The sequence below is a fragment of the Streptomyces sp. NPDC052042 genome (assembly GCF_044548345.1).
Taxonomy (GTDB): Bacteria; Actinomycetota; Actinomycetes; order Streptomycetales; family Streptomycetaceae; genus Streptomyces.
Genome location: NZ_JBIUBU010000001.1, coordinates 171,139 through 228,809, shown reverse-complemented (window position 1 = coordinate 228,809; position 57,671 = coordinate 171,139). Strand labels below are relative to the sequence as shown.

General features: G+C 70.6%; 47 protein-coding genes and 1 tRNA gene (2 of these 48 only partly in view). 20 read left to right on the top strand and 28 right to left on the bottom strand.

Going from position 1 to position 57,671, the window contains the following annotated elements; all coding sequences use genetic code 11:
- From ACIHCL_RS00995 to ACIHCL_RS00960, 8 genes are all read right to left on the bottom strand, one after another.
- On the bottom strand, positions 1–438 hold the beginning of the coding sequence (locus ACIHCL_RS00995; protein ID WP_399855373.1) for a long-chain fatty acid--CoA ligase. The gene continues 1,140 nt to the left of window position 1, outside the view; the window shows 438 of its 1,578 coding nt (coding positions 1–438); it begins with the start codon at positions 436–438; its stop codon lies off the left edge, out of view.
- A gap of 94 nt (positions 439–532) precedes the next feature.
- Complete coding sequence (gene hcaB / locus ACIHCL_RS00990) at positions 533–1,405, bottom strand: 3-(cis-5,6-dihydroxycyclohexa-1,3-dien-1-yl)propanoate dehydrogenase (protein ID WP_399855371.1); 873 nt, start codon at positions 1,403–1,405, stop codon at positions 533–535.
- 3 nt (positions 1,406–1,408) lie between these two features.
- On the bottom strand, positions 1,409–2,284 hold the full coding sequence (locus ACIHCL_RS00985; RefSeq protein WP_399855369.1) for an alpha/beta fold hydrolase: 876 nt from the start codon (positions 2,282–2,284) through the stop codon (positions 1,409–1,411).
- A 79-nt stretch (positions 2,285–2,363) separates the two neighbouring features.
- Positions 2,364–2,927 (bottom strand): 3-phenylpropionate/cinnamic acid dioxygenase subunit beta, encoded by a 564-nt coding sequence (locus ACIHCL_RS00980; RefSeq protein ID WP_399855367.1) that lies wholly within the window; start codon positions 2,925–2,927, stop codon positions 2,364–2,366.
- Between the two features lie 137 nt (positions 2,928–3,064).
- Positions 3,065–4,279 (bottom strand): NAD(P)/FAD-dependent oxidoreductase, encoded by a 1,215-nt coding sequence (locus ACIHCL_RS00975; RefSeq protein WP_399855365.1) that lies wholly within the window; start codon positions 4,277–4,279, stop codon positions 3,065–3,067.
- Positions 4,276–4,641 (bottom strand): bifunctional 3-phenylpropionate/cinnamic acid dioxygenase ferredoxin subunit, encoded by a 366-nt coding sequence (locus tag ACIHCL_RS00970; protein ID WP_399855362.1) that lies wholly within the window; start codon positions 4,639–4,641, stop codon positions 4,276–4,278. Before ACIHCL_RS00970 ends, ACIHCL_RS00975 begins: the two co-directional genes overlap by 4 nt.
- Positions 4,638–5,945, bottom strand: coding sequence for an aromatic ring-hydroxylating dioxygenase subunit alpha (locus ACIHCL_RS00965; protein WP_399855360.1), 1,308 nt, complete (start codon positions 5,943–5,945; stop codon positions 4,638–4,640). Before ACIHCL_RS00965 ends, ACIHCL_RS00970 begins: the two co-directional genes overlap by 4 nt.
- Entirely contained in the window at positions 5,942–6,862 is a 921-nt protein-coding gene (locus ACIHCL_RS00960) for a VOC family protein (RefSeq protein ID WP_399855358.1), read from the bottom strand. Before ACIHCL_RS00960 ends, ACIHCL_RS00965 begins: the two co-directional genes overlap by 4 nt.
- A 307-nt stretch (positions 6,863–7,169) precedes the next feature.
- On the opposite strand from ACIHCL_RS00960, the gene ACIHCL_RS00955 reads away from it, so the two are divergent.
- Positions 7,170–8,138 carry a zinc-binding dehydrogenase gene (locus ACIHCL_RS00955; RefSeq protein ID WP_399855355.1) on the top strand — a complete coding sequence of 323 codons (969 nt, stop codon included), beginning with the start codon at positions 7,170–7,172 and terminating at the stop codon, positions 8,136–8,138.
- Positions 8,139–8,340: 202 nt separating this feature from the next.
- Positions 8,341–9,192: an IclR family transcriptional regulator gene (locus ACIHCL_RS00950; protein ID WP_399855352.1), complete on the top strand. Its 852-nt coding sequence runs from the start codon at positions 8,341–8,343 to the stop codon at positions 9,190–9,192.
- A gap of 107 nt (positions 9,193–9,299) precedes the next feature.
- Here ACIHCL_RS00950 and ACIHCL_RS00945 read toward each other — a convergent pair whose 3' ends face one another.
- Positions 9,300–9,908 (bottom strand): helix-turn-helix domain-containing protein, encoded by a 609-nt coding sequence (locus tag ACIHCL_RS00945; protein ID WP_399855349.1) that lies wholly within the window; start codon positions 9,906–9,908, stop codon positions 9,300–9,302.
- Positions 9,909–10,229: 321 nt separating this feature from the next.
- Here ACIHCL_RS00945 and pepN point away from each other — a divergent pair, with 321 nt between their 5' ends.
- The 3 genes from pepN to ACIHCL_RS00930 all read left to right on the top strand — a co-directional run bounded on the left by pepN (position 10,230) and on the right by ACIHCL_RS00930 (position 15,910).
- Entirely contained in the window at positions 10,230–12,749 is a 2,520-nt protein-coding gene (pepN, locus tag ACIHCL_RS00940; protein ID WP_399855348.1) for an aminopeptidase N, read from the top strand.
- A gap of 330 nt (positions 12,750–13,079) precedes the next feature.
- The gene (locus tag ACIHCL_RS00935; RefSeq protein WP_399857073.1) at positions 13,080–14,480 is read left to right on the top strand and encodes a pyridoxal phosphate-dependent decarboxylase family protein; all 1,401 of its coding nucleotides are present in this window, start codon (positions 13,080–13,082) and stop codon (positions 14,478–14,480) included.
- Entirely contained in the window at positions 14,477–15,910 is a 1,434-nt protein-coding gene (locus ACIHCL_RS00930) for a lysine N(6)-hydroxylase/L-ornithine N(5)-oxygenase family protein (protein ID WP_399855345.1), read from the top strand. The genes ACIHCL_RS00935 and ACIHCL_RS00930 overlap by 4 nt, the downstream gene beginning before the upstream one ends.
- A 261-nt stretch (positions 15,911–16,171) precedes the next feature.
- On the opposite strand, the gene ACIHCL_RS00925 is transcribed toward ACIHCL_RS00930, so the two are convergent.
- Positions 16,172–17,983: a bifunctional metallophosphatase/5'-nucleotidase gene (locus tag ACIHCL_RS00925; protein WP_399855343.1), complete on the bottom strand. Its 1,812-nt coding sequence runs from the start codon at positions 17,981–17,983 to the stop codon at positions 16,172–16,174.
- A 298-nt stretch (positions 17,984–18,281) separates the two neighbouring features.
- On the opposite strand from ACIHCL_RS00925, the gene ACIHCL_RS00920 reads away from it, so the two are divergent.
- Positions 18,282–18,977 (top strand): SIMPL domain-containing protein, encoded by a 696-nt coding sequence (locus tag ACIHCL_RS00920; RefSeq protein WP_399855341.1) that lies wholly within the window; start codon positions 18,282–18,284, stop codon positions 18,975–18,977.
- A 156-nt stretch (positions 18,978–19,133) separates the two neighbouring features.
- Entirely contained in the window at positions 19,134–20,567 is a 1,434-nt protein-coding gene (gene pyk / locus ACIHCL_RS00915; RefSeq protein WP_399855339.1) for a pyruvate kinase, read from the top strand.
- 10 nt (positions 20,568–20,577) lie between these two features.
- Here pyk and ACIHCL_RS00910 read toward each other — a convergent pair whose 3' ends face one another.
- Both ACIHCL_RS00910 and ACIHCL_RS00905 read right to left on the bottom strand, forming a co-directional pair.
- Positions 20,578–21,354: a transcriptional regulator gene (locus ACIHCL_RS00910; protein ID WP_399855338.1), complete on the bottom strand. Its 777-nt coding sequence runs from the start codon at positions 21,352–21,354 to the stop codon at positions 20,578–20,580.
- 109 nt (positions 21,355–21,463) lie between these two features.
- Positions 21,464–21,538, bottom strand: a tRNA-Leu gene (locus ACIHCL_RS00905).
- 98 nt (positions 21,539–21,636) lie between these two features.
- Between ACIHCL_RS00905 and ACIHCL_RS00900 the strand changes: the two genes are divergently transcribed.
- On the top strand, positions 21,637–22,314 hold the full coding sequence (locus ACIHCL_RS00900; protein ID WP_399855336.1) for an ANTAR domain-containing response regulator: 678 nt from the start codon (positions 21,637–21,639) through the stop codon (positions 22,312–22,314).
- 113 nt (positions 22,315–22,427) lie between these two features.
- Here the strand turns inward: ACIHCL_RS00900 and ACIHCL_RS00895 are convergent, their stop codons facing one another.
- The 7 genes from ACIHCL_RS00895 to ACIHCL_RS00865 form a co-directional block, all read right to left on the bottom strand.
- The gene (locus ACIHCL_RS00895) at positions 22,428–23,144 is read right to left on the bottom strand and encodes an ABC transporter ATP-binding protein (RefSeq protein ID WP_399855333.1); all 717 of its coding nucleotides are present in this window, start codon (positions 23,142–23,144) and stop codon (positions 22,428–22,430) included.
- The gene (locus ACIHCL_RS00890) at positions 23,141–24,055 is read right to left on the bottom strand and encodes an ABC transporter ATP-binding protein (protein WP_399855331.1); all 915 of its coding nucleotides are present in this window, start codon (positions 24,053–24,055) and stop codon (positions 23,141–23,143) included. Before ACIHCL_RS00890 ends, ACIHCL_RS00895 begins: the two co-directional genes overlap by 4 nt.
- On the bottom strand, positions 24,052–25,836 hold the full coding sequence (locus ACIHCL_RS00885; RefSeq protein ID WP_399855328.1) for a branched-chain amino acid ABC transporter permease: 1,785 nt from the start codon (positions 25,834–25,836) through the stop codon (positions 24,052–24,054). Before ACIHCL_RS00885 ends, ACIHCL_RS00890 begins: the two co-directional genes overlap by 4 nt.
- Before the next feature lie 5 nt (positions 25,837–25,841).
- Entirely contained in the window at positions 25,842–26,771 is a 930-nt protein-coding gene (locus tag ACIHCL_RS00880) for a branched-chain amino acid ABC transporter permease (RefSeq protein ID WP_399855326.1), read from the bottom strand.
- Positions 26,772–26,875: 104 nt separating this feature from the next.
- Positions 26,876–28,090 (bottom strand): branched-chain amino acid ABC transporter substrate-binding protein, encoded by a 1,215-nt coding sequence (locus ACIHCL_RS00875; protein ID WP_399857071.1) that lies wholly within the window; start codon positions 28,088–28,090, stop codon positions 26,876–26,878.
- A 694-nt stretch (positions 28,091–28,784) separates the two neighbouring features.
- Entirely contained in the window at positions 28,785–29,255 is a 471-nt protein-coding gene (locus ACIHCL_RS00870; protein WP_399857069.1) for a PaaI family thioesterase, read from the bottom strand.
- A 218-nt stretch (positions 29,256–29,473) separates the two neighbouring features.
- On the bottom strand, positions 29,474–31,750 hold the full coding sequence (locus ACIHCL_RS00865; RefSeq protein ID WP_399855323.1) for an FdhF/YdeP family oxidoreductase: 2,277 nt from the start codon (positions 31,748–31,750) through the stop codon (positions 29,474–29,476).
- A 183-nt stretch (positions 31,751–31,933) separates the two neighbouring features.
- Between ACIHCL_RS00865 and polA the strand changes: the two genes are divergently transcribed.
- On the top strand, positions 31,934–34,645 hold the full coding sequence (polA, locus tag ACIHCL_RS00860) for a DNA polymerase I (RefSeq protein ID WP_399855321.1): 2,712 nt from the start codon (positions 31,934–31,936) through the stop codon (positions 34,643–34,645).
- Between the two features lie 92 nt (positions 34,646–34,737).
- Here polA and ACIHCL_RS00855 read toward each other — a convergent pair whose 3' ends face one another.
- Positions 34,738–35,592, bottom strand: a complete 855-nt coding sequence (locus ACIHCL_RS00855) for a DUF4184 family protein (RefSeq protein WP_399855319.1) — start codon at positions 35,590–35,592, stop codon at positions 34,738–34,740.
- A 184-nt stretch (positions 35,593–35,776) separates the two neighbouring features.
- Between ACIHCL_RS00855 and ACIHCL_RS00850 the strand changes: the two genes are divergently transcribed.
- The 3 genes from ACIHCL_RS00850 (at position 35,777) to ACIHCL_RS00840 (ending at position 38,977) form a co-directional block, all read left to right on the top strand.
- Positions 35,777–37,495 carry a lytic murein transglycosylase gene (locus tag ACIHCL_RS00850; RefSeq protein ID WP_399855318.1) on the top strand — a complete coding sequence of 573 codons (1,719 nt, stop codon included), beginning with the start codon at positions 35,777–35,779 and terminating at the stop codon, positions 37,493–37,495.
- 188 nt (positions 37,496–37,683) lie between these two features.
- Complete coding sequence (locus tag ACIHCL_RS00845) at positions 37,684–37,824, top strand: SPW_0924 family protein (protein ID WP_399855316.1); 141 nt, start codon at positions 37,684–37,686, stop codon at positions 37,822–37,824.
- Positions 37,825–37,963: 139 nt separating this feature from the next.
- Positions 37,964–38,977 carry a DUF3068 domain-containing protein gene (locus tag ACIHCL_RS00840; RefSeq protein ID WP_399855314.1) on the top strand — a complete coding sequence of 338 codons (1,014 nt, stop codon included), beginning with the start codon at positions 37,964–37,966 and terminating at the stop codon, positions 38,975–38,977.
- Here ACIHCL_RS00840 and hrpB read toward each other — a convergent pair.
- Complete coding sequence (hrpB, locus tag ACIHCL_RS00835; RefSeq protein WP_399855311.1) at positions 38,961–41,465, bottom strand: ATP-dependent helicase HrpB; 2,505 nt, start codon at positions 41,463–41,465, stop codon at positions 38,961–38,963. The two genes, ACIHCL_RS00840 and hrpB, sit on opposite strands and share 17 nt — an antisense overlap.
- A 199-nt stretch (positions 41,466–41,664) precedes the next feature.
- The gene (locus ACIHCL_RS00830; RefSeq protein WP_399857067.1) at positions 41,665–42,465 is read right to left on the bottom strand and encodes a class I SAM-dependent methyltransferase; all 801 of its coding nucleotides are present in this window, start codon (positions 42,463–42,465) and stop codon (positions 41,665–41,667) included.
- 404 nt (positions 42,466–42,869) lie between these two features.
- Between ACIHCL_RS00830 and rpsA the strand changes: the two genes are divergently transcribed.
- Entirely contained in the window at positions 42,870–44,378 is a 1,509-nt protein-coding gene (gene rpsA / locus ACIHCL_RS00825; protein WP_399855308.1) for a 30S ribosomal protein S1, read from the top strand.
- Between the two features lie 156 nt (positions 44,379–44,534).
- On the opposite strand, the gene ACIHCL_RS00820 is transcribed toward rpsA, so the two are convergent.
- Positions 44,535–45,539, bottom strand: coding sequence for a right-handed parallel beta-helix repeat-containing protein (locus ACIHCL_RS00820; protein ID WP_399855306.1), 1,005 nt, complete (start codon positions 45,537–45,539; stop codon positions 44,535–44,537).
- A 517-nt stretch (positions 45,540–46,056) separates the two neighbouring features.
- Between ACIHCL_RS00820 and ACIHCL_RS00815 the strand changes: the two genes are divergently transcribed.
- From ACIHCL_RS00815 to ACIHCL_RS00805, 3 genes are all read left to right on the top strand, one after another.
- Complete coding sequence (locus tag ACIHCL_RS00815) at positions 46,057–46,995, top strand: PAC2 family protein (protein WP_399855303.1); 939 nt, start codon at positions 46,057–46,059, stop codon at positions 46,993–46,995.
- Between the two features lie 57 nt (positions 46,996–47,052).
- Positions 47,053–47,658: a dephospho-CoA kinase gene (gene coaE / locus ACIHCL_RS00810; RefSeq protein WP_399855300.1), complete on the top strand. Its 606-nt coding sequence runs from the start codon at positions 47,053–47,055 to the stop codon at positions 47,656–47,658.
- 67 nt (positions 47,659–47,725) lie between these two features.
- Positions 47,726–48,094 (top strand): tetratricopeptide repeat protein, encoded by a 369-nt coding sequence (locus ACIHCL_RS00805; RefSeq protein WP_399855297.1) that lies wholly within the window; start codon positions 47,726–47,728, stop codon positions 48,092–48,094.
- Between the two features lie 98 nt (positions 48,095–48,192).
- Here the strand turns inward: ACIHCL_RS00805 and ACIHCL_RS00800 are convergent, their stop codons facing one another.
- Complete coding sequence (locus ACIHCL_RS00800) at positions 48,193–48,528, bottom strand: DUF6343 family protein (RefSeq protein ID WP_399855294.1); 336 nt, start codon at positions 48,526–48,528, stop codon at positions 48,193–48,195.
- Between the two features lie 94 nt (positions 48,529–48,622).
- On the opposite strand from ACIHCL_RS00800, the gene ACIHCL_RS00795 reads away from it, so the two are divergent.
- Positions 48,623–49,741, top strand: coding sequence for an ADP-ribosylglycohydrolase family protein (locus ACIHCL_RS00795; RefSeq protein WP_399855291.1), 1,119 nt, complete (start codon positions 48,623–48,625; stop codon positions 49,739–49,741).
- A gap of 155 nt (positions 49,742–49,896) precedes the next feature.
- Here the strand turns inward: ACIHCL_RS00795 and ACIHCL_RS00790 are convergent, their stop codons facing one another.
- The 3 genes from ACIHCL_RS00790 to ACIHCL_RS00780 all read right to left on the bottom strand — a co-directional run bounded on the left by ACIHCL_RS00790 (position 49,897) and on the right by ACIHCL_RS00780 (position 54,135).
- The gene (locus ACIHCL_RS00790) at positions 49,897–50,991 is read right to left on the bottom strand and encodes a tyrosine-protein phosphatase (RefSeq protein ID WP_399855288.1); all 1,095 of its coding nucleotides are present in this window, start codon (positions 50,989–50,991) and stop codon (positions 49,897–49,899) included.
- 40 nt (positions 50,992–51,031) lie between these two features.
- Entirely contained in the window at positions 51,032–53,086 is a 2,055-nt protein-coding gene (locus tag ACIHCL_RS00785; protein ID WP_399857065.1) for a hypothetical protein, read from the bottom strand.
- A gap of 146 nt (positions 53,087–53,232) precedes the next feature.
- A complete protein-coding gene (locus tag ACIHCL_RS00780) occupies positions 53,233–54,135 on the bottom strand; it encodes an SGNH/GDSL hydrolase family protein (protein ID WP_399855285.1) in 903 nt (300 codons plus the stop codon).
- 187 nt (positions 54,136–54,322) lie between these two features.
- On the opposite strand from ACIHCL_RS00780, the gene ACIHCL_RS00775 reads away from it, so the two are divergent.
- Both ACIHCL_RS00775 and ACIHCL_RS00770 read left to right on the top strand, forming a co-directional pair.
- Complete coding sequence (locus ACIHCL_RS00775) at positions 54,323–55,711, top strand: PucR family transcriptional regulator (protein ID WP_399857063.1); 1,389 nt, start codon at positions 54,323–54,325, stop codon at positions 55,709–55,711.
- Positions 55,712–55,912: 201 nt separating this feature from the next.
- Positions 55,913–56,350 (top strand): hypothetical protein, encoded by a 438-nt coding sequence (locus ACIHCL_RS00770; RefSeq protein ID WP_399855284.1) that lies wholly within the window; start codon positions 55,913–55,915, stop codon positions 56,348–56,350.
- Positions 56,351–56,444: 94 nt separating this feature from the next.
- On the opposite strand, the gene ACIHCL_RS00765 is transcribed toward ACIHCL_RS00770, so the two are convergent.
- Entirely contained in the window at positions 56,445–56,792 is a 348-nt protein-coding gene (locus tag ACIHCL_RS00765) for a hypothetical protein (protein WP_399855282.1), read from the bottom strand.
- 243 nt (positions 56,793–57,035) lie between these two features.
- Between ACIHCL_RS00765 and ACIHCL_RS00760 the strand changes: the two genes are divergently transcribed.
- A protein-coding gene (locus tag ACIHCL_RS00760; protein ID WP_399855279.1) for a slipin family protein crosses the window boundary here: on the top strand, positions 57,036–57,671 show its 5' portion. The gene runs 471 nt beyond the window's last position; 636 of the gene's 1,107 nt are visible here — the first part of the coding sequence; its start codon is at positions 57,036–57,038; its stop codon lies off the right edge, out of view.

Here is a 57,671-nt window from a genome sequence, read left to right as displayed (position 1 = left end):
CCACACGGCGGGCGGGGCGGGCGCGGCCGGGCACGCGGGGTCCGTGTCGACGAGGACGGGTCGACGCACCGGGATCTCCGCGAGGATCGACTCGGCCAGCGCCCGGTGGCTCTCCTCCACGATCAGCGTGTGGGCACCGGAGTCGGCGAGGATGTGCCGCACCTCGTCGGCCGCGAGACGGTGGTTGACCGGCACGAACACCGCACCGAGATGGCCGGCGGCCAGCAGTGCCTCGAACAGGGTGACGCTGTTGAGCCCCAGATACGCCACCCGGTCACCACGCCGCAGCCCCCGTGCCGCGAGGCCCGCGGCCAGCCGGCTCACGGTGGTGGCGAGAGCGCCCGCGGTGACGTTCCTGCCCTCGTAGACGAGGGCGGTGGCGGCTGCGTCGTACTGGGCTCTGCGTTGCACGGCGGCAGCGGGACTGATGTCGACCATGACCCGAACGGCTCCTTCGGTGGCTGTCGGCAAGGGGGGCGTGAAGGGAGGACGTGAAGAGGGCGCGCAAGCGGTGGGGCGCCTCGGAGCGGGCTCAGAGGTCGCTGCCACCGGCCGCGCTGCGGAATCCGCGCACGGCGATACCGCCGTCGACGGGCACCACGGCACCGGTGATGTTGCCGCTGTCGCGGCGGGAGGCCAGCAGGACGTACGTCCCGGTGAAGTCCTCCGGCTCCACGCTCGCCTCGTACAGCGGCACGTGCGGACGGGCGCCGGCGGCCTCGGCACGGGCGAACGAGTCCTCGATCCTGCGCTCCTCCAGCCCCAGGCTCTCCGGACCGCGCAGCCGGGTGCGCATCCCGCCGCAGGCGACACCGTTGACCCGGACCTTGGGGGCGAGTTCATAGGCGAACTCGCGGACCAGGCCGAGACAGGCGTGCTTGCTCGCGGTGTAGACCGGGCCGCCGCCATTGGTGTGGAAGGACGAATTGGAGAGCGTCATGATGATGCTGCCTCTGGTCTTGATCAGCTCCCGCCAGGCCGCCTCCACGGCGAGGAGATAGCCCTTGACGTTGACGGAGAAGACCTCGTCGAACGCCTCGGCCAGCTCCGCGCCCGAGAGCCGGGTGAGGCTGCGGTGGTAGTCCCAGATCCCGGCGTTGGGCACCAGGACGTCCAGTCTGCCGAACCGCTCGACGGTCCCCGCGACCGCTCCGTGCAGATCCTCCGTCGAGCGTACGTCACCGGAGATCGGCAGCACCCGGTCCGCGTGCTCTCCCGCGGCCTCGACCAGCGCCCCGAGCTGCGCGGCGTCCCGGTCCAGAACGGCCACCGACGCGCCCTCGGCGAGATAGCGCAGCGCGACGGCCCGGCCGAGACCGCTCGCTCCCCCCGTGATCAGCGTGACGTCTCCGGCCAGCCAGCCCCCGGCGGAGGGGCACGCGGTGTTCGGTACGGGCTCGGCCATGACTCAGCGCTCCTGGAGGAAGTCGGTGACGAGACGCTCGAACTCGGCCTGCCGCTCCAACTGCACCCAGTGACCGCAGCCGCCGAAGACGTGCAACTGGACGTCCCGGATCTGCTTGAGCATGAGCTGCGCGCCGTCCAGGGTGATGGTCCGGTCGTCGCGGCCCCACAGCAGCAGGGTCGGGGCCTTGATCCGGTGCACGTCGCGCCAGAGCGGGTCCATGCCGTGCCGCTTGGCGAACGCCGCGTTGTACCGGTGGTAGAACTCGATGTGGCTCGGGTCCAGGGACGCCTCGTAACGGGCCTGGACGGTGTCCTCCCACCGCTTCGGCTCGGCCGTCATGACACGGATGAAGTCCCGCATCTTCTTCACCGTCGGGCCTTCGCCGTTGTAGTAACGGAACATCGCCTTCTGCCCCTCGGTGGGGGTGGGGCCGAACGGCAGCCAACCGCCACCGGGCGCCATCAGCACCAGCTTCTCCACCCGCTCGGGGACGGCGAGGGCGAGAGCGAGCGCTGCCGCGCCACCGAGACTGTTGCCCAGCAGGTGGAAGCGCTCGACCCCGAGGCCGTCCAGGGCCTGCAGCACGGCGTCCACGGTGATCTCGGTGATGGAACGGGCGTCGAGATCCTCCCCGGTCGGGCGGTAACTGCCGCCGAAGCCCGGCTGGTCGGGCAGGACGACCCGGAAGTGCGGGGCGAGCGCGGCGAGGTTGTGCCGGTAGTTGGCCAGACCGTCGGCCCCCGGCCCGCCCCCGTGCAGCATCACGAGCACCGGGCCTTCGCCCGCCTCACTGACCGAGACCGGCCCCAGCGAGGTGTGAACGGTGTGGGTGACGATCTCGGGCCGTACGGCGTCGTCGTCGCGGGCAGGGGCCACGGGGAACTCCAGATGGTGCGAGGTTTCGGGAATGCGGGACGGCGGACCGGGCGCCCGCCGGAACAGGGGCGCCGACCGGTCAGAGGAAGGTGCTGATGTTCTTGGCGAGCAGCACGTTCTGATCGAGCAGGATGTGACGGCGTGCCACCTGCAAGGAGCCGTCGGCGGCCCGGCGCAGCACGTCGGTGCGCCCGCCCGCGTACAGATCGACCTCGCGCTCCAGACGGTTGCGGTACACGAGGAAGGCGGACTCGGCGATGTACGTGCCGTCCTCGTCGCCGGGGCGCACGGCCACGTTGGTGACCAGGTGCCGGGTGCGCGACGGCGGGTCCTCGGCCCAGGCCATGCCGGAGTCGAAGCGCCGGATGCGCCAGGCGAGGCTGTCCTTCGTCTCGTCGAAGATCGCCACCTCGCCGGGGGCACCGTCGGCGAGCGACTGCTGGCGGCGCAGCCGGTTGGTGCGCACGGGCGCCCAGTAGTGCAGGTCGTCGGCCAGCAGCTCCAGCCAGTCGGCGAACCGGTGCTGGTCGAGCAGATGGGCTTCGAGGGTGTAGAAGCGCTGTACCTCGAAGTGGAGCAGCAGATCGTCCAGGGCCGGCCCGCCCGAGAGGGCGGCGGCGGACTCCGTGGTGTGGATGCTCATGGATCCTCCTTGCGTGCCGCGCTGTGTCGGCCATCCCATCGCACGGCGGCGGGTGCGGGGAGCGGGTGTGCCGGTGGGCGGCACACGCCGTTACGGCGCCGGGGGAGAAGGGCGCGGGGGTACGGGGCGGGGCCGGTTCAGCCGCGGAGCAGGGCGCGCAGCTCGGTCGCCGGGTCGGTGAGCCGGTCCGCGGAGACGGGCACGACACGGGCGATCAGACGCTGGGCGGCCTTGATGTCCCTGGGCCGGTCGATCGCGGCGGCGGCGACCAGCACCGAGCCGCGCAGCCCGAACACGGTGAAGGCACCGGAGGCGATGTCACCCCTCACGACGGTCTCCTCGGCGTCGGCCATCGAACCGACCCCCTCCAGCCGGCTGCCGTAGCGGTCGGACCAGAACCACGAGGCACCCCGGGCCGGCGGGGCCGCTCCCAGCAGTCCGGCGGCAGCGGCCCGGCCGCCGTTCTGGGCGGCGTCCCAGTGCTCGTGCCGCACCGGGTCGCCGGCCCGCCGGGCGACGTCGCCGACCGCGTACATCCGCGGGTGCGAGGTGCGCTGGGCCGCGTCGACGACGATGCCGTTGTCGACGGTGAGCCCCGCGGCCTCGGCCAGCGCGGTCGCCGGGCGGATACCGATGCCGACGACCACGGTGTCGGCGCCGACGGCCTCCGGGCGCCCCGTCACGGTGACGGCGACCTCCTCGGCACCGGGCGCGCGGTCGATACGCTCCACGCCCCCGGTGATGACCTCGACACCTTCGGCGCGGTGCCGGGCGTGCAGCGCCCCGGCGACCTCCGGGCCGACGACGGCGGTCAGGGGCACCGGCACCGGGTCGATCAGGGTGACGGCGCAGCCCAGCGCGGTGGCCACCGCCGCGGTCTCGGCACCGATGAGCCCGGCCCCGATGACGGCGATCCGGGCGCCCGGCACCAGCCGGGCCCGCAACCGCTGCGCCTCGTCCCAGGTGCGCAGGGTGTGCACGGCCGGGTCGTCGCCACCGGGCACCGGGAGGGTGCGGGCGGTGCCGCCGGTGGCCAGCACGATGCGGTCGGCGGTCAGTTCGGTGCCGTCGGCCAGTTCCAGCACGCCCTCGTCGGGGCGCAGGGCGGTGACGACGGCGCCCGTCCGGAGCTCGACGCGCCGCTGCTCGTACCAGTCGGCCGGCCGCAGGGCGATGCCGTCCCGCGTGGTCACGGCACCGGTCAGGACGTCCTTGCTCAGCGGAGGACGGTCGTAGGGCAGCCCGTCCTCGCCGCTCAGCAGGACGATCTCGCCGTCGAAGCCGCCCTCGCGCAGGGCGTCGCAGGTCGACAGGGCGGAGACCCCGGCACCGACCACGGCGATCCTCTTCACGACGTCGGCTCCTGACCGGGGTGCAGCCAGATCTCGCCGTCGGCGACCTCGACCCGGTGGGTCCGGGCCGCGAGGGTGGCCGGCATGCACTGCGGCTCACCGGACCTGAGACAGAAGCGGGCGCTGTGCAGGGGGCACTCGACCTCGCCGTCCTCGATCCAGCCGTCGGCCAGGGACGCCTGACCGTGCGAGCAGGTGTCGTCGAGGGCGTAGTACGCCCCGCCGTCGTGGAAGACGGAGATGGCGTCGTGGTGCCCGGTCTGCTCGGCGGGCACCCGGAGGGCTTCGCCCTCCTCGATGCCGCCGACGGCGGCGACGCGCACGGAGGTCAGCGCGGTGTCGGTGGATTCGCTGGGGGTCATCGTTCGTCAGCTGCCTTCTCGTGCCAGGCCGGGGTGTTCATCAGGTCGCGCCAGCGGGTGTAGAAGCCGCGGGCGGCCCCGTCGGAGTACAGGTGTCCGGTGGTGCCGGGGTGGATGCCGTCCTCGGCGCCCGTACCGATGCCCATCTGGTAGTTGAGGGTCATGCCGCCGGACATGAAGCCGTGCGCGGTGGCCTGGCACTCGCTCCAGTTCTCGCCGTCGTCCTGCTCGAAGATGCCGGTCGGCCCGAAGGTGCGCAGGTTGTACAGGCGCTGGGCGTCCTTGACCTCGTCGGGCATCGACTTGTCGACGATGGTCCAGGCCCAGACCTCCATCTTGTCCGGCCCCTTCGGGTGCCAGACCCGGATGCTGCCGTTGACCGGCAGATACGAGAAGTTGGGGAAGATATTGGCGTGCCCGGTCGTCATCGGACCCTCGACCCGGCCGTCGCCCAGACGCTCGCGCAGCTGCTCGTAGTCGTAGTACTGGTGCACCACCCGGTCGTCGAAACGGCTCTTGGGGTGGGTCGGGAAACCGGCGCCGTGACCGTTCGGATCGGTGTACTGGCGTCCCGGGGTCTGCACGATCTCCGCCTTCGGGCCCTTGCCGCTGGGCGACATGACCATCAGCGCGGAGGCGTGCGAGATGTTCACGTGGTACCAGTCGGAGGAGAACTGCTCGGCGGCGAGCTTCCAGTTGCCCTCCAGCACCCACTTGTGGACCCCGCCGATGACCTCCGTGCCTTCCGGGTCACGGTCCAGCATGGCGTCCATGTACCAGGTCATCCCGCCGAGCGCCTCGGTCAGCGGGGGCGCGTCCGGGTTCCAGGTCGCGAAGACCAGGCCCTGGTACGTGTCCAGCTGGGCCACCTCGGTCAGGCCCCAGCGGCTCTGGTCGAAGCTCTCCGGATATCCCTCCCGGTTCGGGACGTTGATCAGCGCGCCGGAGGTGTCGTACGCCCAGCCGTGGTAGCTGCACGTGAACGCCTTGGTCGCACCGGCGTCCGCCCGGCAGACCCGCATGCCGCGGTGACGGCAGGCGTTGAGGAAGGCGCGGATCCGCCGTTCCTTGTCCATGGTCACGATGACCGGGTCCTCACCCATGTACGTGGTGAAGAAGTCGCCCGGCCTGCGGAACTGCGAGGTGTGGGCGAGGAAGAGCCAGCTCGGCGCGAAGACGCGGCGCAACTCCTGCTGGTAGAGGGCGGCGTCGCCGAAGATCGTGCGGTCGACGAGACCGTTGTCGAGGTCGAAGTACCCGGTGACGTCGACCGCGGGGGCGGGGGTGCGGCCCAGCTCGCTCATGCCTTCGTTCCTTCCTTTGCGGCCGGGGCGGCCGGGCGTGCCGTGCGGTGGTGTCCCCACAGGCTGGTGCCGTCGACCCGGGTCGCGGTCCAGGGGTCGTCGACGGTGATGGCTCCGTGCCCGTACTCGACCTCGAAGCCGGACGGCGTGACCGCGTAGAAGGACAGCATCCGGTCGTTGCTGTGCCGCCCGATCGTCAGGGCGAGCGGTGCCGCCCCGTCCAGGCAGCGGTCGTACGCGTAGCCCACCGTGTCGAGCGCGTCGACCTCCAGCATGAAGTGGAAGAGCTCACCCGGCTCCACGTCCTTGCGCGGCTTGCGCTCCGGCTCGATGACGAGCCCGGCGAACGCCAGCGAGTGGTGGCGGGGGTTGGTGTGCAGGAACGCGATCCGCTTGCGGCCGAGGTCGCAGAAGTCGGAGAGCCGGAAGCCGAGCAGCTCGGTGTAGAACCGCAACGTCGCCGCGTAGTCCTCGACGGAGAACACCACATGGCCCAGGCCCTGTTCACCCGTCACGAAGCGGGCGCCGGTCGGCGAGACGAACGGGGTGGTCGCGGTGCGGGCACCGTAGAAGATCTCCACCCGCACCCCGTCGGGGTCCTCGATGTGGAAGAGCCCCAGAACGTCCCGTTCGCGCAGCAGCTCCTCGTCCGCGTGACGGACCTCGACGCCGGCCTCCGCCAGCTCGGCGGCCGCCGCGGCGAGTTCGGCAGGACCCGGAACCTCCCAGCCGACGTAGCCGAACTCCTCGGCATCCGCCTCGTGCAGGGCGATCCGCCAGGCGCGGTCGTCGGCGCGCAGCCGCAGCCCGTCATCGGTGGTCCGCACGGACAGGCCGAGCACGTCCTCGGCGAACGTGCGCCACTCGTCGATACGCCGGGTTCGGAGTCCGAAGTATCCCAGTCCGCTCAGTTGCATGACGGGCCGTCCCTTCAGGTCGGTTCGGGGAGTACGGGCGAGGGCCGGACGGCTCGACGGTCCGTTCGGGCGCTTCACAGCAGACCCCCTCGGGGGGCGGTCGTGCCACGCGCTGTTCCGCCCTGTGGAACACGTCCGCGTCACGTCCCGGCCCCACGCTCCCGCCCGGCGGACCCGGGGTACGGGGCGGCTCAGGCGTGCCGTCCCATGGCACACCCGCTTGTCCCGGAGCGCGACGGGCACGGAGCGTTGCCGTGGTGCGCCGCCGCGCACCGCCCCGTCGAACCCCCACACGCCCGGAGGACCGATGCTCGCCGCCGTCGCCGTACGCCAGGACCCCGCCGACCCGCTCGGCGGGCTCGAACTGCGCGAGGTGCCCGAGCCGGTGGCCCCGCAGGGCTGGGCCGTGGTCAAGGTCGTCGCGGCGGCGCTGAACCACCACGACATCTGGACGCTGCGCGGCGTCGGCCACCCCGCCGACCGGCTGCCGATGGTGCTGGGCTGCGACGCCGCCGGATACGACGAGGACGGCAACGAGGTCGTCATCCACCCGGTGATCGGCGACCCCCAGGCGGGCGGGGGCGACGAGACCCTCGACCCCGGACGGGCCCTGCTGTCGGAGAAGCACGACGGAGCCTTCGCCGAACTGCTGTGCGTGCCGCGCCGCAACCTCGTCCCCAAGCCGGCGTCGCTGTCCTTCGCCGAGGCCGCGTGCCTGCCCGTCGCCTGGCTGACGGCGTACCGGATGCTGTTCACCCAGGCCCGGATCCGGCCGGGCGACCGGGTGCTGGTGCAGGGCGCCGGCGGCGGGGTGGCCTCCGCGGCGATCACCCTGGCCCGTGCAGCCGGGGCCAGGGTCTACGCGACCAGTCGCTCGGAGCGCAAGCGCACGGCGGCCCTGGAGATGGGGGCCCACCTCGCGCAGGCCACGGGGGAGCGGCTGCCGGAGAAGGTCGACGTGGTCGTGGAGACCGTCGGTGAGGCGACCTGGTCGCATTCGCTGCGCTCGCTGCGCCCGGGCGGCACGGTCGTGGTCGCCGGGGCGACCAGCGGGGCCAACCCGCCGGCCGACCTGAACCGGATCTTCTACCTCCAGCAGCGGGTGCTGGGCTCCACCGGCGGGACCCGTCAGGAGTTCGTCGCGCTGCTGCGGTTCATGGAGAGCGCCGGGATACGGCCCCGGATCGACCGGGAGATCCCGCTGTCCGGCATCCACGACGGCTTCCGCGCCATGATCGACGGCGAGGTCACCGGGAAGGTGATCGTCAGGCCGTGACACCCGCGCCGCGCCGGCGGCGCCCCGGGACGCACCGATCGCGGTGCCCCGTACGGAACGACTGGGCCGTATGCCCGATTGTGACGTACGTGGCACCGCGATTTCTGTTTTGCCTGCCCTTGACTGTTCACACACGCCAAACCGTTCTCTACAGTGGACGCACGTCCACTGAAGTGGTCGCCAGGAACGTGCGGAGGCGAACATGCTCGACCGTGTCCCGATCGACGATGTCACCGGTGCCACCGGCCCGGACACCCCTCGTGAGCAGCAGACCGCCGTGGACAAGGCGCTCACCCTGCTGATGTCGCTGGCCGAGGAGGACCGCGAGGTCGGTGTCAGCGAACTCGCCCGCCGCACCCGACTGACCAAATCGACCGCGTTCCGGCTGCTCGGCATCCTCCAGCGCAACGACGTCGTCGAAAGAGTGGGCAGCAGCTACCGCCTGGGCCCCCAGCTCTTCGACATCGGCCGTCGGGTCTACGGCCCCACTCCGCTGATGCTCCAGGAACGGCTGCTGCCCTTCCTCACGGAGCTGTACGTCCTCACCCAGGAGACCGTGCACCTGGCCATCCTGCACCGCACCGACGTCATGTACGTCAACAAACTGCACGGCCACCGCCGCGCCCGCACACCCACCCGGATCGGCTCGCGACTGCCTGCCACCTGCACCGCCGTCGGCAAGGCCCTCCTCGCCTTCGACCACGACGCGGCCGAACAGGCGATCGCCGACGGACTGCCCGCACCGATGCCGAACTCGCTGACCGACCCCGAGGACCTCCGCGCCGAACTCGCCCGGATCCGCCGCGAAGGGATCGCCCACGAGCGCGAGGAGATCCTGCCCGGCGTCTGCTGCGTGGCCGTCCCCGTCATGGGGGCCGGCGGGCGACCCGTGGCCGCCATCTCCGTCTCCGGAGCGACGGGACGCTTCGACCCCACACGCATCGCCCCCGAACTGCGCCGGGTCGCGTTCGAGGCCGCCAGGGAACTCGGAGCGACGACCCGCCCGCGGCCCCGCGGAATGCCCGAAACCAACCGGCAGAAGGCCGCCGCCTGAGCCGTTCCACCGCCGGAACCGTTCCACCGCGGCGGACCGTGCGACCCACCCGACCGGACACCCCGCCCCGCCCCGACCCGCGGACCGTAACGCACCCGGGCGGCGCCTCACGGGGCCGGGGCGCCCCTCCCGGACCCGTGCGTACGGCCCCGCACCCCGCCGGTCCCCGGCTGGACACGGGGCACACTGACCACGACATGCACCACGCTCTCCCTCCCCTCGAGCGAGGCGTACAGGTGCGGACGGTCACCGGGAAACCGAACGAAATCGCCCGCACCCAGCTCCACTGGGGCGTCCTCCGGCCCCACCCTGACCCGCCCACTGATCACATACAGATGCTCCAGCGTGCCCACCGGATGCGGTGCGGACCGACCCTCGCCGCGTACGCGCAGGATGTAGTTCTCGATGACACCCGAACCGTAGACGTGATCCAGACTGCGGCTCTCGTACCCCTCGTGCCGCTGCCAGACGGCCTCGTCCCCCGGACGCACCGTCATCACCTGCTCGCGCTCCGCGACCAACCGCGTCACCGGCACACCCAGCGCCACCGCCACCGCGAACAGCGTCTCCACGGTGGGATTGCCCGTGCCCTGCTCGACCTTGGACAGATTCTGCTTCGACAGACCGGCCTGCCGGGCGAGCTCGGCCAGCGACAAGCCGCGCTGCTCCCTGAGGACGCGAAGGTTCCGCGCGACCACGTCGTTTCCTGTTGACACCGCACCACCATAGGTCACTTGAACCACCCGATCCCGGCCCGGCCATGCCCGTCCCCACCCACCCCACCGCCCGGCCCCGCACCCCGAACCGGCCCCCGAGCCCACCGCCCGGACGCCCCAACCACCGGCCCCCGCGCCCACCCCCGGACCCCACGCCACCCTCCCGCGCACACCCCCGCCCCGCCCCACCACCACGGCGCATCGAGGACGGCCACCGACCCGGCCCGACCCACCCCCGCGCATCCCCACGCCCCGGAGCGCCCCTCAGCCCTGCGAGAACGCGCCCGCGCGCCGTCCACCCCGTGCGGCAGCATGGACGCCATGTCCGTACTGACGCGCGATGAAGCGCAGACCCGAGCCCGGTTCCTCGACGTACACCGGTACACGATCGACCTCGATCTGACCACGGGGGAGGAGACCTTCGACTCCCGCACCGTCATCCAGTTCACCGCAGCCGCGGCCGGAGACACCTTCGTCGAACTCAAACCGGCCACCCTCCGCTCGATCAGCCTCGACGGACACCCCCTCGACCCCGCCGACCTCGTCGAGAACCGCTTCCCCCTCACCGGCCTCACCGCAGGCCCCCACGAACTGCGCGTCGACGCCGCCATGCGCTACTCCCGCACCGGCGAAGGCATGCACCGCTTCACCGACCCAGCCGACGGCGAGACCTACGTCTACACCCAACTCTTCATGGAGGACGTCCAGCGCGTCTTCGCCGCGTTCGACCAGCCGGACCTCAAATCCGTCTTCGCACTCGCCGTCACCGCCCCCGAAGGCTGGACCGTCCTCGGCAACGGCATCGCCGAACACCGAGGCGACGGCCGCTGGACCCTCGCCCCCACCCCCCTCATCTCCACCTACCTCGTCGCCGTCGCCGCCGGCCCCTGGCACTCCATCACCACCGAACACGCCGGACTGCCCTTCGGCATCCACTGCCGCCGCTCCCTGGCCCCCCACCTCGACGCCGACGCCGACGAGATCCTCGACATCACCCGCGCCTGCTTCGACCGCTTCCACGAGAAGTTCGACGAGCCCTACCCCTTCGACTCCTACGACCAGGCATTCGTCCCCGAATTCAACGCCGGCGCCATGGAGAACCCCGGACTCGTCACCTTCCGCGACGAATTCGTCTACCGCTCCGCCGTCACCGACACCGAACGCCAGACCCGCGGCATGGTCATCGCCCACGAAATGGCCCACATGTGGTTCGGCGACCTCGTCACCCTCGCCTGGTGGGACGACATCTGGCTCAACGAGTCCTTCGCCGAGTACATGGGATACCAGACCCTCGCCGAAGCCACCCGCTTCACCGACACCTGGGTCGACTTCGGCGTCGCCCGCAAGGGCTGGGGATACGACGCCGACCAGCGCCCCTCCACCCACCCCGTCGCCCCCGACCCCGCCGCCGTCCCCGACACCGCGTCCGCCCTGCTCAACTTCGACGGCATCTCCTACGCCAAGGGCGCCTCCGCCCTGCGCCAACTCGTCGCCTGGCTCGGCGAGAAGGACTTCCTGGCCGGCATCAACACCCACTTCGCCCGCCACAAGTTCGCCAACGCCACCCTCGCCGACTTCATCGACAGCCTCGCATCGGCCACCGACCGCGACGTCCACGCCTGGGCCGACGCATGGCTCCGCACCACCGGAGTCGACACCCTCACCTCCCGCATCCAGGAGTCCGACGGCACCTGGACCGTCACCGTCGACCACCACGGCAACCGCCCCCACCGCATCGCCATCGGAGCCTACGACCACGCCCCCGACCTCTCCGGAACCGCCACCCACACCGGCCCCGGCCACCTCGTCCTGCGCGACCGCATCGAGATCGACGTCCCCGGCAACGGCACCACCGATCCCCTGCCCGACAACCGCCCCGCCCTTGTCGTCCCCAACGACAGCGACCTCACCTACGCCAAGGTCCGCCTCGACGCCACCTCCTGGCACACCGCCCTCCAACACCTCTCCGGCATCCCCGACGCACTCACCCGCGCCGTCGTCTGGAACGCCGCCCGCGACATGGTCCGCGACGGCGAACTCGCCCCCACCACCTACCTCGACACCGCCCGCACCCACCTCCCCCACGAAACCGACCTCGCCCTCGCCCAAGGCGTACTCGCCTTCGCCGGCACCCACATCGCCGGCCACTACCTCACCCCCGACAACCGCCCCGCCGCCCTCGCCACCCTCACCGCACTCTGCCGCGACCTCATCCGCCGCACCGAGGACGGCCACAACCCCGGCCTCCGCCTCATCGCCGTACGCCACCTCATCGACGCCGCCACCCAACCCGACACCATCCAGGACTGGCTCACCAACGGCACCGTCCCCGGCGGCCCCGAACTCGACCCCGCACTGCGCTGGCGCATCCTCACCCGCCTCGCCGTCCTCGGCGCCACCGACGAAGCCCGCATCGCCGCCGAACTCGAACAGGACCCCAGCGCCACCGGACAGGAAGGCGCCGCCCGCTGCCGCGCCGCCCTCCCCACCCCCGAAGCCAAAGCCACCGCCTGGCACGCCCTGTTCAACGACGACAGCCTCTCCAACTACCTGTTCACCGCCACCGCCCAAGGCTTCTGGCAGCCCGAACAGACCGACCTCGTACAGGACTACGTGTCCCGCTACTACCCCGAAGCGATCCGCCTCGCCGCCCGCCGCGGCCCCGCCATCGCCGAAGCTACCGGCCGCTACGCCTTCCCCGCATACGCCGTCGACACCGACAACCTCCACCTCGGCCGACAGGCCCTGACCGACAAGGACCTCACCCCCGCGCTGCGCCGCAAACTCATCGACCAACTCGACGACCTCCGCCGCGCCCTCGCCATACGCGAAGCCCACTGACCCACCCACCACCGGGCCCGTCGGCCGGCACCGAACCCCCACCGACGTCCGCCGACGGGCCCCGCCCCACCATCCGCACCCACCAGCCCCACCGCCCCCCGCCACCACCCAACCCCCGTACCACCACCTGTGCCCGGCGCACCCCACCACCCAGGGAGGCGCCGGGCACACCCATGACCAGCCCCCACTACCACCCCAACAACCCCACACGCATCCCACATCCCCCTTTCGAGTTCAGATCACCCCAACCCCCCGGCCACGCCCCCAAAAACCGGAAAAGCTGGCATGCCCACCCATGCCCGCACACCGCACCCGAAGGGCCCCGCCGCCATGCCCACCCCACCCCTCGCCGGCTCCACCACCGGCCCCGCCGCACTCCGCCCCCTCCTCGACACCGTCCTCACCGCACTCCACGACGGCGCCCGCCGACGCGACGGCCCCCTCCCCACCGGCGGACCCGACACCGTCACCCACCACACACGCACCACCACCCACCCCCTCATCCCCGACCACGGCACCGGCCCCCACAAAGCCCTCCGCACCCTCATCACCGCCCTCGCCGAAGGCGCCGCAGACCCCGCACACCCCCTCTGCGCCGCACACCTCCACACCCCACCCCTCGCCCTCGCCACCGCCGCCGACCTCGCCGCCTCCGCCCTCAACCCCTCCATGGACTCCTGGGACCAGGCACCCGCCGCCTCCACCCTCGAAGCCGACACCACCACCGCCCTCGCCACCGAGATTTACCCCCACCACCCCTCACCCGACGCACTCATCACCACCGGCGGCACCGAAGCCAACCAACTCGCCCTCCTCCTCGCCCGCGAACGCCACGGCCCCATCCAGACCATCCACGCCGCCAACGCCCACCACAGCATCACCCGCGCCGCCTGGCTCCTCGGCCTCCCCGAACCCGAAGTCATCCCCGCCCCCACCGGCACCATGGACCTCACCGCACTCCAACAAACCCTCACCCGCCACCACCACCGCCCCCCGTTCGTCATCGCCACCGCAGGCACCACCGACACCGGCCGAATCGACCCCCTCACCGACATCGCCGACCTCTGCACCACCCACGGCGCCGAACTCCACATCGACGCAGCCTACGGCGGACCCCTCCTCTTCAGCCCCACCCACCGCGGCAAACTCCACGGCCTCGACCGCGCCCACAGCGTCACCCTCGACCTCCACAAACTCGGCTGGCAACCCGCACCCGCCGGCATCCTCGCCGTCCCCCACCACACCCACCTCCACCCCCTCCACCACCACGCCCCCTACCTCAACGCCGACGACGACACCGAAGCCGGCCTCCCCGACCTCCTCGGCCGCTCCCTGCGCACCACCCGCCGCCCCGACACCCTCAAAATCGCCGTCACCCTCAAAGCCCTCGGCCGCGACGGACTCGCCGACCTCATCGACCGCACCATCACCACCGCCCACCACCTCGCCGACCTCATCACCAAAACCCCCACCCTCGACCTCTACGACCGCCCCACCATCACCACCGTCCTCTTCCGCCCCACCGACGCCGACGACCACACCGTCGCCACCATTCGCCGCACCCTCCTCACCCGAGGCCACGCCGTCCTCGGCCGCGCCCACACCGGCAACCGCCTCTGGCTCAAAGCCACCCTCCTCAACCCCCACACCACCCCCGACGACCTCCACACCCTCCTCGACCTCGTCAACGACCTCACCCACGAACTCACGAAAGGCAACACCCCCCGATGACCGACCGGCCCACCCCACGCCCCGACCGGCCCCACGACCTCGTCGGCATCGGCATCGGCCCCTTCAACCTCTCCCTCGCCGCACTCGCCCACGGCATCCCCACCACCCACCACCCCCTCACCACCGCCTTCTACGAACAACGCCCCGCCTTCCACTGGCACCCCGGCCTCCTCATCGACGGAGCCAGCCTCCAAGTCCCCTTCCTCGCCGACCTCGTCACCCTCGCCGACCCCACCAGCCCCTGGACCTTCCTCAACTACCTCCGCGCCCGCGACCGGCTCTTCCCCTTCTACTTCGCCGAACGCTTCCACATCCAACGAGCCGAATACGACGCCTACTGCCGCTGGGTCACCCACCAACTCCCCGGACTCCACTTCAACCACCACGTCGACGCCATCCGCTGGAACGACCGGAACGACTACTTCGAAGTCGACTACACCCAACTCGACACCAGCGGCGAAGCCCAAGCACTCGGCCGCACCCACACCCGCAACATCGTCCTCGGCATCGGCACCGAACCCCACGTCCCCGACCCCCTCAAACCCCTCGCCGAAGCCCCCTCAACCCCCGTCTTCCACTCCGGCGACTACCTCCACCACCGCCAAGCCCTCCTCGACGCGGAACACATCACCATCATCGGCTCCGGACAATCCGGCGCCGAGATCTTCCTCGACCTCATCCGCGCCCGCCCCACAGGCCGCGAAAACCTCCACTGGCTCGCCCGCACACCGGCCTTCGCCCCGATGGAGTACTCCAAACTCGGCCTCGAACACTTCACCCCCGACTACAGCCACTACTTCCACGCCCTCCCCGAAGCCACACGCGACGCACTCGTCCCCCACCAATGGCAGCTCTACAAAGGCATCGACGCCGACACCATCGCCGCCATCCACGACGAGCTCTACCGCCGCACCCTCCACGGCGGCTGGCCCCACACCACCCTCACCCCCGGCGTCACCGTACGCACCGCAGGACACACCGAAGGCGCCCGCATCGAACTCCACCTCGAACACACTCAACAACACACCCGCACCACCCTCACCACCGACGCCGTCATCCTCGCCACCGGCTACCACGAACGCCCCCTCGACAGCATCCTCAGCAGCCTCGAACCCCACCTCCACCGCGACAACTCCACCCGCCCCCGCATCGACCCCCACTTCCGCCTCGTCCTCGACCCCGCCATCACCGGAAACATCTACGTACAGAACGCCGGACGCCACACCCACGGCGTCGGAACCCCCGACCTCGGACTGGCCGCCTGGCGCAGCGCCACCATCCTCAACCACCTCACCGGCACCACCCCCTACCCCCTCCCACAACGCACCGCCTTCACCACCTTCGGCCTCACCCCCACCACGCCTCCCGCCCCCACCTCACCCGTCCCCACCCAGAACCCCGAACGCACCCCACTCACCCGCAACCACTGACCCCCCACCACACACGAGGCAGCCGCCCCCTCCCGAACGACCGCCCCGCCAAACCGAGGCAGAGCGGCACACGACACCGGATGCCGCGCATCGCAAGACCGAGCGGCACCCACACACCGCATGCACGCGGGCGCCCCGACAACGCGGAAAGGCACCGCAGCCGTCGGAGCGCCCGCCAGGGACCACGGCCCAACCCCCAGGAGAAGACAGCCGCCCCACACCGGCCGGCCGAACGAGCACCGGCCGGCCCAACGACAACCCTCAGAACACCGGCACACCGTCCCGCGTCAGACGCCAGTCCACCGAAGCGAACTGCGCGGCATCCACCGAACCCTTCGCCTGCACCCAGGAGATGATCGTGTTACGGATCTCCTCCGAATTCGCCCACACCTGCTTGGCACCCGCCACATGCGGAAAATTACCCCCACCACTCGCCCGATAGTTGTTCACCGCCAACACGAACTCCGCCGCAGGATCGACGGGCTTCCCCTCGAACGAAAGATTCACGATCCGCGAACCACTCGGCTTCGCGATATCGATCTCATACGCCACCCCCGACACCGCGTCATAGTTGTAATCCGGGATGTTCTCCGCATTCGTCAACTTCGACGTGTCCACCGGAGCACCCGCAGGCGTCTGCACATAATAACGAGCCGAGAACTCCAGATACTCACGAATCTGCCCACCCGTCATCACCCGCGCCTCCAAGGTGTTCTCGAACGGATACAGACCCGCCGCATCCCTGATCGTCACATCCCCGGCCGGAATCCGCGCCGTACGCGAGAAACACGACGCCTGCGACAGCACCGGAAGCGACGCGTACGCACCACCCGCCAGCGCCTCCCTCACCATCTCCGTCTGGACGACATTGATCAGATCGATGATCGGCTCGTCCTTCCACGCCGCCTCCACTGTCGACATCGCCGCCGTCGACGTACCGATGACCTGATTGACGTACGCCACCACCTTCCGGTGCTCGTCCGCCAACAACCCCGTGATCTTCGGATCCTCCGCCACGGAATTCGAGTTCAGCACCCGCGAACCCGCCCGCTCCACCACCCAGCGACCCTTCTCCCACACCAGATCAAAATCGAACAGCGTCAGCCGCTGCCCCCACTTCAACGGCTCGGACAACACCACCCTCCTGCCCGTCCGCTCGTTCTCCACGAAATACTCGGGAATCTCCAGATGCGCGTGCCCCACCAGAATCGCATCGATACCCGGCACCTGCTCGGCCACCAGAGCCGCCGCATTCTCGACATACGGCACCTGATCACCGTACGACGACGTACCACTCGTCCCCGAATGAGCCGAGACGATCACGACATCCGCACCCATGGAACGCAACTTCGGCACGAACTTCGCCGCCTGCTCCTCCAGACCGGGAAACACCATCTTCCCGCCCACATTCGCCTTGTCCCAGATCGCCACACCCGGATTCGTCAACCCCAGAACCGCCACCCGCACATCCCGGCCGAACGGCGTACGCAACCGCTTCATCACATAAGGAGCGAACGCCGGCCGCAACGACTTCGCATCCAACGCATTCGCACCCAGCAACGGGAAATCACACTGCTCCTCGAACTTCCGCAACAACGGAATCCCGTAATTGAACTCGTGATTGCCCAGAGCCGCCGCGTCATAGCCGATCGCGTTCATCGCCTGCGCCATCGGATGCACCGGACCACGCCTCGCCGTGATCGGATCGACCTTCGCGTAGTAATACGACAACTGAGTGCCCTGGATCGTGTCACCCGCATCGATCAACAAGGTGTTGTGCCGCCCCTTCTCACGGCGCACCTGCTCCACCAACGTGGAGATCTTCGCCAGACCCACATCGTTGTGGTCCTTGTCGTCGAACTCCTGGTCCGTGAAGTAGTCCCAGTTGAAGACATTCCCGTGCAGATCGGTGGTCCCCATCACGGTGAACGAGTACCGCTTCGGCGGACGCCCACGACCACGGCCCCGCCCATGACCATCGGCCGCGGCCGGAACAGCGGAACCACCCGCCATCGCCGCCCCGGCACCGACGGCCGCCGACGTGCCCAGGAACGTCCTACGGTTCAGCGGCATTTCGTCTCCCACAGCTCGGTTCTCGCACAGCTCGGTCCGGATACAGCTCGGTTCTGGCGCAGCTCGGTTCACGTACAGCTCGGTTCACGTACAGCTCGGCTCCCGCGCCACGCCACCCCCTGGCACAGCCGGGACGGCCCGGACGAGGAACGGCACAACCGCACCACCCGCCACACCGCACCCCACCAGGGCGCACAACGCGCGTAGATAATGGCGCAGAAACCGCACGCCGCAACACCCCTCACAGGTTTCAATCCGATGACCAACCGCTGTCAGACCCGGATGTCACAGTGGACCCATGACCGACACCCCGGCGTCCTACGGCACCCCCGACCACCCCCGCGTCGCCGTCCGAGGCGAAGCCCGCCTCGAAGTCGACCCCGAAGTCGCCCACATCAGCGTCACCGTCACCGCCCGCGGCAAGGACCGCCGCACCGCCCTCGAAGACCTCACCCGCCGCAACGACACCGTCCTCGAACTCATCCGCTCCTACGGACCCGCCGTCGAGAAACTCGAAACCGGCGCCCTCTCCATCACCCCCGAACTCACCAAGAACGGCCGCGACGAAAAGATCCGCGCCTACCACGGGCACGTCCACATCACCGCCACCCTCAACGACTTCACCGCCCTCGGCGAGCTCATCACCCGCGTCGCCGACCTCGACATGACCCGCGTCAACGGCCCCTGGTGGGCCCTGCGCCCCACCTCACCCGCCCACGCGAACGCCCGCCGCGAAGCCGTCCACGAAGCCGTCCAGCGCGCCCGCGAATACGCCGACGCCCTCGGCTCCCACCTCACAGCCCTCATCGAACTCGCCGACCTCGGCGCCGAGAACACCGTCCCGGCCCTGCCCGCCCCCGCCGCAGGCTTCCGGGCACGCGCCGGATACGACGCCACCCCCGAACCGCCCCCCACCATCGACCTCGAACCACGACGCCAGACCGTCTACGCCCAGGTGAACGCCCGCTTCATCATGTCGCCGCCCGAACTATGAGCCACCCACCCCCGAAGAGTCACACCGAAAGGAGAAATGCTCATCCGAGCACCCCGCCGCCCAATTCAACACTTGTCAACAACCCTTCATTCAAAGGTTGTTGGCTAGTCACGCACGGCCAATTAACTACCCGTAGGTAAGGTCTAGGGTCGAACCATGCGCCGAGCAAAAATCGTCTGCACCCTGGGCCCCGCCACCACCTCGTACGAACAGATCAAGGCCCTCGTCGAGGCCGGAATGGACATCGCCCGCCTCAACCTCAGCCACAGCACCTACAACGACCACGAAGAGCGGTACCGCCGCGTACGCAAGGCCTCCGACGAGACCGGCCACAGCGTCGGCATCCTCGCGGACCTTCAAGGCCCGAAGATCCGGCTCGGACGCTTCCGCGAAGGCCCCGTACTCCTTGAACGCGGCGACACCTTCACCATCACCGTCGAACCCACCGAAGGCGACCGCCACACCTGCGGCACCACCTACGACGGCCTCGCCGCGGACGTCACCGCCGGCGAACGCATCCTCGTCGACGACGGCCGCGTCACCCTCGAAGTCACCGAAGTCGACGGCCCCCGCGTCCACACCACCGTCCTCGAAGGCGGCATGGTCTCCGACCACAAGGGCCTCAACCTCCCCGGCGTCGCCGTCTCCGTACCCGCCCTCTCCGACAAGGACATCGAAGACCTCCGCTGGGCCCTGCGCACCGGCGTCGACGTCATCGCCCTCTCCTTCGTACGCAGCGGACGCGACATCGAGGACGTCCACCGCATCATGGACGAGGAAGGCCGCCGCCTCCCCGTCATCGCCAAGATCGAGAAGCCCCAGGCCGTCGAGAACATCGACAGCATCGTCGCCGCCTTCGACGGCATCATGGTCGCCCGCGGCGACCTCGGCGTCGAAATGCCCCTGGAACAGGTGCCGATCGTCCAGAAGCGCGCGATCAACCTCGCCAAGCGCAACGCCAAGCCGGTCATCGTCGCCACCCAGATGCTCGACTCGATGATCGAGAACTCCCGCCCCACCCGCGCCGAGGCGTCCGACGTCGCGAACGCGGTCATCGACGGCACCGACGCGGTCATGCTCTCCGGCGAGACCAGCGTCGGACGGTACGCCGTCGAGACGGTCCGCACGATGGCCCGCATCGTCGAGGCCGCCGAGGAGGACATCCTCGCCAAGGGCCTCAAACCCCTCACCGAACGCAACAAGCCCCGCACCCAGGGCGGCGCGGTGGCTCGCGCGGCGGCCGAGATCGGCGACTTCCTGGGCGCCAAGTTCCTCGTCGCCTTCACCCAGAGCGGCGACACCGTCAGGCGCCTCTCCCGCTACCGCTCACCCATCCCGCTGCTGGCCTTCACCCCGGACCCGGCCACCCGCTCCCAGCTCAACCTGACCTGGGGCGTCGAGACCTTCCTCGGCCCGCACGTCGACTCGACGGACGCGATGGTCGCCCAGGTGGACGAGGAACTGCTGAAGATCGGCCGTTGCCAGGAGGGCGACGTCGTCGTGATCACGGCAGGCTCCCCGCCGGGGGTTCCGGGCTCGACGAACCTGGTCAGGGTGCATCGCATCGGCGAGGACGACGGCGGGAAGTAGCCGATCGCCGTCAGTGCTTCGGCCCGACGTGGGCGTCCATGAGAGCGACGGACGCCCGTCGGGCGACGGAGATGTTGTACGGCTTGCCCGCGCGGGTGCAGTGCGTCCACTCGACGCCGAGCCTGTCGAGGGTGCCGGAGAAGAGCTCGCGGATGTCGTCGGACTTGTTGGTGAAGAAGTACCGCGGATACTCGTAGCGCTTTTGCTGCCCGTCGATGACGCGGGTGGTCCAGTTGATGACACGGCATCCGTCGGAGTGGATCAGGCCGCGGACGAAGTCCCACGGGTGCGCGTCCACGACCTCCTGCTGCCAGGAGGCGAGGACGATCCGGCGCTCGTGCTTCTTGCCGGGGCCGTGCTGCGGGAAGAGGCAAGGCCAGTGTTTGCTGCAGCAGGTGACGTACTGACAACCCGGCCGTCGCACCCGGCAGACCTTGTTGTCCGGTCGTGCGAGCTGCACGGCCTCGACGCAGGCGTCGATGAGCCCCGGCCAGGAGTCGGCGCAGGCGATGCGCAGGGAGTACACACCTCGACCGGACGGGCTGATGCAGCCGTCTCCGAGGTAGAGGCCGAGCAAGTAGGAGTACGAGGCGCGATTCTCGATCCGGGTGGGTGTGTCGCCACACCTGGGGCACGGGGCGGTCCGGTTCCGGGTAAAGGGCTCGATGCGGGTCTGCCAGGAGCGGAGAGCGGCGCGAGATATGCCTGTTTCCTTGCTCACGGAATTGAGACTGCGCCCTTGCTCGACCAGTGCGAGCGCTCGCGCTCTGGTGCCGATGTCGTACATAGAACCGAGCCTTGCGCGGCCACGGGCATCTGGCGCGGGAATGGCCCCCGCGTACCCAGATCAGGTGAAGCCTGCAGATTCCGCTGAAACCTTGGAATTGAAGGAAAAGTGCCCCAGGTGGGATTCGAACCCACACTGTCCGCTGTTTGAGAGCGGCCTCTCTAACCAGTTGGAGTACTGGGGCCTTAGAAAGCAAGGGATTTAGCTCCCCTGTGCGTCACCACCTTACAGGAGCTAGGTAGGGTCGTGGGAGCTGTACCTGTCCTGGAACAAGGAGCCCCCGTGACCACGCCCGAGTCGCCCCCGCCCGCCGACGACGACAAGTCGCACGTTCCGCCGCTGACGACCCGTGTCGTCATCGCCGAGGACGAGGCGCTGATCCGTCTCGACCTCAAAGAGATGCTGGAGGAAGAGGGCTACGCGGTCGTCGGCGAGGCCGGGGACGGCCAGCGGGCCGTCGAGCTGGCGCGGGAGCACCGCCCCGATCTGGTGATCCTCGATGTGAAGATGCCCGTCCTGGACGGTATCTCCGCGGCGGAGAAGATCGCCGAGGAGTCCATCGCGCCCGTTCTGATGTTGACGGCGTTCTCGCAGCGTGATCTTGTCGAGCGGGCCCGGGACGCCGGGGCGATGGCGTATCTGGTGAAGCCGTTCAGCAAGAGCGACGTGGTGCCGGCCATCGAGATGGCGGTGTCGCGGTTCGCGGAGCTGAAGGCGTTGGAGAGCGAGGTCGCGGATCTCGCGCAGCGGCTGGAGACGCGCAAGCTGGTGGAACGGGCGAAGAGCATCCTGCAGATGGATTACGGTCTGTCGGAGCCCGCCGCGTTCCGGTGGATCCAGAAGACGTCGATGGATCGTCGGATGTCGATGCAGCAGCTCGCGCAGGCGTTGATCGAGGACGCGGCGGAGAAGAAGGCCGCGGAGCAGAAGGCCGCCGAGGAGAAGCAGGCGGGCGAGTAGTCCCGAGTGGTTCGCTTGGGCGTACGGGGGAGGCCCGCACCGGTTGGACCTGGTGCGGGCCTCGTCCGTGTGTGCCTCCGGGTGTTCCGGGGGTTCCTGGTGGGTCGGAGGGGTCAGTCCTCGCCGAGGTAGGCCTTGCGGACGGATTCGTCGTGCAGGAGGTCCGAGCCGCTGCCGGAGAGGACGATCTTGCCGACTTCCATGACGTGGCCCTGGTCGGCGAGGGAGAGTGCTGCCTGGGCGTTCTGCTCGACGAGCAGGATGGTGGTGCCCTGGGCCTTGAGCTCGGCGATGGTCTCCATGATCTTCTGCATCATGATCGGGGAGAGACCCATGGAGGGTTCGTCGAGCATGAGGAGCTTGGGCTGGCACATGAGGGCCCTGCCCATGGCGAGCATCTGCTGTTCGCCGCCCGAGAGGGTTCCGGCGGCCTGTTTCCGGCGTTCCCCGAGGATGGGGAAGAGGTCGTAGGCGCGTTGGATGTCCCTTTCGATTCCCGCCTTGTCGGTGCGGAGGTAGGCGCCGAGCTGGAGGTTCTCGGTGATCGTCAGCCTGGGGAAGATGTGGCGTCCCTCGGGGGAGTGGGCGAGGCCGAGGGAGACGATCTTGTGGGCGGGGATGTTGCCGATGGGCCGGCCGTCGAAGACGATGCTGCCGCCGGCCGGTTTGAGCAGCCCGGAGAGGGTGCGCAGGGTGGTGGTCTTGCCGGCGCCGTTGGTGCCGATGAGGGTGACGATCTGGCCGACTTCGACGGTGAAGGAGATGCCCTTGACGGCTTCGATCTTGCCGTAGGCGACGCGGAGGTCCTGGACTTCCAGCAGTGCGGTCATCGGGTGTCCTCCTCGGTGCCGTCGGCGCCGGTGGTGCTGGTTGTGCCGGTGGTGCCGGCCGTCTTGTGGGCTTCGGCCTCGGCGGCTTCGACCTCGGCGACTTCTTCGGCGCCGGGGGCGCCTTCGAAGGGGGTGCCGAGGTAGGCGGCGACGACGCGTTCGTCGCTCTGGACGACGTCGGCGGTGCCTTCGACGAGTTTCTCGCCCTGGACGAGGACGGCGACGCGGTCGCAGAGGTTGAAGATGAACCGCATGTCGTGCTCGATGACGAGGATGGCGATGCCCTGGTCGCGGATGGCGAAGATGAGTTCTTCGGTGACGCGGGTCTCCTGCGGGTTCATGCCGGCGGTGGGTTCGTCGAGGAGCAGGAGGCCGGGTTCGCTGGCCAGTGCGCGGGCGATCTCCAGTTTGCGCTGGTCTCCGTAGGGGAGGTTGCGCGCGAGGTGGTCGGCCTTGTCCGCCAGGCCGATGAATTCCAGGAGTTCCATGGCTCGTTCGCGGCTGGCGTCCTCGGCCTTGGTGAAGCCGGGGAGGCGCAGGAGGGCGGACCAGAGGCCCTCCTTGGTCCGGGTGTGGCGTCCGACGAGGACGTTTTCCAGGACGGTCATGTTGGCGAAGAGCCGGATGTTCTGGAAGGTGCGGGCGATGCCGGCCTGGGTGACGAGGTGGGGTTTGGGCGGTAGGACGGTGCCCTTGTAGCTGACCTTGCCCTCGGTGGGGACGTAGAGGCCGGTGAGGCAGTTGAAGAAGGTGGTTTTGCCTGCGCCGTTGGGGCCGATGAGGCCGACGATTTCGCCTGTGTTGACGGTGAAGTCGACTCCGCGTACGGCGGTGAGGCCGCCGAAGCGCATGGTGACGCCGCTGGCGTCGAGGATGGTGGTGGCGGTTTTCGTGGTGGTCATGGTGGTCACGCCCCCGCCTTGGCGATGCCGGTGCCGGTGTCGGCGGGTTGCCGTGGTTCCGGTACGTCGGGCTGGTCGGTCTCGTGGAATTCGAGCTGTTTCCTGCGGTCGGCGACCAGGCCCTCGGGGCGCAGGCGCATCAGGAGGATGAGGGCGACGCCGAAGAGGAAGAGCTGGTAGTCCTGCATGAATTGCAGCTTGGCCGGGATGAGGTAGAGGAGTGCGGCGCCGACGAGGGGTCCGCTGAGGGTTCCCATTCCGCCGAGGATGACGGCGGCGAGGAGGAAGGCGGAGTTGGGTGGGACGGAGCCGGCGAACTGGTATTGCTCGGGGGTCACGGTGTAGTTGACGTGGGCCTGGACGGTTCCGGCGAGTCCGGCGAGGACGGCGCCGAGTGCGAAGGCGAGGAGTTTGAGCCGGAAGGCGTTGATGCCCATGGCGGAGGCTGCGGTTTCGTCTTCGCGGATGGCGACCCAGGCGCGGCCGATGCGGGATTCTCCGGAGCGGCGGAAGACGAGGACGACGACGGCGGTGACGATGAGCATCAGCAGGTAGTAGTTGGCGGACCTGCCGAGGGTGAAGCCGAGGACGTCGTGCTTTTGGCCGAAGTCGAATCCGAGGAAGTTGAGGTCGGGGATGCTGGGGATGCCCTGGGAGCCGTTGGTGACGTCGGGGCCGCTGGTGCCGTTGAGGTTGATCAGGCTGAGGCGGAAGATCTCGCCGAATCCGAGGGTGACGATGGCGAGGTAGTCGCCGCGTAGGCGCAGGGTGGGGGCGCCGATGAGGACGCCGAAGATGAGTGAGACGACGGCGCCGGTGAGTACGGCGGCCCAGAAGGGGAATTCGACGCCGATGGACGACATGGGGGAGCCGGAGACCAGGGCGGCGGCGTAGGCGCCGACGCCGAGGAATGCGACGTATCCGAGGTCGAGGAGGCCGGCGAGGCCGACGACGACGTTGAGGCCGAGGGCGACGGTGCCGAAGATGAGGATGTTGGCGCCGATGAGCGCGTATTGCTCCTTCTGCTGCATGAAGGGGAAGCAGAAGGCTGCGACGAGGGCCGCGGTGAGGGTGATGTTGCGGTGTTTGGTGGTGAGTGTGGTGAGGCGGGAGATGAGTCCGGCGCGGTGGAGTGCGGTGAAGGCGAAGCCGGTGGTGAGGAGGAAGCCGATGAAGAGTTCGGCGTAGTCGGTGTCGATGCCGTAGCCGAAGAGGTAGAGGCCGGTGCCGAACGAGGCGACGATGATGAGGATTTCGGCCCAGTCGGGGAGGGTTTTGGCCCGGGGTGCGGTGGGGGCGCGGAGGCTGTTGCGGAAGCGTTCCCAGGCGGTGTTTTCGGTGGTGGTGTTGGGTGTTCGGTCGCCGGGGAGTCCGAGTGCGGCGAGTGCGGCTATGAGTGCGCCGGTGCCGCTGATCCAGGCGCCGGGTTCGAGGTTGACGATGCCGCCCAGGGCGTAGGAGATGGCGCCGAGGGCGTAGCCGGTGGTGCCGAGGGTGCCGAGGGCGAGGAGGCGGACGGGGCTGTGGGTGCCGCCGGGGGTGAGCCAGCGGAGGCCGCGGATGCCGTGTCCGGAGAGGGTGAAGAGGAGGATGAGTGCGGAGCTGATGAGGGTGAGGACTTGGAGGCCGCCGGGGTAGCCGGTGACGGTGAGGTCGCCGGGGAATTCCTTGGTCCAGGTCCAGGGGAGGAAGGTGCCGGCGAGGGCGAGGGCGGCGCCTGCGAGGGTGGTGGTGCGGGCCGCGGCCGGGGGGATGGGGAGGAGGGGGGCGGTGGTGTGGTTGGTGGTCATGTGTATCACGCCCGATCCGCGACGCGTTCGCCGAGCAGGCCTTGGGGCCGGATCAGCAGGACGACGATGAGGAGGACGAAGGCCCATACGTCCTTCCAGGCGCCGCCGCCGAAGAGGTTCATGCCGGGGACCTCGCTCATGTAGCCGATGGCGAGGGATTCGGCGATGCCGAGGACGATGCCGCCGAGCATGGCGCCGTAGATGTTGCCGATGCCGCCGAGTACGGCTGCGGTGAATGCCTTGAGGCCCATGAGGAAGCCCATTTTGAAGCCGATCTGGCCTTGTTTGAGTCCGTAGGCGACGGCGGCGATGGCGGCGAACGCGGCACCGATGGCGAAGGCCATGACGATGATGCGGTCGGTGTTGATGCCCATGAGCTTGGCGGTGTCGGGGTCCTGGCTGGTGGCTTGCATGCCGCGGCCGAGGCGGGTTTTGGAGACGAAGAGGCCGAGGGCGAGCATGCAGATGGGGGCGGTGATGAGGACGAAGAGGTCGCCGCGCTGGATGTGGGCGCCGAGGATGTCGAGGGCTTCGCCCTTGAACTGGGGGAAGGAGCGGTCCTTCTTGGCGTTGGGGTACCACATCCAGATGGCTTGCTGGAGGGCGAGGGAGAGTCCGATGGCGGTGATGAGGGGGGCGAGGCGGGGTGCGCCTCTGAGGGGCCGGTAGGCGAAGCGTTCGGCGGCGGTTCCGATGGCGACGGAGCACAGGACGCCGCCGGCGATCATGAGCGGGATGATGGCGAGGAGGGAGACACCGGCTGGCATCCAGAGGTACACGGTGAGAGCTCCGAAGCCTCCGATCATGAAGATCTCGCCGTGGGCGAAGTTGATGAGCTGGATGATTCCGTAGACCATCGTGTAGCCGACCGCGATGAGTCCGTACATCGCGCCGAGGATGAGTCCATTGGCCAGCTGTTGCGGCAGTTCGTTCACCGCAGGGCCTCCGTGGAGTGGTTCGGATATGGCACCGCGCGGGGCGCTGGTGGCGCTCCCGCGCGGTCTGGGTCACGTCAGGTCGCCCGGGAGGGCGGTGGTGCTCAGGGCTTGTAGATCTCGCTGAACTTGGAGATCCACTTGCCGCCGTCGACCTGGTAGGCGGTCATCATGGTGTTGGTGGTGTCGCCGTACTCGTCGAAGGAGACGGTGCCGGTGACGCCGTCGAACTTGACCTTGGTCATGGCGTCGAGGACCTTGGCGCGGAGGTCGTCGGGGGCCTTGCCGTTGTTGTCGGCGACGGCGATCTTGACGGCTTCGATGATCGACCAGGTGGCGTCGTAGGTGCCGCCGCCGTAGGCCTCGTAGGCGTCCTTGTATCCGGCGGCTTCGTAGTCGGCGATGAACTTCTTGGCGGAGTCGAGTTCTTCGACGGGCTTGCCGACGGAGGTGACGATGTCGCCCTGGGCCTTCTTGTTGAGCTTGATGAAGTCGGCGCTGTACATGCCGTCGCCGCCCATGAGGGGGATCTGGACGCTGTCCTTGAGTTGCTGGCTCAGGGGGGCGCCGGCGGGGTATTCGCCGCCGTAGTAGACGGCCTTGGCGCCGGACCTCTTGACCTTGGTGACGACGGCGTTGAAGTCGCGGTCGTCGGGGTTGACGTGGTCGGAGCCGACGATCTTGCCGCCGAGGGAGGTGAAGGTGTTCTTGAAGGAGGCGGCGAGGCCGGCGCCGTAGGGCTTCTGGTCGTCGATGAGGTAGACCTGTTTGATCTTGGCGTTGTTGTAGAGGTACTTCGCGGCGAAGGCGCCCTGGACCTGGTCGGTGGTGGCGGTGCGGAAGTAGGTCTTGTAGAGGCGCTTCTTGTCGCCGGTCTTCCAGTTCTCGCCCTGGGTGAGTTCGGTGCCGGTGTTGGTGGGGGAGATCTGGGTGAGGCCGGCGTCGTTGAGGGGCTTCTGCATCGACTGGGCGACGCCGGAGTTGAGCGGGCCGATGACGCCGACGACGTTGTCGTCGTCGATGAACTTCTGGGCGTTCTGCTGGCCGACGGAGGGCTGTGCCTGGTCGTCGAGGGGCCTGACCTCGAACTTGATGCCGGGGACGGTCTTTTCCTTGTTGGCCGTCTTGGCGGCGAGGTCGGCGGAGTTCTTGATGCCGAGGCCGAGGGCGGAGAGATCGCCGGTGATGGGTGCGTCGACGCCGATGACGACGGTCTTGGTGCCGTTTTCGCCGCCGCTGCTGTTGTTGCTGTCGTCGCGCGACCCGCAGGCGGTGAGTGTCAGTGCTCCGGTGGTGAGCACTGTGGTGAGGATGAGCAAAGAACGGTGTCGCACGAATGGTCCTTTCCCTGGCGCGGCCTCCTCTGCTTGAGGTGCCGTGTCGTTCGCCGGGCCGTACGGGTGGTACAGGGCCGTGCTGTGTGACGCGCCCGGCGGCGCGGTGACTGGCCGTGACTCTAGGCGCAGGCGTGGTGGTGCGGGATGGGTCCGCGGCAGGATGTGACTTTCTTGTTATTCCCTTGAGGAAGGCTTGAGGTGGCTGTGCGGACATGTACGGCTTTTACCGGCTGGTGAAAGTGACCGGATGGTGAGAACCCGCAGCTCTGCTAAGGGGCTTGAGCAGATCTTGGTGCTGTCGCGGGGTGGTGGCGGGGTGGTGCCGTTATGGGGGTGGTGGGGGTGTTCGGTGTGCGCGGGCGGGGTGGGGTGGTGGTGTGCGGGTGGCCTGCGCCCATCGCGTGTTCGTCACTCAGTGTGATATTCGCGGTGGTGTGGTTGACGCGGTGTCGCGTGTGGGGTGGGGTGCTCCGGTGTGGTCGGAGTGTTTATTGGGGTGCGCAACGTACCGTGGGGTCAATGGGGTTGGCCATGGTTCGTGCTCAACTTGCTTGTGATGGCGTTGAGTTGTGTGGCGAATGCGAACGCCCGGCCGGACGGGGTCCGGCCGGGCGGTGGTGCCGGCGGGTGGTGCGGGGTGGTGGTGTGCGGGGTGTGGAGCGGGGTTGGGTTTCGGTCAGGCCGCGTCGGGGCGCGGGGCGTCGCGGAGCAGGCAGGTGAGGCGGGCGGTGCAGACCCGCTTGTCGTGCTCGTCGGTGATGACGATCTCGTAGGTGGCGGTGGACCGGCCGCGGTGTACGGGGGTGGCGACGCCCGTGACGAGTCCGTTGCGTACGCCCCGGTGGTGGGTGCAGTTGAGGTCGACGCCGACGGCGATCTTCGTGGCGCCGCCGTGGAGCATGGAGCCGACTGAGCCGAGGGTCTCGGCGAGGACGGCGGAGGCGCCGCCGTGGAGCAGTCCGTACGGCTGGGTGTTGCCCTCGACGGGCATGGTGCCGACGACCCGGTCGGCGGATGCCTCCAGGATGGTGACGCCCATGCGTTCGCCGAGGTGGCCGGCGGAGAAGAGGGCGGGGAGGTCGACGCCGAGGGCGGCGTACTCGTCGATGATCTCCTGGGGGAACTTGGGTGTGGTGTGCTCGCCCATGGCGTCCGGCTCCGATCGTCTGCGATGCCTGGTGGCTTCGGTGCTGTCTGCGTCGTTCATATCAGACGGCTGAGCGGGCGCTTAGGCCGTGTTCCGTTGCGGGCAGGGCAGGGCAGGGCAAGGCAGGGCGGGGCCGGTGGTCCCGGCCCGGCCCTGGGCGTGCGGGAGGGCCGTGCCCGGGGTCGCGCCCTCGCGGGCGGGGTGCCCCGGGCCGGGTTTCAGTGCCGGGTGTTCTCGAAGCGCACGACGACGGACTTGCTGGCGGGGGTGTTGCTGGTATCGGCCGTGGAGTCGAGGGGGACCAGCACGTTGGTCTCCGGGTAGTAGGCGGCGGCGCAGCCGCGGGCGGTGGGGTAGTGCACGACGCGGAAGCCGGGGGCGCGTCGTTCCACGCCGTCCTTCCATTCGCTGACGAGGTCGGTGTACGCGCCGTCGGCCAGTCCGAGGTCCTGGGCGTCGTCGGGGTTGACGAGGACGACGCGGCGTCCGCCCTTGATGCCGCGGTAGCGGTCGTCGAGGCCGTAGATGGTGGTGTTGTACTGGTCGTGTGAGCGCAGGGTCTGCAACAGGAGTCTGCCGTCGGGGAGTTCGGGGTGTTCGACGGGTGCGGCGGTGAAGTTGGCGCGGCCGGTGGTGGTGGGGAAGCGGCGTTCGTCGCGTGGGGCGTGGGGGAGGGTGAAGCCGCCGGGGTGTGCGATGCGGGCGTTGAAGTCCTCGAAGCCGGGGACGACGCGGGAGATGCGGTCGCGGATGGTCGCGTAGTCCTTTTCGAACTCCTCCCACGGGGTGGCCGAGCCGGGGCCGAGGACGGCGCGGGCGAGGCGGGCGATGATGGCGGGTTCGGAGAGCAGGTGCGGGCCGGCGGGGGTGAGGTTGCCGCGTGAGGCGTGGACCATGCTCATGGAGTCCTCGACCGTGACGAACTGCCTGCCGCTCGCCTGGACGTCCTTGTCGGTGCGGCCGAGGGTGGGCAGGATCAGGGCCCGGGTGCCGGTGACCGCGTGGGAGCGGTTGAGTTTGGTGGAGACGTGGACGGTGAGGCGGGCCCGTCGCATCGCGGCCTCGGTGACCTCGGTGTCGGGGGTGGCGGCGATGAAGTTGCCGCCCATGGCGAAGAAGACCTTGGCGTCGCCGTCGCGCAGGGCCCGGATGGAGCGGACGACGTCGTAGCCGTGGTGGCGGGGCGAGGTGATCGAGAATTCCTTGTCGAGGGCGTCGAGGAACGCGGCCGGGGGCCTTTCGAAGATGCCCATGGTGCGGTCGCCCTGGACGTTGGAGTGTCCGCGCACGGGGCAGACGCCGGCGCCGGGGCGGCCGATGTTGCCGCGCAGCAGCAGGAAGTTGACGATCTCGCGGATGGTCGGCACGGAGTGCTTGTGCTGGGTGAGGCCCATGGCCCAGCACACGATGGTGCGTTTCGAGGCGAGGACCATGGCGAGGGCTTGTTCGATGGCGGCGCGGTCGAGGCCGGTGGCGGTGAGGGTCCGTTCCCAGTCGGCTTCGCGGGCCGCGGTGGCGAACTCCTCGTAGCCGTGGGTGTGTTCCCGGACGAAGGTTTCGTCGACGGCGCCGTCGGTCTGGAGGATCAGCTTGTTGAGGAGGCGGAAGAGGGCCTGGTCGCCGCCGATGCGGATCTGCAGGAAGAGGTCGGTGAGTGGGGTTCCCCTGAGCATGCCGTGGGGGGTCTGGGGGTTCTTGAAGCGTTCCAGTCCGGCTTCGGGCAGCGGGTTCACCGAAATGATCTTCGCGCCGGCGGATTTGGCCTTCTCCAGGGCGGAGAGCATCCGGGGGTGGTTGGTGCCGGGGTTCTGTCCGGCGATGATGATCAGGTCGGCCTGGTGGAGGTCCTCCAGGGAGACGCTGCCCTTGCCGATGCCGATGGTCTCCGTGAGTGCCGAGCCGGAGGACTCGTGGCACATGTTGGAGCAGTCGGGGAGGTTGTTGGTGCCGAATTCACGGGCGAAGAGCTGGAGGAGGAACGCGGCCTCGTTGCTGGTGCGGCCCGACGTGTAGAAGACGGCCTCGTCGGGGGAGGAGAGGGCGCGTATGTCCTCGGCGATGATGGCGAAGGCGCGTTCCCAGGTCACCGGCTCGTAGTGCTCGGCGCCCTCGGGGAGGTACATCGGGTGGGTGATCCGTCCCTGTTGGCCGAGCCAGTATCCGCTGCGGGCGGCGAGGTCGGGGACGGAGTGTGTGGCGAAGAATTCGGGGGTGACGCGGCGCAGCGTCGCCTCCTCGGCGACGGCCTTGGCGCCGTTCTCGCAGAATTCCGCCGTGTGCCGGTGGTCGCCTTCGGGCCAGGCGCAGCCGGGGCAGTCGAAGCCGTTCTTCTGGTTGACCTTGAGGAGGGTCTGCGCGGTGCGCCGGACGCCCATCTGCTGCCGGGCGATGGCCAGGCTGTGGGCGACGGCGGGCAGGCCGGCGGCGGAGTGCTGTGCCGGTTTGACCCGGGGCGCGTCCTGGACCGGGTCACCTGAGGGGGGCTTCGTGGCCATGGTGCGCTTCCTTTCGGGCCGGATACGGACCGTGTCGTGCCGTGCGCGTGGTGTGGAGGTCGTGCTGCCGGTTCTCCCCCGATCCTGTCACGCGGGGCGGTTGTGCGGGGTGGTCGTGCGGGGCCGGGGTCGTCGAGCGGTGTGCGGTCGGGATTGTCGGTGGTCCGTGGCAGGATCGGAGGCGTGGCTGAGACGGCATCGAAGAAGACGGCAGACAACCGACCGCGCCTGCTCCTGATGGACGGGCATTCCCTGGCGTACCGGGCGTTCTTTGCGTTGCCTGCGGAGAATTTCTCGACGGGGTCGGGGCAGACGACGAACGCGGTGTACGGCTTCGCGTCGATGCTGGCGAACACGTTGCGTGATGAGGCGCCGACGCATTTCGCGGTGGCGTTCGACGTCTCGCGCAAGACGTGGCGCTCGGAGGAGTTCTCGGAGTACAAGGCGAACCGGTCGAAGACCCCGGACGAGTTCAAGGGGCAGGTCGAGCTGATCGGTGAGCTGCTGGACGCGATGCGTGCGGACCGTTTCGCGGTCGAGGGTTTCGAGGCGGACGACGTCATCGCCACGCTGGCGACGCAGGCCGAGGCGGCCGGTTTCGAGGTGCTGATCGTCACGGGTGACCGGGATTCGTTCCAGCTGGTCACGGACGGCATCACGGTGCTGTATCCGACGAAGGGCGTGTCGGAGCTCACGCGGTTCACCCCGGAGAAGGTCGAGGAGAAGTACGGGCTCACGCCGCAGCAGTATCCGGACTTCGCGGCGCTGCGCGGTGACCCGTCGGACAACCTTCCGGGTATTCCGGGTGTGGGGGAGAAGACCGCCGCGAAGTGGATCAAGCAGTTCGGTTCGTTCGCCGAGCTGGTGGAGCGCGCGGAGGAGGTCAAGGGAAAGGCCGGGCAGAATTTCCGGGATCATCTGGACGCGGTGCGGCTGAACCGCCGGCTGACGGAGCTGGTGCGTGATGTGGAGCTGCCGAAGGGGCCGCGGGATCTGGAGCGTGCGCCGTACGACCGCACGGCGGTGACGGGTGTGCTGGACGTCCTGGAGATCCGCAACCCGAGCCTGCGGGAGCGGCTGCTGGCCGTCGACCCGGGCGGGGCGCAGGAGGCGGCTGCGGCGCCCGCGGCGGGTGTGGAGCTGGACGGTGCGGTGCTGGGTGCGGGTGAGCTGGTGCCGTGGCTGGCGGAGCACGGCGGGGAGCCGCTGGGTGTCGCCACCGCGGACACCTGGTCGCTGGGCGTGGGCACGGTCACCGAGGTGGCGCTCGCCGCAGCGGGCGGTGCGGCGGCCTGGTTCGATCCCGCGGGGCTCGACGAGGGTGACGAGCGGGCGTTCGCCGCCTGGATCGCCGACCCGGAGCGGCCGAAGGTGATGCACAACGCGAAGAGCGCCATGCGGGTCTTCCCGGAGCACGGCTGGCGGGTCGAGGGCGTGACGATGGACACGGCGCTGGCGGCCTATCTGGTCAAGCCGGGCCGCCGTTCGTTCGCGCTCGACGCGCTGGCGGTGGAGTACCTGGGCCGGGAGCTGGCGCCGGCGGCGGCTCCGGACGGGCAGTTGGCCTTCGGTGCGGACGACCGGGCCGAGGCCGACGCGCTGATGGCGCAGGCCCGCGCGGTCCTGGACCTGGGGGAGGCGTTCACCGCCCGGCTGGCGGAGGTCGGCGCGGCCGAGTTGCTGCACGACATGGAGCTGCCGACGTCCGCTCTGCTGGCCCGGCTGGAGCGGCACGGCATCGCGGCGGACCGGGCCCATCTGGAGGGTATGGAGCAGCAGTTCGCCGGTGCGGTGCAGCAGGCGGTGAAGGAGGCGCACGCGGCGGTCTGCCGGGAGTTCAACCTGGGGTCGCCCAAGCAGCTCCAGGAGGTTCTCTTCGGGGAGCTGGGCCTGCCGAAGACGAAGAAGACGAAGACCGGGTACACGACGGACGCCGACGCCCTGGCCTGGCTGGCCGCGCAGACGGAGCACGAGCTGCCGGTGATCATGCTGCGCCATCGTGAGCAGGCGAAGCTGCGGGTCACGGTCGAGGGTCTGATCAAGACGATCGCGGCGGACGGCCGTATCCACACCACGTTCAACCAGACGGTGGCGGCGACGGGCCGGCTCTCGTCCACGGACCCCAATCTGCAGAACATCCCGGTGCGTACGGACGAGGGCCGGGCCATCCGCCGGGGTTTCGTCGTCGGTGCGGGCTTCGAGTCGCTGATGACGGCCGACTACAGCCAGATCGAGCTGCGGGTGATGGCGCACCTCTCGAACGACGCGGGTCTGATCGAGGCGTTCACCTCCGGCGAGGATCTGCACACGACGGTCGCCTCGCAGGTGTTCGGCGTCGCCAAGTCGGCCGTGGACCCGGAGATGCGCCGCAAGATCAAGGCCATGAGCTACGGCCTGGCGTACGGGCTGTCCGCGTTCGGTCTCTCCCAGCAGCTGAACATCGAGGCGGGTGAGGCGCGCGGTCTGATGGACACCTACTTCGAGCGGTTCGGCGGGGTGCGCGACTATCTGCACCGTGTGGTGGAGGAGGCCAGGGCGACCGGGTACACGGAGACGGTCTTCGGCCGCCGCCGCTACCTTCCGGATCTCAACAGCGACAACCGCCAGCGTCGTGAGATGGCCGAGCGCATGGCGCTCAACGCGCCGATCCAGGGCACGGCGGCGGACATCGTCAAGGTCGCCATGATCAAGGTCGACCGGGCGTTGTGCGAGGCGAAGCTGACGTCGCGGATGCTGCTCCAGGTCCATGACGAGATCGTCCTGGAGATCGCGGCGGGCGAGCGTGCGCGGGTGGAGGAGATCGTGCGCCACGAGATGTCGACGGCGGTGCGGCTGCGGGCTCCGCTGGACGTGTCGGTCGGTGTGGGTACGGACTGGGAGTCGGCGGCCCACTGATCCGGTGGTGCCGGATGGTGCCGGGGCCGTCGGGCGGCTGCGGGCCGTCCGGCCGCCGTGGCCGGGGCGGCGCGGTGGCGGCGTCCGTCCGGTCAGCGGGGCGACCGGTGCCGTTCGGCGGCGGGGGCGGCGGGTGCGGGTGGGCGCGGTCTTCGCAGCCGCGCCCACGCCGCGTACAGCACCATGGCCGCCGCCAGGCCCGCCCCGGCGCCGAAGCAGGCCGTCGGGACGATGTCCAACGGGTCGGCGACGCGGCCGTGGTACGCGTACCAGCGTGCGCACCGGTGGGCGATACCGAGCAGGGCGCCCCCGCCCAGCAGCGCCCCCGCTGCCCATCGCCCCTGGCGGCCGGGCAGCGGCAGGGACGGCGGGGCGGGCCGTGTCCCGGCCCGTCGCAGTGCGGACGCCGTGAACCACACGAGTACGGCCAGTGCCACCGCCGAACTCCCGTACTGCAGCAGCTGGTACGCGGGACGCCCGCCGATGCTCCCGTCGAGCCCCGGGACCAGCCGCACCCCCCACCGGTCGTGATGGGTGAAGGCGTCCCAGACGACGTGCGTGGCTGCCCCGATGACCGCCGACAGGGCGAACCACGCACCGTCCCGGAGGAGTCGGACCTTCGTTCCCGATGCGCGCCGCCCTCGTAGGAACGCGTGCGCCCGCCCCCGCCAGGCCCCCGGAAGCAGTGCCACCAGCGGGTCGCGCAGCAGCAGCCACAGCCCCACCGCCGCGGCGGTGAACAGCACGTCGATCGTGACCACGCCTCCTGCCGAGTGCGTGACCTCGCCGAACTCCATGGCACCGGGCACCGCGCTGTCGGCGAAGTACGTCAGGTCGGGGGCGAACGAACCCGCGACCAGGGCCGAGGGGAACAGCGGGCCGCGCCCCGTGCCGTCGCGCCGTATACCCGGCAGCACGGCAGCGGCATGACTGAGTGTGAACGGCATGGCGGCAAGTATGCGTGAGTTGGTGTCGCCGATTGGTCGGCCCGTTTCCACCTGTTGAGCGGAAAGTGAAAAACAGGTGATAATCGGTCAGGAGCTGCTGCCTCGGTTGCGTGGGTTGCCGTAGGGTCGCCTGAGTCCTGACGCAGGGGAGCGCGGACAGCCGACGACGGGAGGGCCACAGGTTATGGCAGCGCAGTTCGGTCGCCGACTTCGCAGAGGGGCGACCAGCACCGCCGTGGCCGCCGTCGCCGTGGCGGCGCTCTCCGCCTCGGGCGCCCCCGGCGTACCACTGGCCGGTTCGAGCGGTGACGCCCGGAACACGGGCACGACACCGCAGCCGGATGAGGGGGCGGCCACCGGAAACTCGCCCTACTACACCCAACTGCCGCCGCTGAACACGCCGCACAAGCCGGGAAAGGCCACCCGGTCGCCGCTCACCGGAGGTTCGGAATCGGGCATACCGGCTTCGGTCCTGGCCGCGTACAAGAAGGCCGAACGAACCGTCGCCGACAGCGACGCCGCCTGCCGTCTGCCGTGGCAACTGCTCGCGGCCATCGGCAAGGTCGAGTCCGGCCACGCCCGCGGCGGCCGGGTCGACGCGAACGGCACCACCTTCTCCCCGATCCTCGGCCCGGTCCTCGACGGACGGGGCTTCGCCCTGATCAAGGACACCGACAACGGCCTGTACGACGGGGACACGACGCACGACCGTGCCGTCGGCCCGATGCAGTTCATCCCGTCCACCTGGGCGGTCTGGGGTCAGGACGGCAACGGGGACGGCCGCAAGGACCCCAACAACGTGTACGACGCCGCGCTGGCCGCGGCGCGTTACCTCTGCGCGGGCTCGCGCGACCTGTCCGTCGCCGCCGATCTCGACCGGGCGGTCCTGAGCTACAACCACTCGAACGCCTATCTGCGCACGGTCCGCTCCTGGTTCGAGTACTACAAGCGCGGCACCCATGAGATCCCCGACGGCTCCGGGACCGTCCCGTCCGACCTCGGCGGCGGCACGGGCCCGCGCGCGGGCGGCGACACCGTGAGCCCGTCCCCCTCGGCGTCCGGAAGCGCCGACCCGAAGCCGGGGGCCAAGCCGAAGCCGAAGCCGAAGCCGAAGCCGTCCACCACGCCGGAGCCGGGCGGCGGTTCGAACGGGCCGAACCCGACCCCCACCCCGACGCCCACCCCGACTCCGACCCCGACGCCCACGCCGTCCCAGGGCCCCGCACGGCTGGAGAACGCCGGGACCGGCCCCCTGACCGCCGCGACGGGCGACGCGTTCGCCGAGCGGATCAAGGTACGGGCCCGGGACGCCCACGGGGATGCGTTCGCCGAGGCGTCCGTCACCTTCACCGTCACCGGAGACACGGACGCCGCGTTCGCCGGAGGGAAGAAGTCGGTCACCCTCCGCACCGGAGCCGACGGCACCGTCACCGCCCCGGTGCTCAAGGCGGGCGAGAAGACGGGCGAGTTCACCGTGCGGGCCGCCGTGACCGGCAGTTCGCTGCCCGCCGTCGGCTACACCGCGACCGTCACCACCCGGCAGGCCGACGAGCTCACCAGGATCGGTGACGAGGCCCTGACCGCGGCGCCCGGCACGGAGTTCGCCGAGACCGTCCGGATCGTGGCCGCCCTCAAGGGCGCGGTCGCCTCCGGCGTCGCCGTCACCGCCACCCTGATCACCGACGAGGGCGAGCCGGCCGAGAACGACAAGGGACCGTACTTCAAGGGCGAGGACGACAAGGCGGTCCGCACCCTCACGGGCCTGAGGACGGGCCCGGACGGCCGGCTGGCGCTCCCGAAGCTCTACGCGGACGGCACCCCGGGCACGTACAAGCTGCGTCTCACCGCCGAGGGCGGCGCCACGCTCGTCATCGACCTCACGATCGAGGCGCCCGCGACCTGATCCCCGTCCGCGGACCCGCGGCCCGGCAGCTCCTTCGCCACCGACCGGCGCAGGGGCTGTCCGACGTGTTCCCCTCTCGCGCCCGTATTGCTACGGTGCCCCAACCCTGACGGCCCGTCAGGTCTTTGGGGGCGTCGGCTCCACCGGATCCGTCGCCGTCGGAATCCGTGCTCACCGGGAGGACCGGCATGCGTGCCCTCGTCGCCGCCGCCATCGGACTCGCCGCGGCCCTCGCGCTCGTCCTCACCGTCACCGCCGTCGGCGCCCCGCCCGGCGAGACCTCCCCAAAACCGCTGCTGACCACCGTCCCGAGCCCCAGGAACCAGTGACCTCCCGGGCCCGGGAACCAGTCACCTCCCGGGCCCCGGGCACCCGCGATGTCCCGGACCCCGAACCAGAGGCGCCCCCCCCGGGGCGCGCGGAACCAGTGACCGGAAGCGGCCACGCACGCCGAGGGAGGGCACCACCATGCACCGCCGGGCAAGCCTCGTACTGCTGGCCTTCGCCGTCTTCTTCGCCACCATGGCGCCCCTGTTGCGCTGGTACGCCTTCCCGAGGCTGGCGAAGATCCCGCCCGGCCAGTACCAGGAGATGGTGCTGGAGGCGAAGCCCGCCACCCTCCTCGACTACAACGACGGCATGAAGGTCAAGCGGGTCCCGAAGGTCACCATCGTGCAGACCCTCAAGGGCAACGTGGAGGAATCCGAACGGATCGAACGCGACGCGGGCCGCGACGTCGTCGTCTGGGACGCGCTCAGTTTCGTCGCCGGTCCCGACGGCAGGATGGTCTCCGAGATCCCCGAGCGCTACATCTTCGACGCCCACAGCCAGGAACCGGTCCACGCCACCGGCGAGATGGTCGACGGCGACCCGGTCAGGCGCGAGGGCATCGAGTTCAAATGGCCCTTCCTCACCGAGAAACGCGACTACGCGTACTTCGACGCCCAGACCCGCACCAGCTCGCCCATCCACTACCGGGGCACCCGCACCTTCCGCGGCATGACCGTCTACTACTTCGAGCAGACCGTCCCGTGGACCGAGGTCCCGATGCCGAAGAAAATGCCCGTCCAGGGCATCACCCCGGAACAGATCGCGAAGACCGGTATGACCCGCTGGTACACCACCAAGCGGATGTTCTGGGTCGACCCGGTCACCGGGGCGCCGGTCAACGGCGAGGAGATCCACCGGGAGGAACTGCGCAACGCGAAGGCCATGGGCCTGCCGCAGGACACCGTCACCGTGTTCGCCGGACACGTGAAGATGCGCGAGGACTACGTCCGGTCCACCGTCGACCTGGTCTCCTCGCAGCGCCTGCCGGTCCTGCTGCTCACCTCGTACCTGCCGTGGGGATTCCTGGCCCTCGGCGCCGCGCTGCTCGCCCTCGCGCTGTGGCTGGAGGCGCGCTCGCGGCGCCCGGACGGCGGACGGCCCGGAGAAGCGGCCGCGCCCGCCCCGGACCGAGCCCCTACCCCTGCTGCCTGAGCCGGGCGTTGGTGAGCCGGGTCGCCGTCGCCGCGGCAGGGTCCTCCGGCCACGGGTGCTTCGGGTAGCGGCCCCGAAGCTCCGCCCGCACCGCCCGGTAGCCGTCCCGCCAGAACGACGCCAGATCCGCCGTGACCGCGGCGGGCCGCCCGGCCGGGGAGAGGAGATGGACCAGCACCGGTACCCCGGCCACGCTCGGCGTCTGTGCCAGCCCGAACAACTCCTGGAGCTTGACCGCGAGCACGGGCTGCTCCGTGCCGTACTCCACCCTGACCCGGGAGCCGCTCGGCACCTCGATCCGCTCCGGCGCCAGCTCGTCCAGCCGCGCCGCCTCACCCGTCGCCCACGGCAGCAGCCGCCGCAACGCCTGCTCCGCGTCGATCCGCGCCAGATCGGAGCGCCGCCGGGCCCGCGACAGCTCGGGCTCCAGCCACTCCCCGGCACGCGCCGTCAGCGACTCGTCCGACACGTCCGGCCAGGGCTCACCCACCGTCCGGCGCAAAAACGCGAGCCGTTCCCGCAACCGCCCGGCCTCCCGCGTCCAGCGCAGCAACCCGAACCCCTCGCGCCGCAGACCCTCGACCAGCGCCTCGCGCACCGCCCCCGCGTCGGGTTCCGCCAGCGGGCGCACCGACAGCTCGACGGCGCCCAGCCGCTCCACCCGGCGGGCCACCACGTCGCCGTCCGCCCAGCCCACCTCCTCGCCCGAGAGCCGCAGCCGCCCGGCGGCGGCCCGTGCCGTGTCCTCGCCGATCACGGCGGCCAGCCGCACCCGCGCGGACGCCGCGTGCGCGGGCCGGTCGGCGACCGCGACCGCCAGCCACGGCGCGTTCCGCAGCCCCGACCCCTCGCGCGTCTCCGCACCCGTGCCCGACACCATCAGGAACGATCCCTCGCCCCGCGCCCGCGCCACCCGCTCGGGGAACGCCAGCGCCGCCACCAGACCGACGGCGGCGTCGTCGGCCACGGAGCTCCCCGGGGCCCCGCCGACCGACGCGGACAGCCGCCGGACCTCCTGCCGCCAGCGTGCCGCGTACCCGTCCCCGCCCCGCCGGGCGCCTCGCAGCGCCGCCGCCAGGTCGTCGCCGTACTCCCGGGGCGGTTCCTCGCTCAGCAGCGCCACCACCTCGGCCGCCCGCCGCCCGCCCACCTCGGCGGCCCCGTCCAGCAGCGCCCGCGCCAGCCGGGGATGAAGGCCCAGCCGGGACATCCGCACGCCCCGGTCCGTGGCCCGCCCCTCGGCGTCCACGGCACCGATCGCCGTCAGCGTCTCGCGCGCCGCGCCCATCGCGCCCGCCGGCGGCGGATCGAGCAGTGCCAGGCGCGACGCGCCCGGATCGCCCCAGCACGCCGCCTGCAACGCGAATGCCGCCAGGTCCGCCACCGCGATCTCCGGGGACGGGAACCGTGCGAGCCGCCCGTCCTCCGCCCGGTCCCAGCACCGGTACACCACGCCCGGCGCCTCCCGTCCGGCCCGGCCCGCCCGCTGCGTCCCGGTCGCCCGCGAGGCCCGTACGGTGGTCAGCGCGCTCAGCCCCCGCGCGTGATCGGTCCGGGGTTCCCTGGCCAGCCCCGAATCGACGACGACCCGCACGCCCGGCACGGTCAGCGACGACTCCGCGACCGAGGTCGCCAGCACCACGCGCCGGCCGTCCGACGAGCCGGCCAGCACCGCGTCCTGCACCGCCGCCGGGGCCCGTCCGTGCACCTGGAGCACCTCGGCGTCCACCCCGGCGAGCTGCCCCGCCACCCGCCCGATCTCACCGACACCGGGCAGGAAGCACAGCACGTCGCCGTCCCGTTCGGCGAGCGCCCGGCGCACCGTCGCGGCGACATGCGCCAGCAGCGCCGGGTCGACACGCATCCCGTGCGGTGGCCGCACCGGTCCGGCGGGCGGCGCCCACACCACCTCCACCGGATGCGAGACCCCCCGCGCCTCGACCACCGGGGCGTCGCCCAGCAGCCGCGCCCAGCCCGCCGCGTCGGTCGTGGCGGACGCGGCGACCAGGCGCAGATCGGGCCGCAGCGTCTCGCGCACGTCGAGGAGGAACGCGGCGACCGTGTCCGCGTCCAGATGCCGCTCGTGGCACTCGTCGACGATCACGGCGTCGGTCCCGGCCAGCTCCTGATCGCGCTGGAGCCGCTGGAGCAGCACCCCCGTGGTCACCACCTCCACCACGGTGTCGGGCCCCGCCACCCGTTCCCCGCGGACCGTGAAGCCGACCCGACCGCCGACGCGCTCCCCGAGCAGCCAGGCCATCCGCCGTGCCGCCGCCCGTGCCGCGATCCGGCGCGGCTCTGCGACGACCACCCGGCGCACCGGCCGCCCGTCACCGGTCAGACCGGCCAGGACCAGCGGCACGAGGGTCGTCTTGCCGGTGCCGGGCGGTGCGCAGAGCACCGCGACACCGCGGTCGTCGAGCGCCCGCTCCAGGGCGGGCACGGCGGTGCGGACGGGCAGCTGTTCCAGGGCATCGGTACGGATCACGCCCCCAGTCTCGTACGTGGGCGGAAGCCGGTACGAGGCCGGAGCCCCGCGCTCCGGCCCGCACGTGCGGGTACGGGGCAGGGGCGCACTGTGCCGGGGCGGCGGAGGCGGCCCCGCGTCCCGTACGGGCCCGGACGACCGGTGTCCGGGGCGGGACCCGGGGGATCAGGGCGCGGGGACGAAAGCGCGGGGACCGGGCTCAGTCCCGTTCGCAGACGAAGACCGCCGTGCCGGGGATCAGATGGCCGCGCAGCGGGGACCAGCCGCCCCACTCCTGCCGGTTCCAGGCGGGCCACTCCGGTTCGACCAGGTCGACCAGCCGGAATCCGCCGGCCACCACGTCCCGCACCCGGTCGCCCAGCGTCCGGTGGTGCTCGACGTAAACGGCGTCGCCCCGCTCGTCCTGCTCGACGTAGGGCGTGCGGTCGAAGTAGGAGGCGGCGACCGACAGGCCCTCGGGCCCCGGCTCGTCCGGGAACGCCCAGCGCACCGGATGCGTCACGGAGAACACCCAGCGCCCGCCGGGCCGCAGCACCCGGTGCACCTCGCGGAACACCCGCACGGGATCGGCGACGAACGGAACCGCGCCGTACGCCGAGCACGCCAGGTCGAACGAGCCGTCGCGGAACGGCAGCACCCCGGCGTCCGCCTCCACCAGCGGCACCTCGCCGCCGATCCGCAGCGCGTGCTGCAACTGCCGGTGCGACAGGTCGAGGGCGACCGGGCGTGCCCCCTGGGAGGCGAGCCAGCGCGAGCACTGCGCGGCGCCGGCGCCGATCTCCAGGACGTCCAGGCCCTTCAGCGAGCCGGCCGGGCCGAGCAGACCGGCCTCGGCCTCATCGAGCCCCTCGGGCCCCCAGACGAAGCGGTCGTCGCCGAGGAAGGCGCCGTGCTCGCTCTGGTACTCGTCGGCGTTCCGGTCCCACCAGCCGCGGCTGGCCCGGCTGCTCTCCGTCTCCGAGGCCGTGCGGCGGGTCGCCTCCGGCTCGGTCCGGTACATCTCTTGGCTCATCGTGTCCGTCGTTGTAGTTTGCCTTCAACCCGACGCACGCGGTACGCACGCCGTCCGTCAGCGGGGCTCGGTGGTCAGGGGCCGTTCCCGTGGCCGGCGCGGCCTCGCGGAACACGAAATGTGCCGGAATTAGGCCGATGGGCCGCGGGTGTGCGCCTTCGTGCATTGACCGTGCCCGGCTGCCCCCGTATGCTACAAGTTGCGCTGCGAGCCTGCGCGCCTCAGACCTAGCAGGTCGCGCTCGCATCTGTTGTATGTCCCCTCGGTTCACGAGGTGCCTCCCGCACGGTGGGTCCGGTGCTTCCCGGGCTGTCCGGCTTCTGCAGAGGCGATACGGGCTTCCGGCGTAGCAGTACCTACGACTCACTGTCCGTACCGGAGCCCTTTCCCACATGACGAGCAGCACCGAGACCACCGCCACCACCCCGCAGGTAGCGGTCAACGACATCGGTAACGAGGAAGCCTTCCTCGCCGCGATCGACGAGACGATCAAGTACTTCAACGACGGCGACATCGTCGACGGCGTCATCGTGAAGGTCGACCGGGACGAGGTCCTGCTCGACATCGGTTACAAGACCGAAGGCGTCATCCCTTCCCGCGAGCTCTCGATCAAGCACGACGTCGACCCCAACGAGGTCGTCAAGGTCGGCGACGAGATCGAGGCCCTGGTTCTCCAGAAGGAGGACAAGGAAGGCCGTCTGATCCTGTCCAAGAAGCGCGCTCAGTACGAGCGTGCCTGGGGCACGATCGAGAAGATCAAGGAAGAGGACGGCATCGTCACCGGTACCGTCATCGAGGTCGTCAAGGGTGGTCTCATCCTCGACATCGGCCTCCGTGGCTTCCTGCCGGCCTCCCTCGTCGAGATGCGTCGTGTCCGTGACCTCCAGCCCTACGTGGGCAAGGAGCTCGAGGCCAAGATCATCGAGCTGGACAAGAACCGCAACAACGTGGTCCTGTCCCGCCGTGCCTGGCTGGAGCAGACCCAGAGCGAGGTCCGCCAGACGTTCCTCACGACCCTGCAGAAGGGCCAGGTCCGTTCCGGCGTCGTCTCCTCGATCGTCAACTTCGGTGCGTTCGTGGACCTCGGCGGCGTCGACGGTCTGGTGCACGTCTCCGAGCTGTCCTGGAAGCACATCGACCACCCCTCCGAGGTCGTCGAGGTCGGCCAGGAGGTCACGGTCGAGGTCCTCGACGTCGACATGGACCGCGAGCGTGTCTCCCTGTCGCTCAAGGCGACGCAGGAGGACCCGTGGCAGCAGTTCGCCCGCACGCACCAGATCGGGCAGGTCGTTCCCGGTAAGGTCACCAAGCTCGTTCCGTTCGGTGCGTTCGTGCGCGTCGACGAGGGCATCGAGGGCCTGGTCCACATCTCCGAGCTGGCCGAGCGCCACGTGGAGATCCCGGAGCAGGTCGTCCAGGTCAACGACGAGATCTTCGTCAAGGTCATCGACATCGACCTGGAGCGCCGCCGCATCAGCCTCTCGCTGAAGCAGGCCAACGAGTCCTTCGGCGCCGACCCGGCCTCGGTCGAGTTCGACCCGACGCTGTACGGCATGGCCGCGTCCTACGACGACCAGGGCAACTACATCTACCCCGAGGGCTTCGACCCCGAGACCAACGACTGGCTGCCGGGCTACGAGGCCCAGCGCGAGGCGTGGGAGACGCAGTACGCCGAGGCGCAGCAGCGCTTCGAGCAGCACCAGGCCCAGGTCATCAAGTCCCGCGAGGCCGACGAGGCCGCTGCTGCCGAGGGCGCCGGTGCCCAGGCCGGTGGCGCCCAGGCCGCTGCCGGTGGCGGCGGTGGCTCGTACTCCTCGGAGTCGGCGGACAACTCCGGCGCCCTGGCGTCGGACGAGGCCCTGGCCGCTCTGCGCGAGAAGCTGGCGGGTGGCCAGAGCTGAGGCTCTGCCTCTCCACCCCTCCGGTCGGTGAATGACCGGGGTGACTGACGGTGAGGCCCGTTCCCTTCGGGGAGCGGGCCTCACACGTGTCCGCGAACGCCGGTGTGGCGTCCCGCGAAGGCCGGGCGAGGTGCGCGGATGCCGGTCAGGAGGGCGTCATGGGGTGACGGTGATGTTGGTCAGCCCTCGGCCACCGGTCACCGTGTTGCCGCTGTGGACGGTGGTCGGGCAGCTCGCGCTGTGGTTGGTGACGTTGATCGCGAGGCGATCGGCGCCCGTGGAGCCGGAGAGGTCCGAGGTGTTGTCGCGGAACACGGTGCCGCAGCCCCAGCCCTTCTGCTGGGTGTGGGTCTCGTAGCCGTTGTTCGTCGTATGAAAGCCCCGGTTTCCTTCGACCAGGACGTCGTTGCCCTTCACGTCGACCCAGGAGTCGTCGTAGTTGGCGCCGGTCAGCCCCCTGCCGTCGAAGGTGTTGCCGATGATCCGCGCTCCGGTGGTGCCCTCCTTGATGTCGATGTTCTCGCCGCCGACGCCGGGCCCGATCGTGTTGCCGAGGATCTGGACCCCGTCGCTCCGGTCGGAGAGGTCGCCCGCGGTGCCGACGTAGACGCCCTCGCCCATGCCCCTGCCGTCGCGGCCGGTGTCGTAGATCCGCGAGTTCTTGATGACACCGTTCCTGCTGGACCTGCGGAAGTGGACGCCTTCCATGGTCAGACCGTGCACGGTCACGGAATCGATCACGACATCGGTGGCGGTGTCGGTCACGATGCCCTTCTGGCCGCCGGTGAGAGTGATGCCCCGGACGGTCCAGTGGGAGGCGCCGTTGAGGTGCAGCCCATAGCCGCCGCCGGCCGTGAGGACCGCCTCGGCGGAACCGGTGAGCGTGATCCGGGCGGACGCGGTGCCGGGAACGGTCGCCTTGAAGTTGCCCCGGTACGTGCCGTCGGCGAGACGGATCGTGGCGCCGGGAGCGGCCGAGGAGAGAGCGGACTTGAGCTGGGCCGCGGTGCTCACGTCGATGACCGCGGCCGTGCTCGTGGCGGTGGGGACGCCCGAGTCCGCGCCGGCCGGGGAACCGGCCGCGGTGGCGGGGGTGAGGGAGAGGCCGCCGACGACGAGCGCGGAGGCCGACAGAGCGGGGAGCAGGACGCAAATGCGCATGGGGGGCCTTCCCGTCGCAGGAGTTCAGGTCTTCTCGCTTCACGCCAATCCCGTACACACGTTCGTGTGTACGGGATCGTGTACAGGAATCTGGGGCCAGTCCTCGGACTTATCGCTCAGCGACGGTAAGGACGTGGTGAGCACGTGTCAAGGTATGGACCAGCGGCGGCGGCGATGGTCCATGGGCGGGGAAGCGACATGAAATCGGTTTCTGAGTAAAGGAGTTCATCGATGCGCATACCGGCGCCGAGCAGCCGTTTCTTCGGTGTGCCGCCTCCTGCGGAGGCGGAGGACGGGGGTGCGGAGCCGCGGGGAGGCGGGCGGAGGGCGCGTGCAGACCCGGCGGACCGGCGACGCGTCCGCCCGCTGAGGGCAAGGCGGCGGCGTCGTCGCGCGCTCGCGTTCCCGCACGGGTTTCGGTGTGATCGGTCCGTGAGCTCGTGCGAGGGGCCGTGGCCCGGGAATGCCCGTGTCCCGCAGGATGTTCTTGTGCAGGAAGACGAGGAGGAGCGGTAACGTGCCTGATCCGCAGAGTTTGTACGAATGGGAGCCGAAGGGGCTGGCCGTCGTCGACATGGCGCTCGCCCAGGAGTCGGCCGGTCTGGTCATGCTCTACCACTTCGACGGGTACATCGACGCGGGTGAGACCGGCGACCAGATCGTCGACGGGCTGCTCGCGGCCCTGCCGCACCAGGTCGTCGTCCGCTTCGACCACGACCGGCTCGTGGACTACCGTGCGCGCCGGCCGTTGCTGACCTTCCGGCGCGACCGCTGGGCGGGCTACGAGGCCCCGGTCCTGGAAGTCCGTGTGGTGCAGGACGCCACCGGGGCGCCGTTCCTGCTGCTGTCCGGGCCGGAGCCGGACGCGGAGTGGGAGTGCTTCGCCGCCGCCGTCGAGCAGATCGTCGAGCGTCTCGGCGTACGTCTCTCGGTCAACTTCCACGGCATCCCCATGGGCGTCCCGCACACCCGCCCCGTCGGAATCACCCCGCACGGGAACCGCACGGACCTGATGCCCGGCCACAGCAGCCCGTTCGACGAGGCACAGGTTCCCGGCTCGGCCGAAGCCCTGGTGGAGTACCGGCTGATGGAGGCCGGGCACGACGTCCTCGGCGTCGCTGCCCATGTGCCGCACTACGTCGCCCGCTCCGCCTACCCGGACGCGGCGCTCACCGCCCTGGAGGCGATCACGGCCGCGACGGGGCTGGTCCTGCCGACCATCGCCCATGCGCTGCGCACGGAGGCCCACCGCACCCAGACCGAGATCGAGCGGCAGATCGGGCAGGGGGACGAGGAGCTCGTGTCACTGGTCGAGGGGCTCGAGCACCAGTACGACGCGATCGCCGGGGCCGAGACCCGGGGCAGTCTGGTCGCCGAGCCGGTCGAGCTGCCGTCCGCCGACGAGATCGGCCGCGAATTCGAACGGTTCCTCGCGGAGCGCGAGGGGGACGCCTGACCGTTCCTCCCGGGCCGCCTCGGTAGGGGCACCGGGAGGGGCACTAGGCTGCCCGGCATGCTGAAAGTGGGCCTGACCGGCGGGATCGGCGCCGGCAAGAGTGAAGTGTCGCGGCTGCTCGTCGGCTACGGGGCGGTACTGATCGACGCGGACCGGATCGCGCGCGAGGTCGTCGAACCGGGGACGCCCGGCCTTGCCGCAGTCGTCGACGCCTTCGGCGCCGGGATCCTCACCGCCGAAGGCACCCTGGACCGTCCGAAGCTCGGCTCGATCGTGTTCTCCGACACCGACCGGCTCGCCGCACTCAACGCGATCGTCCACCCCCTGGTGGGTGCCCGTTCCGCCGAGCTGGAACGGGCCGCTGGCCCCGACGCGATCGTCGTCCACGACGTCCCCCTCCTCACCGAGAACGGCCTCGCCCCGCTCTATGACGTGGTCGTCGTCGTGGACGCCGGCCCGGAGACCCAGCTCGACCGTCTCGTGAGGCTGCGCGGCATGACCGAGTCCGAGGCCCGTGCCCGGATGTCCGCACAGGCCACCCGGGAACAGCGGCGTGCCGTGGCGGATCTGGTCATCGACAACGACGGCCCGTTGACGGAACTGGAACCGCAGGTCCGCGCGGTGTGGGCGGAGCTGACCCGGAGGGCCGCGGCCGGGGACTGAGACCGTACGGAATGCCGGGCCCGCGTTGGGTGTTGAGAACCGGGAAACGAAGGGAAGGTGCGACAGCGTGGCCGAGAGGACTCCGGAGACTCATGTCATCGACTTCCGTGCTGCCGAGCGACTGTTGGAGGCTCGCGATCCCCGGGGTGCGGTCAAGCTCCTGGATTCGGTGATCGCGGCCCATCCGGAGAACACCGCCGCCCGTCTCCTGCGCGCCCGTGCGTTCTTCGCCGCCGCGCAACTGCGCGCCGCCGAGCTCGAATTCGAACTCGTTCTGGAGCGTGAGCCGGACAACGCCTTCGCCCACTTCGCGCTCGCGCGCACCTTCGAGCGGTCCGGACGCTCCGGGCGGTCGGCCCGCCACTTCAGGCTGGCCGCCGCGCTCGACCCGAGGCCCGAGTATCTGGAGGCGGCCCGCTTCCCGGCCGAGGACTGACCTCGGGCGAGGTCCGATGTCACGGCGAGGGCCGACCGCACCGGGCTCGGCCGCTCTCGGCACTGGCGCCGTCCGGTGAGGGCCGCGGGTCGGCGCCGTCAGGGCCGACCGCGGTACGGGCCGGTGGGGCCACCCGCTCGGGTCGGGCTGCCGGGCCTGCGGCCGTACTCCCCGTGTCCGCCGTGATCCGGTTCGTAGGGCGGGATGTCACGGCCCGGCTGGTAGTGCGGCCCCTGGTGGATGTGGCGGATGATCACCGCCATGTCCACGAGGACCAGCAGGAGCAGCAGTCCGCTGGCCGCGGCCCAGCCCGGGTGGTCGGTCAGTGTGAAGACGGTCAGGCCGAAGACGGCCCAGGCCAGGCCCCATAGACTCAGGGCCAGCCGTAGTCGCAGCGCACTGCGGGCGGTCGTCGGTTCGTTACCGGTACGCATGGCTATCGCCTCTCCTACCAGGATGGACCCGCGACGCTGCTTTGGGGATATGTCGACACCGATTCGGGTCGGCGCCGAGCCGAGGGGATCGTGAGTGAACGGCGCATCGTGGAAGGACCGCATCGGCCGCAGGGCGCGGGTGCGGGGCTGTCTGCTGGGCGGGGCGATCGGGGATGCCCTGGGGAACCCGGTGGAGTTCCTTTCGCTCGCCGGTATCCGGCGTGCGCATGGCGAGCACGGTGTCCGGGGGCTCCTCGCGGACGAGGAAGGTGTCATCGGCCGGGTCACGGACGACACCCAGATGACCCTGTTCACCGTGGAGGGACTGATCAGGGCCCACTCCCGGACGGTGGCGAAGGGTATAGGCGGTGCCGAGACCGCGATTGTACGGAATGCCTATCTGCGCTGGCTGGACACGCAGAACTACCCCGCTGCGCCGGTCCGCGGCGGGGACGATCCGGTGCGGACCGGTCGGCTCAGGCTGGAGCCCTGGCTGTACGCGCGCCGGGCCCCCGGCAACGCCTGCCTGACCGGTCTCGCCACCGGCCATGTGCCGGAGCCGACGGCGCGGCTCGGTGAGCCGGGGCCCGTGAACACCGGGTCCAAGGGATGCGGCACCGTGATGCGGTCCGCTCCGTTCGGCCTGGTGGCGGCGGACGCCGAAGAGGGCTTCCGGCTCGCCTACTGGTGCGCGCAGCTCACCCATGGTCATCCGACCGGCGGGTACGCGGCCGGGGCGTTCGCGGCGATCGTCACCCACCTCCTGGAGGGCGAGTCGATGGCGGGGGCAGCGCTGAGGGCCATGGAACTGCTGGGCCGCCACCCGGGGCACGAGGAGACCACGGCGGCGCTGCGTGCGGCGGTGGACCTGGCCGCCGAGGGGGAGCCGACGGCCGAGAAGGTGGAGACCCTGGGGGCCGGCTGGGTCGCGGAGGAGGCTCTGGCCATCGCCGTGTACTGCGCCCTGGTGCTGCCGGGTGCCGATCAGGTGGCGCAGTCGCTGCTGCTCTCGGTCAACCACTCCGGCGACAGCGATTCCACGGGGGCGGTCTGCGGGAATCTGCTCGGCGCCCGCCACGGTGACGTACACCTTCCGCCGTCCTGGCTGGTGGCGATCGAAGGGCGGGCGGTGACAGGGGAGTTGGCCGACGATCTGTGCCTGGAGTTCGAGCACGCGGTTGTATGGCCCGCCGACCGCTATCCGATGTGCTGACGGGGGCCCGGCCCGTGGGCCGCCGCGCACACCGGACGGTGAGCCGGTGTGCGCGGCGGGCCGGGACCGCCCTGCGGACACGTCTTCCCGGAACCTCGCCCGGCGACCCCGACGGAAAAGCCGCTCAGGGTTCCGGGAGGTGACGCGGTATCGGCTCAGCCGGTCAGCAGTGTGGCGCGGAGCGCGGCGACCGTCGCGTCGTCGACCCTGAGCCCCTTCCGCACATAGGTGTCGAAGTCGCCGTACAGCTTGTCCACCTCCGCGAACGCCGAGCGCAGCCAGCTCAGTTCGACGGCCTTCGGGTTCCCGGTGTACTCGTTGCTGGCGAGGAAGTCCGCCTCGACGGTTTCGCGCGGGACACCGAGCAGGGTGAGCAGGACGGCCGTGCCCCAGCCGGTGCGGTCCTTGCCCGCGCTGCAGTGGAAGACGGTGGCGCCGGAGTCGTTCGTGGCGACGGCGGTGAGCAGATCGTGGAACGCGTAGTCGGCGCCCACGAAGTTGACCATGAACGGGTAGCCGATGGACTGGCCGAGGTCGGACGAGCCCGAGAACAGCCCGGCGGCGATGGCCTCGGCCAGGGTCATCAGGGCCGAGTCGTGGAAGCGGATGCCATGGCTGAGCGAGGCCACGTCCGCGACCTGGTACTTCACACCGGCGGGCAGCCGGTCGGGGGCGTCGTGGCGTTCGATCGCGTTGCGCAGGTCCACGTCGAGGGTGACGCGCTGGGAGACGAGGCGCTGCTGCTCCTCGTCGGTGAGGCTGTTGAGCTTGCCGGAGCGGTAGACCAGCCCGGAGCGCACCCAGCGGCCGTCGGCGGTGCGGTAGCCGCCGATGTCCCGGAAGTTGCGGGCGGACGCGATTGCGAGCGAGCGGTCGGCGACGACGAGGGGCGACCCGCTGTCCGGCGTCAGCCGGAAGTACCAGCGTCCGGCCTCGGGGAGCGTCCCGGCGGGGACGGTCAGCGAGCCGGTGCCGGGCGCGGTGCCCACCGGGACGCCGGTGGTGGCGTCCGGGGAGGTCACGGCGGTGACGGTCACCGATCCGGCGGGGGAGGACCAGGAGAGCGTGTGGCCGCCGTCCGCGGTGCGCCGGGCGGTCGCCGCGGTGAACGGCACGGTGGTGCGCGCGGTGGCCGTGGCACCGGCCGTCGCCGGGGCGTCGGCCGAGGCGGCGACGGCGGGCGGGACCAGGACGGTGCCGGCGAGCAGGGCGGCCAGGACGGCCGCGTGGGTGATGCGGTGCGTACGCATGGTGCTCCTTGTCTGCGTTCCCTGGGAGGGAGCGGGGGTGTCAGGAGGCGGGGGCGGCGGTGCACGGTATGCCGCCGCAGACATTGATGACACGGCCGGTGGTCAGGAAGGTGGCCTTCTGCCGACGGGCGGCCGACGAATTGCGGGGGTCGGAGTGCGGGTCATGGCCGTATCGCGGCCCGGCGGGCGGGGTGTTGGTGACCGGCGGGCTCGGCGTTCCGCTGTCCCACACCGTCATCGCCGAGCCCTGGTAGGGAAGTTGGCCGCGGCTGACGGTCCGGATGCCCCAGTACGGGACGGTGTCCGGGCTGCGGCCGGCCGCGAGCGCAGGGGTGAGGAGACGGGCGCCGATGGTGCGCGCCTCCACGTCGGCCGCCGCGTTCGCGACCTGGTGGTCCCCGTACGCGATGTGCAGCAGCACCTGGTGGTGGTCGGTGAGCTGGTTCGCGTACCCGTTGGTCTCGCCGCGGTCCCACACCATCTGGAACAACTGGAGGACGATCTGCTGCCGCAGCCTGTCCGGGTAGGAGACGTCCAGGACCTGCTGGAACGGTGCGAAGTCGACGCTGCGTTCGAGGAGCAGGCCGTAGTTCATGCCGGTGACGCCGAGGACCGCGCGGCGGATGTCCGGCGAGGCGGCGACGAGCGCGCCGCCGAGGATTCCGCCCTGGCTGTTGCCGTCGTACGCGACGCCGCGCCGGATGTCGACGAGCGGGCGCCCAGCTCCGTCGCGGAAGGCGGCGTCGGCGGTCAGCCCGTCGGGGTGGATCAGGGCGCGGGCCAGGAAGAGGGCGTTCAGCATGCCCTGCTCGGTGCGTTCCGGAATGGCGGGAAAGAGGTTCGGGTCCGTGAGCGCGCCGAGCACGACGGGGATGTCCTCCTCGGCCATCCCGATCCAGTCCGTCGCACAGAACGTGAAGCCGCCTTCCGCCGCCATCGCCTTGACGTTGCCCGCGCCGACCTCGGAGCGCCGGCCGAGGAGGCCGTGCCCGTAGAGAGCGGGACGGGAGGGGGCATGGAACGCGCTGCGCGGGATCTCGCAGCGGAACTCGGCGACCTGGGTGCTCGACGGGAGACGCCGCGGGGTGCCGTCGCGGCCCCGGTTGAGGACGGAGCCGGGCGGGCCGCCGGGCACGTTCAGATAGCCGGGCACGGTGATCCGCCCCGTCACCTCCCGGGCGATCCTGGAGTCCTGAGCGGGTGTGAAGTCCGTGACACCGCTCACGGTGAAGGCCGGAGCGCGGTCGCCCAGCCGGCGGAACGCGTCGTCGCGGATGGCGAAGAGGTCGCCGGTGAGCCCGCGGGCGCTCGCGACGGTGAAGTCCCAGGCGAGGTAGAGGTCCTCGGACCGCACCCCGGCCTTGCGCAATGCCTTGAATGCCGGGCGCAGTCCTTGCTGGCGGGCGTGCAGCGGGTGGCCGCCGGGGAGCGGCCTCCCGGCGACGGTGGCGAACGGCGCGGCGGCCGGGATCGTGCGCCCCGCGCTGTCCTTGAGGCGGCGCAGGGCGACGGCGTAGTGGTGGCCGTCACGGAAGTTGCGGGCGGGGCGGATCAGCAGCGCCTGGCGTGCCGGGTCGGTGGCGCCCGCGTCCGACTCGGCCCAGTACGGCCAGCGTTCGCCGGTCCGGGTGTCCAGCAGCACGACCGGGGCGTCCGGGGCGAGGGAGCGTCCGATGTCGGTGATCGGGGCCGCGCCGGTCGCCGCGAGGTCGAGGCCGGGCACGTGGGCGATCAGCGCGGAGCCGGAGGAGAAGCCGTCGGACCGGTTCCAGGCCGTCGGGTCGATGGGGAGACCGGCGGTGGCACGTGGCAGCTCGGCGGAGTCGAAGGCCACCCGACGACCGGTGTCCGTGCCCGGATCGGCCCTGGTGTACCAGTCGTTGGGGAACGGCAGCAGGCACTCGGCGGGCACCAGCGGATCGCAGCCGGGGCCGTGTGACGCGGTGGCCCGTGCCGGGGGCGTGGCCGAGCGCGGTGTGGTGACTCGTGTCGGGGGCACGGCCCCGTGCGGTTCGGCGGTGGCTTGTGCCGTCGGCACGGTTTCGTGCGGTGGGGCCGCCCGTGCCGTCGGTGCGGTCGCGGTCGGTACGAGCATGGCGGCGGCGCAGAGGACCACCGCCGTCAGCCCGCGCGACACCCTGTGCGCCGGCCCGCGTGGGGTGGGCGACGGGGCGTGCGACGGCCCGGGCGGCAGCCGGTGCCGTCGCGGTCGTTGCCCGGAGGGTCGGTGACGCAAAGAGGTCAACTCCCCTGGATGTGGGCGCCGATGATGGCCGCGTAGTTCGCCTCACCGTTCCGGTTCGGATGCAGCGGTGCGGCGACCGCGGTCGGGATGTACCCCTCGACCCACTTGTCCGACGGGGCCTGGCAGGCGTCGTGTCCCTCGCTGGGCGTGGCCAGGTCGATGTACTCGGCGTCGTGCGCGGCGCTCTGCTCGGCGATCACCGCGTTCATCCGGTTGACGCTGCCCTGCAGGAAGTCGGCGTCCACCGGGAGGACCGGCTGCAGCGGCCAGCAGCCGCCGGGCTTGATGTAGAGGCCGTACCCCGTGACGATCACTCGGGCGTGCGGGGAGCGCTGGTGGACCGCGTCCAGCACGGTGCCCAGCTTCGGGGCGAACTCCGCGATGCGCTGCGCCACTTGGTCCACGCCGCCCTCGGTGTACTTCTCCTTGCACGGGGTGGCGTTCGGGTCGAGGGTGGAGCACTTCTGCGCGATGCCGACGAGACCGGCGTCGTTGCCGCCGATGGTCAGGGTCACCAGATCGGTGTCCGGACGCAGCGCGTCGAACTGGGGCGGGGCCGACCCCATCGGTATGTCGAGCAGCGAAAGCGGCTGCTTCTCGGTCATGTGCTTGGACGCGGCTCCGCTGCACGTGACGTCGCGGAGCGAGGCACCGAGCCGTTCCGCGAGTTCATGCGGGTAGTTGTGCGTCGAACGTCCGCAGGCCACCGGCCCCGTGATGTCCGGGATGAGCGGTCCGGAAGCCATCGAGTCGCCGAGCGCGACGTAGGACATGGGGCCGTCGCCGGAGGCGGCGGATGCCGGACCCGCTCCGGTCCCCACGGCCAGACCGGCCAGGGCGGCCACACCCAGAAACGTTCTGATGGAACGACAGAAACCCTTGTTCTGCGGGACGTTCACAGATTCCTCCGGCGATGGGGGGTGAGGTGGGGCATGGCATGTGACGCCGGTCATCATGCAGACTCGGGTGCCGTCGTTTAACTGGTGGGTAGCGCAGACTTCCACGGGAGAACTTGTGACGCGTGACAATCAGCGGCTCGTCCCGGCCGGCGAACGGCACGGCTCCGGGCGGTCGGTTGCCGCCCCGCTGACCATCGCGGGCCGGCCGGTGGCCGCCCGCCTGCGCGCCCGTGTTCCCGCCCTGACCGGGCGGGTCGTAGACCGGCTCCTCTCCGACGTGCCGGTCTACGCCGGCCTCCCCCGCGAGGAGATCTCGGGCGACATCGCCGACATCGTCCAGCACAATCTGCGGCTCTTCGCCGACGTCGTCGAACACCGGCGGCCCGCGACCGAGGCCGAACTGGCCCAGCAGCGCGACTCCGCTGCGCAGCGGGCCGAAGAAGGCGTCCCGCTGGACGCGATCCTCACCGCGTACCAGGTCGGCACGGCCATGTGCTGGCAGGAGACCGCGAAAGAGGCGCTGCCCGGCGATCTCCCCGTCGTCCTGGAGATCACGGACCACATCATGGTGCTCCAGCGGCAGTTGACGTCCGCCGTCAGCAGCGCCTACCTGGAGGCCCGGCAGATCCTCGACAGCCAGGAACACGGCGGGCGCCATGCCCTGATGGCCGCCCTGCTGGCCGGTGAGCCGCTGGACCGTTTCACGCACCCCACCGGGCCCCGGCCGGCCGCGAGGTACCTCGCGCTGACCCTGGTACTGGGGCCGCACCCCGACGAACTGTCCCCGTCACCGGGAAGCGGGCCCGGAGCGGGCGCGGCATCGGGAACGGGGGTGGGGCCGGGAGCCGGACCGGGCGCGGGGCAGGGGCCCGGAGCGGGCCCGGGGCCGGTGGTCGGGCCGCGAGCCGGGCCCGGAGCGGGAAGCGGGCCGGGGACGGGAACCGGGCCGGGGACGGGCGGGCCGCGGACAGGGGCGGGCGCCGGTGTCGCGGCCCGGCGCAAGATCCGCCGGATCCGCACGGTCCTCGACCACTTCGCCGGTACGCCGGTGCTCACCGCCCTCGACGCGTCCGGCGGCACGGTGCTGCTGCCCGTCGCGGAGCCGCCTGAATGGCGCGGTCCGGACGGGCTGTGCGCGCTGATCGACGAGGCGGCCCGGGCGGCGGGGGTCCCCGTCACCGCCGCAGCGGAGGCCGTGGAGCCGGAGGCCGTTCCGGCCGCCGTGGCCCGCAACAACGAGATCGTGGACCTGGTCGCCCGCGCAGGCCGCCCGCCCGGCCTGTACCGGCTCGCCGATGTCCTGCTGGAGTACCAGCTCAGCCGGCCCAGCGAGGCGCTGCCCGGGCTGGCGCGACTGCTGGGGCCGTTGGGGGCGAAGCCCGAACTGCTGCACACCCTGGAGACATATCTCGAACTCGGTCTGGACCGACGGGCCACCGCGGCCGCCCTGCACATCCATCCCAACACCGTCGACTACCGCATGCGCCGGATCGACCGCCTGACCGGCCTGTCCCCGTCCCGCCCGGCCGACCTCCAGTACATCAGCGCGGCGCTGGTGGCGCGCCGCTCGGTGTGACGGGGGACGGTGCGATGCGATGGGCCGGCAAGGGGGAGGGAATGACGGTGTGTCGCGTGACGGAGGTGGGCGGCGGAACGCAGGCGCGAGGAACGGCCGACGCGGCGGAACGCGGCGTACCGGACGGCTCCCCCGGGATACGGTGGCCGACGAGGACATGGGTGCGGGACGATGGGCCCGCGAACGGTCGAAGGGGGTCCGGTGGAAGCCGAGTTGGCGGCTCTGGCGGCGTCGGGAGCGACGGTGCTGGTGCAGCAGATGGTGAGCGATTCCTGGGCTCACGTGCGCGAACGGCTGGTGTCCGTCTTCGCCCGGCGGGGCGCGACACCCGATGAGGAGTCGGCGCTGACCGGCGAGCTGGAGGCGGCACGCGACGAACTGACCGCCGCCCGGGACACGGGCGACGACGCGCTGGCCGGGGACGTCGAGGCGGAGTGGCGGGCCCGGCTGCGCCGCAGGCTCGCGGCGGATCCGCGGCTGGCGGACGAGCTCCGCGCGATTCTCGCCGAGCTGGCCCCGGCGGACGACGGCGGGCAGGCGGGCGGGGTCCACAACGCGATCGGCGGGACGGCCCGGATCCAGGGGGCGGTGATCCAGGCCGGCGAGATCGGCTCCATCAGCTTCGGCACCGATCGCTGACCGGACGAGGCGCGGGCAACGATCGGTACGCCCGACCGGCACGACGGGGCGTCGCTCACCGCGCCCGGCCCCGCGGCACGCGCGGGATGGCGGGTCAGTGGACCGTGCTGAAGCTGCGCCACGGAGGCACGCCGGTCCCGTTCACGTCGGTGAGAGTGGTCGCCAGGTAGGTCTTGTCCGGCCCGGTGCAGTCGGGTGTGTGGTACAGGATGATGTCGACCAGGGTGCGGTTGCTCACCGCCTTGGCGCCCGTGGGGGTGAGCTGGTGGCAGCCCCTCACCGGCGGGCTGTGCAACGTGACCACGGCGTTCCGGTCGGTGGTGTATGTGATCGGCCCGACCGCGGTTCGGCCGAGACCGGAACAGCCTGTGACGGTGAGGGCCAGGAACGCGGTCACGGCCGCGGCGCGGAGTCGGCGGCGTCGGTGATCGGGCACGGGCATGGCGGGTCCTCGTCTGTTCGTCCGGTTGTCTCCGACGCTGGCCACCCTGCCCCGTCCCCGGCATCCCGGCACCCGGTGTGCGGCCGGGCGGGCGAAGGGCTCCCGCGTGTGCCCTCTTGTGCATCGGCACCCCGCATCGGCGCGTACATCACGCCTTCATATCGGTGGGTATTGGGCATACCGTGGTAAATGGGAGAGCCGATTTCCCGTGTTCCAGGCGTTCCGGTTCTCAGGGAGCCCGTCATGGTCCAGGATCTCGTGATCGCGGTGGTGACGGCGGCCTCGGCGGGCCTGCTGTACCTGGCCGCGGCGGCCAAGGTCATCAAACAGTACGAGCGCGGCGTCGTGCTGAGGCTCGGCAGGCTGCGCGACGATGTGCGCGGTCCGGGATTCACCATGGTGGTTCCCGGGGTCGAACGGCTGCTCAAGGTCAACATGCAGGTCGTGACGATGCCGGTGCCCGCCCAGGACGGCATCACGCGGGACAACGTGACGGTACGGGTGGACGCCGTCATCTACTTCAAGGTGGTCGACGCGGCGAGCGCGCTGATCCAGGTGGAGGACTACCGGTTCGCGGTGTCGCAGATGGCGCAGACCTCGCTGCGGTCGATCATCGGCAAGAGCGATCTGGACGACCTGTTGTCCAACCGCGAGAAGCTCAACCAGGGCCTGGAGCTGATGATCGACAGCCCGGCGGTCGGCTGGGGCGTGCAGATCGACCGGGTGGAGATCAAGGACGTCTCGCTTCCGGAAACGATGAAGCGTTCCATGGCGCGTCAGGCCGAGGCCGACCGTGAGCGCCGTGCCCGTGTGATCAACGCGGACGCCGAACTCCAGGCGTCGAAGAAGCTCGCCGAGGCGGCGAAGGCCATGTCCACC

What these genes read in the sequence shown, in the direction of transcription:
- hcaB (WP_399855371.1), bottom strand. Translation starts at nt 1,405, where the DNA reads ATGGCCGAGCCCGTACCGAACACCGCGTGCCCCTCCGCCGGGGGCTGG.
- ACIHCL_RS00980 (WP_399855367.1), bottom strand. Translation starts at nt 2,927, where the DNA reads ATGAGCATCCACACCACGGAGTCCGCCGCCGCCCTCTCGGGCGGGCCG.
- ACIHCL_RS00970 (WP_399855362.1), bottom strand. Translation starts at nt 4,641, where the DNA reads ATGACCCCCAGCGAATCCACCGACACCGCGCTGACCTCCGTGCGCGTC.
- ACIHCL_RS00965 (WP_399855360.1), bottom strand. Translation starts at nt 5,945, where the DNA reads ATGAGCGAGCTGGGCCGCACCCCCGCCCCCGCGGTCGACGTCACCGGG.
- ACIHCL_RS00960 (WP_399855358.1), bottom strand. Translation starts at nt 6,862, where the DNA reads ATGCAACTGAGCGGACTGGGATACTTCGGACTCCGAACCCGGCGTATC.
- ACIHCL_RS00955 (WP_399855355.1), top strand. Translation starts at nt 7,170, where the DNA reads ATGCTCGCCGCCGTCGCCGTACGCCAGGACCCCGCCGACCCGCTCGGC.
- ACIHCL_RS00950 (WP_399855352.1), top strand. Translation starts at nt 8,341, where the DNA reads ATGCTCGACCGTGTCCCGATCGACGATGTCACCGGTGCCACCGGCCCG.
- pepN (WP_399855348.1), top strand. Translation starts at nt 10,230, where the DNA reads ATGTCCGTACTGACGCGCGATGAAGCGCAGACCCGAGCCCGGTTCCTC.
- ACIHCL_RS00935 (WP_399857073.1), top strand. Translation starts at nt 13,080, where the DNA reads ATGCCCACCCCACCCCTCGCCGGCTCCACCACCGGCCCCGCCGCACTC.
- ACIHCL_RS00930 (WP_399855345.1), top strand. Translation starts at nt 14,477, where the DNA reads ATGACCGACCGGCCCACCCCACGCCCCGACCGGCCCCACGACCTCGTC.
- ACIHCL_RS00925 (WP_399855343.1), bottom strand. Translation starts at nt 17,983, where the DNA reads ATGCCGCTGAACCGTAGGACGTTCCTGGGCACGTCGGCGGCCGTCGGT.
- ACIHCL_RS00920 (WP_399855341.1), top strand. Translation starts at nt 18,282, where the DNA reads ATGACCGACACCCCGGCGTCCTACGGCACCCCCGACCACCCCCGCGTC.
- pyk (WP_399855339.1), top strand. Translation starts at nt 19,134, where the DNA reads ATGCGCCGAGCAAAAATCGTCTGCACCCTGGGCCCCGCCACCACCTCG.
- ACIHCL_RS00910 (WP_399855338.1), bottom strand. Translation starts at nt 21,354, where the DNA reads ATGTACGACATCGGCACCAGAGCGCGAGCGCTCGCACTGGTCGAGCAA.
- ACIHCL_RS00895 (WP_399855333.1), bottom strand. Translation starts at nt 23,144, where the DNA reads ATGACCGCACTGCTGGAAGTCCAGGACCTCCGCGTCGCCTACGGCAAG.
- ACIHCL_RS00885 (WP_399855328.1), bottom strand. Translation starts at nt 25,836, where the DNA reads ATGACCACCAACCACACCACCGCCCCCCTCCTCCCCATCCCCCCGGCC.
- ACIHCL_RS00870 (WP_399857069.1), bottom strand. Translation starts at nt 29,255, where the DNA reads ATGGGCGAGCACACCACACCCAAGTTCCCCCAGGAGATCATCGACGAG.
- ACIHCL_RS00865 (WP_399855323.1), bottom strand. Translation starts at nt 31,750, where the DNA reads ATGGCCACGAAGCCCCCCTCAGGTGACCCGGTCCAGGACGCGCCCCGG.
- ACIHCL_RS00855 (WP_399855319.1), bottom strand. Translation starts at nt 35,592, where the DNA reads ATGCCGTTCACACTCAGTCATGCCGCTGCCGTGCTGCCGGGTATACGG.
- ACIHCL_RS00850 (WP_399855318.1), top strand. Translation starts at nt 35,777, where the DNA reads ATGGCAGCGCAGTTCGGTCGCCGACTTCGCAGAGGGGCGACCAGCACC.
- ACIHCL_RS00845 (WP_399855316.1), top strand. Translation starts at nt 37,684, where the DNA reads ATGCGTGCCCTCGTCGCCGCCGCCATCGGACTCGCCGCGGCCCTCGCG.
- ACIHCL_RS00840 (WP_399855314.1), top strand. Translation starts at nt 37,964, where the DNA reads ATGCACCGCCGGGCAAGCCTCGTACTGCTGGCCTTCGCCGTCTTCTTC.
- ACIHCL_RS00830 (WP_399857067.1), bottom strand. Translation starts at nt 42,465, where the DNA reads ATGTACCGGACCGAGCCGGAGGCGACCCGCCGCACGGCCTCGGAGACG.
- rpsA (WP_399855308.1), top strand. Translation starts at nt 42,870, where the DNA reads ATGACGAGCAGCACCGAGACCACCGCCACCACCCCGCAGGTAGCGGTC.
- ACIHCL_RS00820 (WP_399855306.1), bottom strand. Translation starts at nt 45,539, where the DNA reads ATGCGCATTTGCGTCCTGCTCCCCGCTCTGTCGGCCTCCGCGCTCGTC.
- coaE (WP_399855300.1), top strand. Translation starts at nt 47,053, where the DNA reads ATGCTGAAAGTGGGCCTGACCGGCGGGATCGGCGCCGGCAAGAGTGAA.
- ACIHCL_RS00800 (WP_399855294.1), bottom strand. Translation starts at nt 48,528, where the DNA reads ATGCGTACCGGTAACGAACCGACGACCGCCCGCAGTGCGCTGCGACTA.
- ACIHCL_RS00790 (WP_399855288.1), bottom strand. Translation starts at nt 50,991, where the DNA reads ATGCGTACGCACCGCATCACCCACGCGGCCGTCCTGGCCGCCCTGCTC.
- ACIHCL_RS00785 (WP_399857065.1), bottom strand. Translation starts at nt 53,086, where the DNA reads ATGCTCGTACCGACCGCGACCGCACCGACGGCACGGGCGGCCCCACCG.
- ACIHCL_RS00765 (WP_399855282.1), bottom strand. Translation starts at nt 56,792, where the DNA reads ATGCCCGTGCCCGATCACCGACGCCGCCGACTCCGCGCCGCGGCCGTG.